The following is a 57,671-nucleotide window of genomic DNA, read 5'->3' on the forward strand; positions in this document are numbered from 1 at the left end:
GGTTTTCCCAGGGCACAGCTACCATGGGCAGGTATGCAGCTCATGCCAAAATCCCATTCCAAAAGATGATCATCTGGGCAGGAACCTTCCCTCCTGATACCAATCCTGATGACTGGAAATACCTGACAGGAAAAGAAGAAATCCACTACTACACCAGCAAAGAGGACATTTACTTCAAACAAGAAATGATCGAAAACCAGAATAAGGTGGCTAGAGAAGCACTAGGGAAAGAGCCCAGGCTTCATTGGTACGAAGGGGGGCATAGGGTTGTACCGGAGTTGTTGAATGAAATCTAGTCCATTCATCAACTATCGTTTTGAGCCAGTGGCCATCTTACCTAAATTGAAACCATGAAAAAATTAATCTCACTCCTTTTCCTCCTACCAATTCTAATTAGCGCACAACACGAAGAAACCATCAAAAAAATCTATGACGAATCACTGTCCAATGGGCATGTGTATGAAAACCTGAGATACCTCTGCAAGGAAATTGGTAATCGACTTTCCGGATCACCTGAAGCCGCTGCTGCAGTAGAATACACCAAACAGCTTATGGAATCCTACGGGTTTGATACGGTTTATCTGCAGCCGGTCATGGTGCCACATTGGGTCAGAGGTAAGAAGGAAGTGGTGCGAGCGATCAACTCCGACAAGCACGGAACTTTTGAAATGAATGCCTTGGCTCTCGGTAATTCGGTTGGGACAGGGCCTGAGGGAATTTTGGGAGATGTGATTGAGGTGAGTGGAATTGACGAAGTGAATGAACTTGGCAAAAAAGTGGAGGGTAAGATTGTCTTTTACAATGGTGAAATGGATCCTACCATCATCAACACGTTTGGTGCATATGGTGGGGCGGTAATCCAGCGATCTTCTGGTGCTTCGGAGGCTGCCAAATACGGAGCAAAAGCCATAATCATTCGTTCAGTTACTAACAGGCAAGATGATATCCCCCACACAGGCTCTTTGAGATATAAAGCCCTGATCAATCAAATTCCTGCAGTTGCCATTAGCACAAATGATGCTGATAAACTAAGCGCAATTTTGAAAGAACAGAAACTGAATGTTTACATTGAAACACATTGTCAGATACTACCGGATGTACTCTCGTATAATGTGATAGGTGAATTGAGAGGCTCTGAATTTGCGGATGAAATAATTGCAGTAGGTGGACATTTGGATTCCTGGGATGTGGGTGAAGGTGCCCACGATGATGGCAGTGGCTGCATGCAGGCTGTTGAAGCAGTGAGGCTATTCAAAACACTGGGAATAAAACCGAAACGCACCCTGAGAGCTGTAATGTGGATGAATGAAGAAAACGGATTGCGTGGCGGGCAGGAATATGCCAGGGTAGCGAAAGAAAAAGGCGAAAAACACATTGCTGCGCTGGAATCTGATTCTGGAGGTTTCCAGCCTTTGGGGTTCTCAATGTCCGGAAACGAAAATCAGAAAACCAAGGTAAGAGCATGGAAAGACTACTTTCTTCCTTATCGTGTCTGGGATTTTACCCAAAATGGTGGAGGTGCAGATATCGGACCCTTGAGCCAACAGGGTACTTTGCTTATCGGATTAAGACCGAGCACGCAGCGTTACTTCATATACCATCACACTCCTGCGGATGTTTTTGAGGCAGTAGATCGGCGAGAGCTCGAACTTGGAGCTGCAAGCATGGCCGCCATGATCTATTTGATTGATCGGGAGGGATTAAACTAATCAATTAATCCGCTGCTCTACCCAGAGGAAACCAAAGCTCAGAACAAACAACGCAAAGAAAATCCATCTGGAAATAGGCTGCTTTACTTTACGTGATGACTCGTCTGATTCCTTGATTGGCTTTGCAAAAGCTTCGGTGATTTTCATTTTAGCATACATCCTTTCTACTTCCCAGTCCCCTTCTTCAAACACAAAGAAGGGATGGTCTGAACCAGCAATTTTAAGGTAATTCCATCCTTTTTTCTTGGGCCATCCTGTAGCCGTAAATATTCCTGGCTGGTCCCACCTTTCCGCAATGGCCATACGTATTGAATCAAGTAAAACCTCACTCGATTGTTCAGCAGGAAAGGAGAAACCTAATGGTTCCCCTACGCGTGGAAAGGCATTTATAAAGACTCCAGATGAGCTTTTATCATACCCTGAAACGGTGTGAAGCAGTTCGTTCCACACTTCTGCATATACTTTTGAATGACCTTTCAGTTGAAGCTGGTAGGAAGCATTGAATGCCGGAACAACTACCCTGCCCAAGCCGTGTAATTTGATCTCCCCGATCACCTGACTTTGCAATACGATCTGATCTGAGGAAGCAATTAGTTCTTGTTTCCTGGCTATCTCCACTGATTCCGAACCATCCTTTAGCTGAAGTTCTGAATCGTTTGCTTCTCTGGTTTTCAGCCAATCATTGTTTGCAGCCCCCAGCCACAAAATACCAATCTCCCCTCGCTTCATTGAAGCATTGATCGCTCTTCGCTCAGATCCTGACAAGTCATCAAATGCAGTCTGATCCATAACCAGAATCTTAAAATCCTCAAGCAAGTTGGTCGTAATGGATCGAAGTGATCGATTCTCAAGATTGGTAAAAGATTCCCGATGTGTTTCTCTGGAAACCTGAAGTCGCTCCGCCACACCATATCCTTCACCAGCCAGGTGATTCTTTAAAAACCTGGTTTCAAAAGAAGGAGTCCCGGCCAGGATGAGCACATTAAATGCGTCATTTTCTTGAATGATTACCGGAACATTTTCCCGGAAAAGGGTATCAGAATTTCGAATCCCTAAAAGCTCATACGTGAGTTTTCCGGCTATTGCAGGAATGACCTCAAACTTAGTCTGATTCACCTCTGGAGTTACTACTTGCTCAACAAGGTCAATCCCTGTTCCCCTCAGGAAAATTGTGACAGAGTCTTTAACATAAAACCTGAATGAGATCGGTAAAACTGAATTCACTATTCCATCACCAACCTTCATTTCATAAGGGCCTTCCACTGAATCGACTTCAGGAAAGTACATGAAATTCTGTGATAGCTGTCTAATCTCCCACGCTTCCAATCCTTCCCCAACAATCACCGGTTCATCAATTCCTCTCTCCTTTTTGATTTTTATCAACTCATCAAAATCTGCAACGAGTTTAAATCCGGATGAAATCAAACTATCAGTTCGTTGGCTAGAAGTAGTGGAAAGAACCACCTTTCCTGCTTTGGACTCTCCTAAAAAGTAAGGCCTCACGTAAAGCCCGATCAATGCCAACACAGCCAGAATCATGGCCGCAATGCGTAAACCCCTAAGTGAGTGATTTCTTGATTTCACATCCCAATAAATCAGGATGACCAATACCACCACCGCTATGATCAAGATCCACCAGGAAGGTACTACCTCAAATCTCATGGATGCTTGTTAGTTAAAGATTCAATAAATGCCTCTGAATATTCATCCGATGAAATGGTTTTTGAAGCAGGTGTCGGAGCACTTTTAGGTATTGCCAATTCCATTTTCAAAGCAATAGCCCTGAGTAGTAGCTTATGCTCATCTCCCATTTCCTGCACTTCCAAAAGAGATTTAATCTGGTTGAGTACATCCAGGTATTGTCCTGGTTTTTCAATCGCTAAACCAGCCAGCTCATTTCCAGCCTCTCGCAAGATTCGCTTCCCGGTGGCATCCCATTTCCAATCATGCCTTTGCTCCTCAACCCATTGAATTGCGGTTCTCATTGCTGGATAGGTTACTTCTTTTTCAATGTCTTCCTCAAAAGAGTCTTCATTCAGATCCTCCATCTTTCCGGTTAGCCGATGCTCGGCCACATTCACCGGAGGTGGATCAAACCCGATTCGTTGGACATAGATTCTTGCATGGTTTCTTATTTCTTTTAATAGCTTCTGAGCTTCCAGCTGATAAGGGAGGGATTTTTCGGGCTGGAAAAGTCTCAGGTAAAGCTCCGCATCCCACATTTCATTTAATGCTGCTCGAAGCTTGGACTTCAAAGACTGAGTATAGAAAGTAGCCGTCTCCTCATCCTCGTGATTGTGGATAAACTGCTCCAGTGGGCTTTCTACTTCCTCGCCTTCATGCTCATGATCATCATGGCTCTCAGTACCACGATCCATCCACTGCCCCTCTTCATTTTCCGCATCGGTATCGTGACCAAATTCAGAAAGTACATCACCAGTAGGATCTGGCTCATCCGGTTCCTCCTGAATCTCCAGACCACTGTCCTCCTCTTCACCTATAAACTGGCCATACTTCAATCGAAGCTGCTTCTGATCATAACCCAACGCATTACTCTCAAAGTTGAAATCCTTTTTCGGAAGCTGTCCACGTTCCTCAATAAGCTTGCGCGTATCAATAATGATCTGCAATTGACTCCTGAAATAATCCGGCATCAAATCCACGCCGAGTGCTCCCTGAAGTGAGAACTCAATTTGTGCTGTGTCCTTCAGGATAACAAAATAGGTATCTGTTCGTGATTGCTGAGAACTTGGTTCACGATTGTCAAATGCGGTAGCGTAGAAATACAGCTCATTGCCCGGCTCCATATCCAATTCATCCAGATCAAACGAAACGGGCATAACCACTTTTTTGCCCCTCACTGCTCCAGGCAAAGCAATTTTCTGTTCCCTGAACTTTACCGATTCTCCCGAACCTTTGGTAATGGTTGCTACAATATATCCATCCACAAGCCCATAATCATCCGAAATGCTTAAATCCAAATCCATGGACAATCCCTTTTCATAATCAATGCGCTGAAACTGCGGCATACCTTTAATGACCAGCTCCGGAGGTTGATCGGCAATCACGTTGATCTCGTGGAAAGGCGTTGAGTACGTGTGACCTTTCTCGTCCATGTAATTAATGACGTAAAGTGTACTCTGCTTAGATTTTAGCTCGAATAAAAAGCCCGAACCTGATATCTTCGCCGCAAGGCTATCCCCACCATTTACACTCATCCAGATCGTTTTAGGTTCCTTATTGAATGAAATGTTCCAGGTTAAGGAAGATTGGTCCGGGATAGACAAATTGAGATCACTTGAGGTGCTTTTCTTGATTCGGGTGTAGGCAGGTGGAGATACCATCACCCTTGTTTCAGTGATATAAACAGAATCGTTGGTAACTGGTGAGGTTAGAGCATTCCCACTATCCATCTGAGTCGATTCAGAGATCGCTGTTGTTTGGTTCAGCATTGGAAAGAGTCTAGCAGCAAACCCAATGGAGATGAGAAGTACACTTACCAAAAGCAGGTCCTTCCAATACACCGGATATTTGAAAGCCGGAAGCTCCTGTCTCAATGCATCGTTAACTCTGGCTAACTGGATGGCTTCCAGTTGATTCCTTGGTTCCTCAAAGATGAGTTCAGTACTATACTGCACCAGGTCAAACTGACGATTGACCAGCTTTGCAACAGCTACTTGATCCGGGAGTTGTCTGTACTCTTTGAAAATGAATAAGGAAGCTACCAGACCAACTACAACCAGCCAGTACCACTCCAGCAGGTCATTCCAATTCATGAAAAGCATGAACACCAATGCAAGCACCCCCCATGCTGCAGCTTTAAGGAGAATTCTCATTCTCCACTTGGATTTGATATGACTTAATGCACTGCTCATGCCTTGTTTGATTTATAGCTCAACCATCTCTCTAATAGCAAGACAAGCATTAAAGCCAGCCACAAATAATGAGACATATCTGCATAGGCTGTCTCATCGATCTCTTCAGATATCTTGTAATCAAATGAAGCAAGATCGATCGTCCGAACATCCAATAATTGTTGGTCCAATAGATCCTGAGAGAATACATCCACCAATTTTCGTGGAAGCTCAATTTTAATAGCTTCTTCCTTCTTCAGGTTTGCGGAAACCGCAATCGATGATCCTGAGATTTGATTCCAAGCCACTATCGTGTTTCCATCCAGGTAGATCAGCTTTTTCCCAACAGGTCTGGGATCGTCTGATAACCAGATCACCCAATCGGCTTCTTCTTGAGAAGTTTCATCCAGCGTTAGGAAAGAAACCTTCTGTACTGCATCCAGCGCTGCAAGGAAGATCTCCCTCTGCTCCTGGTGTTTCTCATCTGATTTCAAAGAATAACTTACGGAAATGGGCTTGCCATTTCCACCTCTTTCAATCTCCATGGTTATAAACCACTCATCGTAAGATGCATGAATAATTTTTTTCTCTCCACCCTTTTCAAAAGAAATCAGCTCAGCCTCCACAGTCTCCAACGGCGGCTGAATCCACTGACATACTTCAGGAAAAGTTCGCCCTTCCCCTTGAAAATTTTTGACATAAAGTGGTGAAATCACCACCAGACAGTTTGCCCTAGAAGCTGGCAACTGACTCAGGAGTTGCCAGTAATCATTGGTACTGGAATCAGGCTTTTGATCAATCGCTGGAAATCCCTCAGCCAGCCATCGGATTTCCACCTCCTCACCAACCGAATCGATTAGGTTTGAGAGGAGCTCAGAGTCTTCATATATGCGATCAACAACGTACAACCGCTCGATTGGATTTTCCTTAGAAACCATTCGAAACTCCGCAAGAACGAAGACGAGAAGCGTCAATAACAACAACCTTGTGAGAAGTAACAACCATTGGCTCGGCATAACCGATCGCATGGTTTTGGTTTCGGTCTCTTTGATGAATCGCAGACTGCCAAACGAAACGGACTGCTTGGCATTCTTACTCCACAGATGGATGATGATCGGCACCAGTAAAGCACCTAACCCGATCAGGAAATATGGAGCTAAAAATGCCATCAGAGTAGCTGCTTTCTTCGGTTTAAAAATGAATTGACCAAATCAGAAACCGGAACGGTGAAGTCAATGGGGTGATAATCGATTCCTTTCGTCAAAAACTCCTGCTTCAGATCATCCTTCCAGGCTTTAACCTGAGACTGATAGCTACCCTGAATGATTTGCGGATTCAACTGCGTGCTAACACCAGTCTCCAGGTCCCTGAATCTCACTGCATTGCCGAAATCAAGACTCTCCTCCTTTTCACCCATCAGGTGAAATACAATCACCTCATTTCTGGATGACTTGAGCGAACCGACGAAGTTCATCATCTCTTCATCCTCATCATACAGATCAGAAATGAAGACAAAGAGCTCTTTGGATTTCCGTTGCTCAATGAATGGAACCTGAAACTTCTCCTGTATCTGCAGATTTTGAAGTCCACCCAAAAACCGAGTCCAGTGTTTTTTGTCGTTCCCGGATCGCATGTTGATACCATCTGCAAAGCTGATCCAATCACCATTTTGCAAAGCGATGTACGCAAGCACTCCACAGATCATCTTAGCAGCATCCAGTTTTGACCAGCCACCTTCTTCATAATTCATTGATCGAGAAGGATCAATGATGAATGTAACATCTACATTCGTCTCAACTTCCGATTGCTTGATGTAAAACTTATCCGTGCGGGCATACATCTTCCAGTCGAGCTGACGTAGATCGTCTCCCTGACTATATGGACGATACTGGCTAAACTCCATGCCTGTACCGAGCCGCCGACTTTGCTTGATGCCGTGGTATTCACCCATGGCCAGCGAGCGGATGGCCCAATCGAAATCATTGATGGAAGCCAGTACTTCCGGGTCGATTTGAAAGAGGCTGTTAGGCATCCTAAATGGATTTCATCAACTGGTGCACCAGGTCATCAGTCGTCTTATGCTCGGACTCTGCTTTGAAATTCAATAGTATCCTGTGCCTCAACGACGGCAAGAGAATCGTCTGGATGTCATCCGGAGTAACCGAAAATCTACCGTTCATCAGCGCATGGGCTTTGGCCGCCATGATCACTGCCTGCCCGGCCCTTGGCCCTGCTCCAAAATCTACATAGTCCTTCACAAACGCATCATTAGTGGATTCCGGTCGTGTGGATCGCACCAGCTGACTAATGGCTTTGATCAGGTCATCAGAGATAAACACTTCCCGTACCAACTCCTGCAATCGGATGATCTCTGGACCAGTCAATACAGGATTTATAGAGGCTGTTACTTTTCCGGTAGTCAGCTTCAGGATTTCCTCCTCCTCCATTTCGGTTGGGTAGCCTATTTTCACATAAAGCAGGAAACGGTCTATCTGCGCTTCCGGCAATGGAAAAGTGCCAGACTGCTCCAGGGGATTCTGAGTGGCCAGCATAAAGAATGGCTTATCCATCCGGTAGTCCTTTCCGGCGTAGGTCACCTTATATTCCTGCATCACTTCCAGCAATGCCGCCTGTGTTTTTGGAGGTGTCCGGTTGATTTCATCTGCCAGGAGAATATTGGTGAAGACGGGACCCTGAATGTATTTAAAGGTCTTCTGTCCCTTTGCATCCGATTCGATTACTTCCGTGCCCAGGATGTCCGTAGGCATCAGGTCCGGCGTAAACTGAATCCGGTTAAAATCTAAACTGAGTGCCTTGGCCAATGACTTGATCATCAACGTCTTGGCAAGCCCCGGTAGTCCTTCTATAAGCACGTGACCACTGGCCAACATACCAATGATCAACTGATCCATCACTTCTTCCTGACCTACTACAACCTTGTGAATTTCAGTCTTTAAGGATTGAAGCTTATTGACCAGATCGCTTACTTCCTTTTCAATTTTTTCTAAGTTTTTGTCCATTTTATTTTGTTAAAAACAAGCCTCAGCTTGTAAGTGCATACATGATGATATTCACACTGAAGCGCGTATTATCTATCCGATACCATCGTTTATTTCTAAAGTCATAGTCCCACTCGCAACCGTAATCCTTATTGCTATAAAGAACACCAATCTTACCATTGACCTCAACGGCCTTCAGGTAATCATGTACCAGATCATCTCCCCATCCATTCAACTCTTGAGAGGTAGCTGGCGGCCCTTCAAACTCAAAAAAGCTACGATACAGGATGTGATCGTTTGGTATCTTTTTTAGAGCGTCCGGGCCAAAAAGCTCACTCATCTGATTTTCAAATGACTTGGCAAATAGCCCTTCAATGTCATGGTTGCAGTCATCTACAAAGACGAAACCCCCATTCTCTACATAGGTTTTGAAATTGTCCCCTTCCTCCTTCGTAAACTGTACCAGCTTGTGGCCGGACAGATAGCAAAAAGGGGATTCGAATAAATCATCACTGCTAAGTGGCACTACCTTTTCTTTGGTATCAACGGGGATAGTGGTGTACTGAACAAGTGAATGCAAAATGTTTGAAGGCATGCGCTGATCCACATCCCAGTCGCCTGACTCGTATTGGAGCCGGGTAAAAAAGAATGGATTATCATCAGTGATCTTTCGCATATCTCACAAACATCAGAAACCAAATTAACGGTTTCGAAAACCAACTCCTCTGAGAAATTGATCAAAGGTCATATTGCAGGATTAAGGAGAGTTATCGCAGGTTTGCGATAAAAAAGCCTACCTCCAACCCCCGCCAGCGGGGGACAAAAAAAGGCTGCCTGCATGATGCAAACAGCCTTTAATCCTTTGGTTAGTTTTTCTTAAACCGCGTCAGACAAACTGGTGAACGTAAAGTCACGGACTTTCATGTAAGGAATCAGGTTGCCATTGACCCGCACTTGCTGTCCGAGAGTCTCCAGGTTGTTCAGCATGATGATCGGGCTTTCGTTGAAACGGAAGTTTTTGATCGGATGCTTGATCTTTCCATTCTCAATAAAGAACGTACCATCCCTGGTCAGCCCCGTGTAGAGCAATGTCTGAGGATCTACTGATCTGATGTACCACAGTCGGGTTACTAAAATACCCTTCTTGGTGTCTTTGATCATGTCCTCCAACGAAGCATCTCCACCCTCCATAATCCCATTTTGTGGGAACGGAACAGGCTCTACTCCTTTTTCCTTTGCCCAGTATCTGGAGTACGCCAGGTTTTTCACCACTCCGTCTTTCAGCCAATCCATTCGCTTCACAGCCTGACCTGCACCATTCCATACGGAAGCGGGAACAAGCGGATGATTTGGATCGGAGTAGATATTTACTCGTTCGTCTACAATCTTCTCTCCCAACTTGGTACCTCCACCTTCTTTAGACATGAAGCTTCTGCCTTCATCTGCCGTGCGGGCGTTGAATGAACCAAACATGTTTCCGAGCAGCTGCTCAGAGGCTGCCGGCTCCAGGATTACGGTGTACTTGCCTGGCTCAATGGCTTTTGCATTTCTGGATTGCAGTGCTTTGTCGATTGCGATCGCTGAAGCTTCCGCACCATTGAAAAGGTCTGCATCATTCACATCGCGTGTTACCCATCCGGATCCTGTGCCGTCGTTGGTACGCATAGTCACCGTAAAATCCAGTCGGGTAGACTGATTGTATGCAAACAGCCCGTTGCTGTTGGCCATTGCAGAAAAATTTGCCGAGTCATTCAGGAATCCGGCAGCAGTCACATCTTTGGCCCTTGCCGGCTCGATGCTCTTGGTAGCTACATCCGCACGGTAGTCAGGAGAGATTTTGGCGGTAGACTCGAAAAACTCTTTCGACTCGCCATATTCCTGTGGGCCCAGCGGCGGCATAAATTCAGGATTCTCAGGAGCAAGTTTTGCTAATTCCTCAGAGGTCTTTACCGCTCGGGCGATAGCCTCATCGGTAAATTCATCCAGGGTAGCCACCCCCACTCTGTTTCCAAAGCTGGACTGGATCACCATGTTTTGGTTGTTCTGATAGCCAGCCGTAGAAACTGTATTTCTAGCGTACCTGATGTTGCCACTGTTATTTCCGGTCAGGTTTACCTCACAGGTTTCAGCCTTGGAATAAGAGAGTGCCTTATCAAGCAGTTGCTTCGCTTCTTCTTTCGTATATATTGCCATTTTATTTAAGTCTTAATTAATCAAATATTTCTACCTGTGTTGATCACATTGATATCATTGAATCTGGTGGTGGACGATCCGTGCGATACCGCACTGATCTGGGACGGCTGTCCCTTCCCATCGAAAAATGACCCAAACAATCGGTAATCCGACTCATCACAGATAGCAGAACATGAGTTCCAGAATTCTTGTGTATTTGATTGATATGCCACATCATTTAGCATACCTGCAATTTCTCCGTTTTTGATCTCATAGAATACTGTACCTCCAAACTGGAAGTTGTATCGCTGCTGATCAATGGAGTATGATCCTCTTCCTGCTATGTAGATACCTTTCTCTACATCCTTGATCATGTCCATGGCAGAGAGCTTCTCTTTACCCGGTCTCAGGGAAACGTTTGGCATTCGCTGGAACTGTACATCATTCCAAGATTGCGAGTAGCAGCATCCGTGTGACTCTTTTTGGTCGATCATGTGAACCTGATCTCTGATCGCCTGGTAGTTTACCAGGATACCGTCTTTGACCAGATCCCACTCTTTGCACTCTACTCCTTCATCGTCATAGCCTACCGCTCCAAGTGATCCTTCCTGCTTCTTGTCCGCAACAAGGTTTACCAGCTTGCTTCCGTATTCAAAGTCTTTTGTTTTCCACTTATCCAGCGTAGCGAATGAGGTACCCGCATAGTTTGCTTCATATCCAAGCACCCTGTCCAGCTCCAGTGGGTGACCCACCGATTCATGGATGGTCAGACCCAGGTGATTTGGCTCCAGTACCAGATCATACTTACCTGGCTCTACCGACTTGGTAGTTTCAGAAAGCATTTCTTTGGCTTGCTTAGCCGCATCCGTAGCGTCAGCTACCAGATCATAGCGGTTTCTAAACATCTTGATTCCGCCCGGTCCTTCGATGGTCTCGTTTGGATCCGGCTCCATGTACTCATAGCCCATGCCCATCGGTGCGCTCAGTCCTTGACGTGACTTGAATTTTCCCTTATCTATGGCAGTCACCTGCATGAACGGCCAGATTCTATGTACATCCTGATCGATGTAAGAACCTTCAGTAGATGCAAAGTATTTCTGCTCATTCACCTGGAATAGTGCGGAGTTCACATAGTTTGCGCCGTTTTCCATGGCCGCCGCATTGGCAGCAAGCAGGAGATCTGCTTTTTCAGTAATCGGCACTTCAATGGCATTTCGCTTGATTGGCGTCTTCCATGATACTTCTCCATGTGACTGCACCGGAGCAAGTATTACCGGCTCCTTCTGAATCTTACTGTTTGCTTTGGCAATCTCCACAGCGATCTGTGCTGCCTTTTTAATGCCATCCGGAGTTACATCAATGGTAGATGAAAAGCCCCATGTCCCATTAGCGATTACCCGCACACCCACGCCAAAAGATTCTGTGTTTACCACATTCTGAACCTTATCTTCCCGGGTGAATACAAATTGATTTAGATAGCGGCCGATACGCACATCGGCATAACTGGCACCAGCTGATTTAGCGGCATTGAGTCCTACGTCCGCAAGAACTTTCTTTTGTTTGACATCAATACCATCAGCTAATAGTGCTTCTAACGGAACAGTATTGCCCATCATAGGAAATGGAAGCATCGCTGCTCCTGCCCCCAAACCGGCAATCTGAATAAAATCTCTTCTTTTCAAATCTTTGTGATTTTAGGTTAATAATACTTTTTAAATTGATTTTAATAGAAGAATCTATTTGACCCTTTGCATTCAAGGTAGAAACTTCTAATCAGGAATGGAATGGATTTTATGTGAGTGGTTGAATAAGGTCATCAAATGAGGGGGCATCTTTAGAGTTATAGGACACACACTGTCTACAGAAACATAGTTCAAAAGTATTTTCTCAAGACCTATTTTTGAAGATTTTGACCTCATCTCTTCACCGTTTGTAAGCGAGGACGCCTAAGTCCTCTTTGAGAGAAAGTAAAGATTTCTCACTTTGTTCGAAATGACAGGAGGGGCCGGGTCGGTGAGGTTCCATTCCCCCACCTTAACATCCTTTTCACACTACACCAATGTTCGGTTAACGCAGGATGCGTAGCTTTCCCCCATGAAAAGATTGCTCTTCCTCCTAATGCCTTTCGTGGCTTTGAGCCAGCAGGCAGACGTTACCCAAAGTAAAGACCTCACTCAAATCGCATTTGGCTCCTGCAGCCAGCAAAACCTGACTGGCAATCAGCTGTGGTCTGAAATAAACGCCACCCAGGCCGATCTGTGGATCTGGCTGGGAGATAATGTATACTCAGACGGAATAGATATGACCCGGCGGAGGAAGGATTATAATTTGCAAAAGTCGCATAAAGACTACCAGCAGTTGCTGAAGGAAACAGAGGTGATAGGCATCTGGGATGATCACGACTATGGCGTGAATGACGGGGGGAAGGAATACCCGAAGAAGGATGAAAGCAAGCAGGAGCTTTTCCGCTTTCTGGATGTAGCCCAAGACCATCCGGCCCGCAGCAGGCAGGGAGCTTACCAGTCTTACACCTATGCCGGGGAAAAAGGAACGGTCAAGATTATCCTTCCGGACGTACGATATTTCAGGGACTCTCTAAAGTGGAACAATCCCGGTACCTCCCAAAAGGAGGCTGTCATTAATCGCGATGGAGATATTTTGGGTGAAGTGCAGTGGCAGTGGCTGGAACAGCAGCTTAGTGAGGAAGGAGTCGATTTGTTTATCATTGGCTCGGGCATTCAGGTGATCCCATCTGAGCACCGCTGGGAAAAGTGGAGCAACTTTCCAGTAGCACGAAAAAGACTCATGAGTATGCTAAGTGGTGTGAATGCTCCGCTGATTCTCCTCTCTGGAGACCGCCACTTATCTGAAATCTCCAAAATGAATATTGAAGGTTATGCCTATCCTATTTGGGAGTTTACGTCCAGCAGCCTCAACAGTCCAAGCACACCCAGGGAGGAGCCCAATGCGTATCGGGTTGGCGATAAAATCCATGAGTCCAACTTTGCCAGTTTGAAAATCATCTGGGAGGCAAAGAAGCCGATATTGGAGCTTACCTATTATGGGAAGGACAATGCGGTTTTACTCACTCAGAAGGTGGATTATTGATCTAGAAGTCTGCTCCACCATCTCCATAATCTTCATCACGATCTCCACCTTTTTCTCCTCGTTGCTTCTTCTGGTTTAGCCGGTAGGTAAAGGAAAGTGTCGCGGTGGTGGTTCGCCACTGAAACTCACTGTATTGGAAGGAATTTTCATTGAATGTTTCACTTCTCCATTTTCTGCTATTGAATAGGTCGCTTATGTTAAAAGCCAATGTCCCTTTACCATTCAGGACATCCCTGGACATACCTACATCTACTGAGGTGATGGACAGGTTTTTACCCTGTACGGTATTTCTTGGTGCCCTGTAGTTTACGTTGATCTGCGCATCAAATACATTCTTAAACTTGAAGTTGTTGCTCACCCTGGTGGAAAGTGAAACCGCTTCCGCCTCGTCATAGCTCACCACTTCATCCCCAAAGGTGACCGAGCCACCTGGCACATAAGACCGGAAGAAATTGACATTTCCACTCACACGGTACCACTTTGCCACATCCTGCGAAATGTTCATCTCAACCCCGAAGGATCGTTCGATAGAAACATTGTATGGGCGGGTAAAAGTGATCCCCTCTACATCCGTGGTTCTCAATCGCTGCTCTACACCCTCGGTGTAGCGATAGTACACCCCACCGTAGAAGGTGGATTTTTCAAGATTTAGCAAGTAACCTAATTCATAGGAATCTGTAAACTCCGGCTGTAGATTGGGATTCCCCACATAATAGTTTCTATTATCAGAGATGGAACTGAAAGGATTTAGCCTACGCCCCCTTGGTCGGCTGATTCTTCGGCTGTAGCTTGCCTGAAAAGCCTGCGTCTCAGTGATTTGATAGGTGAGAAAGGCACTGGGAAACAGGTTTCCATAATCCTGACGGTTTCGGATGTCGTTTGTTTTCTGATAGGTGATCAGCTTGGTCAGCTCATACCTTAACCCCACCTGCCAGCTCAGCTTATTTAGCTTATTGCTAATGATCCCATAGACTGCCAGCACGTCCTCCTCGTATTCAAATTCATTGGTGAAATCTGTGTCCACTTCATACACTCCCGCTTCATTGCGCTCAGTCACCACATAATCATTGCCCACCAGCCGATCCGTGTATCTGGTTCCTAGCTCCAACTTTCCATCCTTTCCAAATGGATGCAGGTAATCTGCCTGGATCATGTATCGCTCCTCGATCTCGTCATTCACCGCCCTCTGAAATAGGAATGGAACCTGATTATTGAAGGTTGTCCCATTGCTCTGCACCAGGTCGTTTCGCTCCTGCTCATTGTTATTCTGATATTGGAAGTCGGCGGTAAGTTTCTGCCCTTCCCGATTAAAATTGCGTGTGTAGTTTAGTGCATATTCCAGATTTTCATCTCCTTCCCCTTCATCGTCCCTCCGTACCGAAAGTGAATCCGTTTCAGATGGTTGAAAAAAGTCATTGTAAATGATCTCAGTATCATTACTCTCGTCGGAATAGCGATAAAGGAAGGAAAGGGTCAGCGTATTGAAATCATTGAGGTAAATGTCTGAACCAAAGCGGGTAGAATAACTCAGCCCTCCCCGATCATGCGTCCGGTTCCGCTCCGTGAATGACGGAGAGGTGGGGCCAGCATTGAAAAAGGTCTGCTCAGAAAATCCATTGCCATTGTATCGCCGATAGTTGGCGCCCACATTCGTGAAGAAGTTGATCCAGTCTTTTCTAAAGTTCAGATTGACAGATCCCCCGTGATTGTGGGGAATGCCTGTATTTACCTGAAAGCTCCCATTCAGGCCACCCTTCTGGTCCTTTTTCAAAATTATGTTGATGATTCCGGCAAGGCCTTCTGCATCGTATCGTGCCGATGGGTTGGTGATCACCTCCACACTCTCTACAAGGTTGCTGTTAAGCTGACGAAGGGCATCATTGCTGCTTAGTCCCACCAATCCTGAAGGTTTTCCATCTATGAGTATTCGCACATTTTCACTTCCTCGCAGGCTCACATTCCCTTCCACATCCACCTGCACAGACGGCAGGTTGTCCAAGATATCTGTTGCGCTACCCCCCAGGTTACTCAGGTCCTTCCCAATGTTGAATACTTTTTTATCCAGGGTCAGCTCCATCTGTGTGCGCTCTCCTTGTACCACTACTTCTTCCAGCAGCGTCTCATTTTCCTCGAACCTGACACGCCCGGCATCATATACCGGATTAGATCTTGATATCTCAATACCTGAAATGATCACATCACGAAACCCCATGAACTGCACTCGCAGATAATATGATCCTGGGGATGTCGGAATATTGAATACCCCCTCTACATCCGTTAGCCCACCGGTAGCCAGGGATGAGTCTGCCGCATTGAAAACACTAACCGTAGCAAACTCAACGGGGGCGCTGGTACTGGAATTGATCAGTTTCCCTTTGATGGCATAATCCGGCGCACCGGCAATCTTGGGTGCCTGACCAAAGGAGATCAATAAGGTGAATATTAAAAGTATGGTTAGTTGTCCTCTTCGCTTCATCATCCTAATAACAAAGCAACTCAATATATGTTCATACAGATATTCGGATTATTTGATCGGTGAAATGGGGAGATCAGTGGGTTCTGAATGGAAATGGAGCAGTAGTAGTTTTCACACTAGTAAGGAATTGACTTGGTGGCCTTACTGCGCAAGAGGAAGTTATAATAACAAAAGTAAAGAGAAAAAAAGCACCTACATAAAATAGGTGCTTTGGTGTGCACTCGGAAGGATTCGAACCCTCAACCCCCAGAGCCGAAATCTGGTATTCTATCCAGTTGAACTACGAGTGCATTTTTAATCCAAAAAACTGTTATCCAACAATCAAACTCGCTTGCTGAAACAACCCTCAACCCCCAGAGCCGAAATCTGGTATTCTATCCAGTTGAACTACGAGTGCAGATTTTGGGATCGCAAATATAGAGGGAACGTATTTAAAACGAAATCTTATCGACTGAAGTAAGGTTCATAGATTCTGCCTTTCCATTTTGTCCTATTCCCTCCAGTCGGTTCAAATCCATTTCTACCTCCAGCTTACTGTTATCAGATTTTACAAGGATCACCATGTAGGTGGCTATTCCCTTTTTCCTCTTCACACTCTCCTTGAAACTTATTCGCTTGATCTGACTTATAGGAATTTTACCCTCCTGTCCCCGATAGGAATAAGCAAGCATGTTTACTGAAGCAATGTCATCGGTTTGGTAAAATCGAACTTCCGTGAGTACTACCTCATCACCATTATTTTTTACCACCGTTACCGGAGCTTGAATAAATGAAAGCACAAGGATGGTTAGGAGTATTTTCATGGATTAGTACAATTTTAAATGCCTAAGTTACAATAAATATTGACCAGTTAAGCAATATGCATGCTATATTTATGCCAAAAAAGGAATGGAAGAAAAAGAGGCAAAATTCACCGAATGGATTGATTCATTAACCCTTGCAGATGCGTCTAACGTTATTTTGATGATCTCTTTCACCCTTGTGATTCTTTGGCTGGTCGTCAGAACATTCCGAAACAAGCCCTCAGCCTAAAGCTTAGCAGAGCAATTTTTACAATAAATGGCATCATCATCGTGCCCCTTTACGCCACAAGCGATACATACCCTTCCATCTGACTCCTCCATTTTCTTGTTCTTTTCTGCCTGAGCTATTTCGGAAGTGACAATGCCGGTAGGAACTGCGATAATCGCATAGCCCATAAGCATCAACAGGGATGCCACGGTCTGCCCCAAAACGGTCTGCGGAGCGATATCCCCGTACCCAACCGTAGTAACTGTCACAATGGCCCAATAAATACTCCTTGGAATACTGGTAAATCCTCCCCCCTCTCCCTCGATGAGGTACATGAGCGTGCCCATAATCATGACCAGCGTGGTGACCGCTCCCATAAATATCAGGATTTTGTGCCGGCTGGATCTTAACGCATCCGTGAGAACAGAAGCCTCGCGCAGATACCTTCCCAGCTTAAGTATGCGGAATACCCGCAAAAGCCGAATGGATCGTATAACTACTAGATAGCTGCCCCCAGCCACAAACAAAGTCATATAGGTGGGTATAAATGCCAGAAAATCAATGACACCTAAAAAGCTAAAGGCGTAATCTTTGGGGCGACTCACGATCATTAGGCGAAGGATGTATTCCACTGTAAATAAAATGGTGAAAGACCACTCCATCAAAAAGAGCACTGAAGCATACTCTTCCTTTATTTCCCTCACGCTTTCCAGCATCACCGCAAGTACACTCAGTACGATGGCCCACAGGAGCACTATATCAAAAAGTTTACCCGCCCGTGTATCCGTGCCGAAAACAATGACGAACAATTGCTCTCGGAGTTTAGGAAAGTATTTGGATTTGGGCTTTGGCATGGCTAAAAATACAAATGAAATAAAAAACCCCGCCAAATGGCGGGGTTTGAAAAATCAAAAATTATTCATTCTAGAAAGGAGCATTGATTGGCTCAAACTCCAATGGATTAACCTCAGGAATTGTTGCATTATAGGTATCATTCAGCACCATGATTATTTCATTCACCAACAGTGCATTTCCCCTGGGGTTTGGATGAACCCCATCTACCGACCAAACACTGTTATACAATTCCTCTTGCGACAAACTGAGTGGCACCAGGTTTATTCCCCCTGACTCAACACCCATATCACCATCTGCTGCAGCCTGAGCAGCAGCACTAAGTTGAAGTCCGGCCGCCTGAGCGGATATAAGGCCAAACATATCGGCAAATAGCGGGCCTACATCCACCAGGGTTACATTGGACCTTGCATCTGCTTCCGCCGCAATGGCCATATTGAAGCCGGCATACGCAGCAATCACATTGGACTGCTCATCCATTGTTAAAGTATATTGGTCTGGAAGCGGTATTCCCACACCTAAAGTGGTGGCAGAATTACCTTCAATTCTTTCAACGCCAAGAGAATCCAAAGCGGTTAGAGGAAACAAATCAGATGCACCTGTGGTAGGATCAACCTGGGCCTGCCTGATGCTGGCCAAACCAAATCCACTTAAATCAGTCAATGACTCATCTGTAATAACAGGTGAATTTGCGACATCCGCAGAGAAGGTTATCTTTCTAAAATCCGCCTCTGCCTGGGTAAAACCTGGTGCCACACCAACCAAAGCATCAAGTCCTGCATTATATGCACCATACCCAGAAACACTGTTAAGAAATGCCGCAGTGGCTGCATCAATAGAACCAGCCGGCAAGACATTGATCCCGCCGCTTAGTTCTGTTACAATTTGAAAATAAGGAATGATGGTAACCGGTGGGATATTGAGAATGACACCCTCGGTATTGCCAAACGCATCAAGCACAGCATCCAATGAAGCGGCAAAAGTTCCCTGATCGGTAATTGTTGCCGGATTAAAGGGGTCAAAAGTTTCTCCAAACGCACCTCCTGAAGCTGCATACCCTAGCACATCATTTGAGCCGATCCATAGCGTGAAAAAAGAAGGGCTTGCACTTGCTGCGTCTGCGATAACGGATGTGGTGCCACTGGTCTGAAAAGCTCCGAAAAATGGGTTCAGAGTACCATAACCAGCCGTAACAATATCTACCACCCTTGCACCCGGCACGCCGAAGTTATTGAGGCCTGCCCCTGTTACAGATGAGGTTGTAATAGCACTGGGTGCAGTAGGCACGATGGCATTGCCAATGCTGGCATCAGGATCGCCTGCAAGGGCAGCCAGTGCCTCTTCCAAATCGATAAACAACCTGCCGCTGGCAGGGCTGCCTCCACTGTTTCCATTGCCCGACACGATATCAGGATTTACAAAAGAACCTCCGCCCGCTAATGCAAACTGGCCTGCAAGAATGTTTGGAAAAGAGTTTGCTTGGCCATCAGGAAAAAGGGCATTGTCCGCAAACCCGGCGGTCAATGAGTTGCCTACTGCCACATAGTTGGAAAGGTCCAGATCACCACTCACTGGTGCAATCACCTCCACCTCGTTTGCATCGATCCAATCCTCAGTAAGATCATCTTCACTACTACAAGCAACTATGAATGCAGTGAGGAAAATAATGGATAGTTTATAATATATATTTTTCATTGTCTTCATGTTTAGAAGTTGCTTAGAATATTATCAAGATTCAACTGCACATAGTATAATGCCCCCATGCTTGGGTTGCCATGGGAGGTAGTGTACCGCTCATTCAGAATGTTGGAACCTCCCACTTTGATTCGGCCATTTATACTCGGCAGTCTGTAAGTAACTTGTGCATCCAGGGTGGCAAAGTCAGGTATGATACTTGATCCAATGGCTGATTGCCACAAGAATGCATCCTGCCATCTATAGGTCAAACCAAAGCCTATTCTCTCCGTAATTTTTCTATTTCCGAATGTGATATTATATCTCCACTCAGGGGTATTGAATGCCACATTGTATGTTCTTGCTGTAAGGTCGTCCAGATCTTCAAGTTTGTTGAAAGATGTATTTCCTCCCAGGTTAAAGCCATTGAGGAAAGTGTATTCTGCACTGAAACCAAAACCGTACGAGTTTATGTCCTCATCAATGTTGGTATTATATCCATAGCGCTGTAGGCTTATGCCTGGTGCACCACCGTCCACAATGGTTTGAAGCTGAGGATCATCGTGCTTGCTACCTGCTGATGATCTTGTGAAACCATCAGGCACAGCCTGGATATCCCCGGTTACAACGGCCTGAGTCACGTCAATTTCTGCCAAGAAATCTTGATACGTGCTATTATAATAGAATGCATCGATCAATAACCTGCCATCCATTAGGAGTCCTTTGTAGCCTATCTCCCAAGTATTTACTTTCTCTGTTTCATACTTCTTGTAAGCATCCGTAGCTACAACCAAATCATCAATATTTCCACTCTCTTGTGCGGCCATCACACTTTGTGTTGTATATACGGTGTTCCTATTGATATTGTAGTTTTCGGTCAAAATTTCATTTCGTCCAATCAACCTTCTCGTTACTACATCCAAATCAATGTATTGGTCTTGAGTGGTTGGAATTCTAAAACCTCTCTGGAATGATGCCCTAAAGTTTTGATCCGCCAAAAACTCCCATACTCCAGATACTCTGGGAGAGAATTGCCCATCAAAGTTTTCATTCTTATCGAACCTGACCGAACCCTGAAGTTTCACATTATCTATAACATTTTTGGACACCTGCACATACCCGCCAAATTCATTGAATGATACCTCGTCTCCATTTTCATCCAGAGTAAATAATGTTCCTTCAGAATTAAGTGCATATGTTCTAAAGTTGGCACCAACAACCACGTCAGCAAAATCAATTTCATTCTTAAAATTATAACTTCCCTCATAGTGCCATAGTGCGGATTTATCCAGGAATTTAGCACCACCATCTGCTATAGAGAGGTTTCTGAAAGCGTTAAGATCAGTCTGAAATGTTTCGGAATTCACGCCCGGCTGAGCGGCATCTGCAACTGCTCTTGCCGCCGCATGGAGGGCGGTGTAATTGTTGGATGCGAACTGTGTACCGTCAGGATTGCCGCCAGTCGTGTTGCCTCCTGTCAGGTAATCCGCATATGCCCCGAAGTATGCTGGTAGGTAGTTTTTCTGATTGATTAGGGATGCCACCGTATTGGCAGCATACGAATCACCGGAATTTTGCTCGGTGGTGTATCCTCTGATGAAGAAGTTGTCGCCTCTAAGTTCCAATTTTCCTGTCCAGATGTAGAAGTTGTCCAGAATAAACCGGTCATTGGCAGTGTATACGGTGCTTCCATGTCCCCAATTTACCTGGGCCAAGGCTTCCATCTTATCATTCAACCGATAGTGCAATGCACCTCCAAGTTTTAAACTTTCCGTGGTATTATCCACAAAATCAGCCTCCCGATATCCGGTCGGCGAAAAAGCACCATTTGCACCATTAGGGATCAAACTTCGAATGGCAGCAACATCGGTATTTCCACCGGCGATCGCCAGGTCTGCAATCGTTCCCACATCAATAGTGAAGTCCCCATAGGTGTTGATTCCGTCATACGTTCGATTGTTTTGCCTATTGCTGCCAAGATTTCCTTCTACTGTTGCCCCGCTTTGGTCTCTTTGGTCTACGCCAATGAAATCCTGAGCTCTTAGCCAAGAAGCATTGATCTTGAACGCCCATTTGTTGTCGATTGCTTTTGCATATCGCAATCCGATATCAGTATAAGGCGACATTTCATGATCCTCTTCATCTACATGAGTTACACCCACCTTTGAATAGAAGTCAAGTCCCTGATAATCGAATGGGCTTTTGCTTTTCATAAGCAAAATTCCCTGTATCGCATTAGGACCGTACAGTGCAGAAGCAGCTCCTGGGATCAATTCCACGCTTTCCAAATCCAGCTCGCTGATACCTACCACATTACCCACCGGGAAGTTTAGTCCTGGAGCCTGATTATCAATTCCATCTATCAACTGGACAAATCTGGTGTTTCCATTGGCCCCAAACCCACGGGCATTGACTGATTTGAATGTCAAACTTTGGCTACTGAAATCAACCCCGTTCAAATTTCTAATACTTGAGTAAAAATCAGGTGAGGGTGAGTTTTGGATATCAAGGATGTCCATCCGCTCAATGCTCACCGGTGATTTAAGTGTACTCTCCTCAACCCGGGATGCAGATACCACTACCTCCTGACCCAAAAGCGTAGACTCGGAGAGCTTCACATCTATCTGGGTAGTACTAGTAGAGACTTCCATACGCTGGGTTTCATACCCAACATATGAAATAACAAGGTTGAATGGGGGCTGAGATTGTACGGTTAGTGAAAATTTTCCATTAATATCGGTAATTGTACCAAGCACTGTACCCTCTACAAGAACGTTTACCCCAATTAAGGGCTCTCCATCATCGTCCGTGATGGTGCCACCTACTGTGGTTTGGGCAAATGCCACAACTGAGAGCCCAGTTAATGCCAGCCCAAAAATCATCTTTGTCAAATTCCTGATCATAAGGTTGATGTTTTTGTGATTAAAAGTTTTAGATAATACATAACACTTAATGCCTTTAAAAATTAGCTAAAAAAATAACTAAATGATAAAGGGCTCCTGCAAATATTTCAATGAAGATATATTATGCATGCATAATATTAATGATTTTTGGCAAATAAACCTGCTAAATGGGTCAATTAGCCTTCATTTTTCGGATGATTGGTAAATCTGAAATGGAGAATGAAAAAACCTAATCTATCACCCCCTACCCCCCTAAGGGGGAATCGCTAATTAGCTTCCTTGCTATTCGACATGTTTCAAAGGGTATGTAGAAGTAATAAAGAAGATGGATTTAAAATCCATCACGCTGAGTCTGTACCTACAGATTCACCCCTTTGTCCTCCTCAAGGTGGAATCATTATTACCCTTCATTTTTCACATGCTCCACCAGTCTGTCGCAAAGGGCTGAAATCTCCTTGTTCATGTATTCATCTCCGGTGGCATTGAGTACGCTTTGCGCAAGGCCACCAAGGCAATCGATGTAGAAATGCTTCATCTCGTCCATGGGCATATCCTTAGACCAAAGGTCGATACGCATGGTGTTTTTGTTTTCATGATCCCAAAGTGAGAGGCTGATGGATTTGGTCTCCGAGAGGCCGGACTGTTCCTTTTCGTCGGCATCCCACATGATTTTCTCGGGGATATTTTCTTTGTCTAATTCTACTACGAATTTGATTTCTGATTTTCTCATTTGGTTAAATAGTATATGTGTATTCAATTTTTGAAGCTGAGTGATCCTACTGCTACCGCCGGATCGCTCCAAAGGGGGTAAACGTTTTCATCTTGGAAGTGAATTTCTAAATGTTCTGAAACGAAGTGCTGATTGAGAATCAACGTCTGTGCTACATCCCAGCGTTTCGGCGAGGGTGTTTATGACTTCTGCCCTTGTTGGTGATCCGCTATGCACAGACAAAAAGGCCTGCTGTCCTTCCGGCTGCACAGTAAGCATGCGGTTGATGAAAAGGCCTCCTCCGGCGCATGACTGACCAGACCCGGTAAGTAAGGTCACACTATGATTGTCTGCTTCTATTTCGTTTGCCCGGCTGAAGGTGATAGGCGAACCCTGCGGGTCTAACACAGAAAGAATACTTTGCAAGGCTTCCTGATCATTACCACTGGTGATGGATTTTAGGTTGTTGACCCCAAACTCAAAAAACAGGCGCTCCAGGACGTGTGAGCTATCTACATGGGCTACCATATGTGCAATTAGCCCTGAAAATTGGTCTTCATTCTCAAGGAAGAAAAGAAGTGCAGAATTGATGTAGATATAACCTCCTGGAGTGACGAACGCACTTCGTTCCTCGCTATCCAATAGTGTGATTGACCATTGAAAATCTTCTGATTTTCGAAGTGATGTGGATGATGTGATTTCATTGAGTCGTGAATTGACGTAATCGTAAGCCAATGAATTACCCTCCTGGGGAATGATCGAATAGTTTTCGCTTGTGGCGATGAGTTCGGCTAGTTTTTCGCCAAGAAGGAGTTCTTCATCTTGCGTGAAATCAACAAGATCTTCGGTACGCTTGCATGACGCCAATGCCAGGCATGATAAAAGTCCGATGAAGAAAATTGACTTTACTAGTGAATTCATGACAGTATCTTTAATGCCTCCTCCTTGTCTTTAACAAGCTGGCCGCTCAGCTCACTTACATTTGCAAATTTCATTTCTTTTCGAAGGGATCGCACAAACTCAACGATGATTTCCGCTCCATAAATATCCGAATCAAAATTAAACAAGTGTGCCTCAATGGTTCGTTTGGTTCCATCCACGGTGGGTTTAAAACCAATATTCAGCATCCCATTGTACCATTCATCCTTCACCCTGGCTTTCACCGCATACGCGCCATCCGCCGGGAGCAGTTTGTAGGATTCAGGTATCTCAATGTTTGCGGTGGGGAAGCCAATAGTCCGGCCCTTCTTGTTGCCGTCAATGACTTTTCCGGTGATGCAATAGTTTCTCCCCAAAAGGGAGTTGGCCAGATGGATTTCACCACTTTCCAGGGTGCTTCTGATCTTAGTGGAGCTGATACCGATGTGGTCGATCTCCTGACGGGAGATTTCATTTACCTCAAACCCATACGTTTCCGCATGCTCATTCAGAAAGTCGATATTTCCTTCACGATTATTTCCAAAATGGTGATCATATCCAATGAAGAGTTGCTTTGTGCCTACCTTTTCCACCAGTATTTGGTGCACAAACTGATCGGCACTAAGATTGGAAAACTCAGGAGTAAAAGGGATCTTCAGGATATAATCCACTCCCAAATGAGACACCAACTTTACCTTCTCATCGAAAGTGGTCAGCAGTTTTAACTTTTCTGCATCTTTATTCAAGATAAAGCGAGGATGCGGCCAGAAAGTGATCAGCACACTTTTACCATCGTGCTTTTTCGCCTCAGCCACCAGACGCTTCAAAATGGCCTGATGTCCCACATGCACCCCATCGAATGTGCCGATAGTAACCACAGAAAAGTCGGGCTTCTCAAATGAATCGATATGGTCAATTACCTTCATTGTGCTGTCGGATAAATTCATCCAAATCTACTGCATCTGACAACTGATATTCTCCCACACTGGTTCGAACCAATTTTTTTAGATACCCCCCCACACCCAGCTCCTGACCAAAATCATGAGCCAGGCTCCTGATGTAAGTTCCTTTGGAGCACGCTACCTTAAATTTCACTTCGGGCAATTCATCTGCCTCAACTTCAAATTGATAAATAGTAACTGATCTGGGTTCCAGCTTGACTTCTTTATTCTTGCGTGCTTTTTTGTATGCTCGCTCTCCGTCTACTTTTACCGCAGAGTGTGCGGGAGGAACCTGCTGTATGGGCCCGCTCAATAATTCTTTCGCCCTACTGATATCCTCGGGAGTAACATGAGACCAGTCCACTTCGGAATCAAATTCAGTCTCCAAATCATAAGACGGAGTGGTCTTCCCTATTTCAATGATTCCTTCGTATGTTTTATCGAGTCCCTGGAGTTCATTCAGCTTTTTAGTGAACTTCCCGGTACCGATAATGAGCAATCCGGTGGCTAACGGGTCTAGCGTGCCTGCATGGCCAATTTTTTTTACTTTGAGGGTGTACCTCAATTTTTTTACCACATCGAAAGAGGTCCAGTCAACTGGCTTATTGATTAGTAGCAATCTTCCCTCCTCGTAAGTATTTTGCATGCTACGCTGCTATTATGGCGATTATTCCAACAATGAAACAGTAAATGGCAAAGTAGGTAAGCTTACCTTTCTTTACGATCGCAAGCATCCATTTGCAGGCAATAAATCCGAAAATGAAAGCGGCAGTAAATCCGATAATCAGGCTCCCTGCATTGATGCTATGTATGGCAGGATTCTCTGCATAATCCAGCAACTCAAGCAGACTTGCTCCAAGAATAGGAATCAAAACCATTAGGAAGGAAAAACGTGCTGCTTTTGATCGCTCTACTCCCAAAATGAGCGCAGTTGCAATGGTAGATCCTGATCGGGAAATACCCGGAAGCACTGCAAAGGCCTGAGCCAGTCCGATTACTAATGCACTGATAAAACCAACAGACTTATTTCCATCATTTTTAAAATGTGCGAATAGCAATAATCCACCTGTAATTAAAAGCATGGAGCCAACAAGCATTAAATTCCCCACAAACAACGCCTCAATCTGATCCTTGAAAAGGATAGCAACAAAAAATACAGGGATCATGGATACAATGATCTTTGCTGCAAACTGGGTAGATTCATTCCACTGAAACTTCAGGATGTCCTTCAGAATAGTGAGGATATCGGCTTTGAAAACTAAAATTGTGGCCAGTGCAGTTGCAAAATGAACCGTTACAGCAAATAGCAGGTTGTCAGAGCTTTGAGCATTGAGCAGCACAGATCCGATCTCCAAATGGCCACTGCTACTAACGGGTAGAAATTCTGTGAGTCCCTGAATAAGCCCTAAGATGAGCGCCTCTATCCAGCTCATTCAGTATCTGATTTCGACTTTGGCTTGTAAAATATAGCCACAAACTGGATGATGAAACCAAGCATAACTACGATTGGCCCAAGAGTCAATCCCAGGAATCCAAATCCGTACGGCTCAGTATCCAGGGTCATAATGATGAAGCCGAGGGCTAGCACAATCACTCCAGTGATCATGATCATATAGTTAGCTTTTACGAAAGCGAGTTTTCTTTTTTCTGACATCTTATTAATAAAGTTCGTCCAATGACATTTTCAAATATTTTCTGATCGCCCGTAAGGAGCTAAAGTATCCTACGATGACTCCCATAACCAGGATCAGGCTGAATAACACCAGGAATCCATTGAAATCCTGAAGTTCCTCCAAGCCATCAATGATACTGTTCATATACGAAGTGAAACCATAAATGATCCCGCAGGCCAAAATCCCGGCGAAAAGCCCATACATCATCGATCGGTAGAGGAATGGACGCTGAATGAATGCGCTAGTGGCTCCTACCAATTGCATACTTCGGATTAGAAATCTCTGGGAAAACAGGGCCAATTTGATGGTATTATTGATCAGGATGATTACTACGATCAGCGCAAAAAGTGCGATTCCTAAAAGTATGAATCCAATCTTGGTAAGATTCTGATTGATGCTCTCAATCAGGCTTTCTTCATACTCCACTTCGAATACTCCTCGAATTCCTTCTATTTCTGCCTTTATCTTATTCAGGCTATCCAGCGACTGATAGCTGCCTTTTACCTTCATGGCAAACAAATCCCTGAGTGGATTATCCCCAAGAAAATCCTTAAAGTCTTCACCTGTTGCCTCCACAAACTGCTGAGCTGCCTCCTCTTTGGTGATCAATGTAACCTGTGGTTGATCCTTCACCAGCACATATGGTTTGGAAGCTATCGCCGTTCCGATTTTTGTAATATCGGATTGGGAAATGTTTTTGTTCAAATAGACCTGAACTTCGATATTTTCCTGAATACGGGTGCCCAGACGGGAAGAATGTAGCAAAATCCATCCAAAAAGCCCTAAAACCAACAATGCCACTGTGATACTGAATACCACACTGGCAAAGGGATAGCTTCCAAGCTTGCGCTTTTTTCTGGTTTTCTTTTCTTCCATTGAGCCACGAATTTAGGCAAAATGGATATGCTTTGGAATTGAAAGCCGACTACTTATTTTCCCGAAGCAGATTGAGCTCTTCCACTACTTTGGAATCCCGCACGATTGGCAATTCAGTCAATCGGTCGGTAACACCCACTTTGTAGTAGCTACCAAGGTAGAATACATAGATTCGCCTTCCTGCGGCACTATTGATTTCAAGAATCTCGTATGGTGCTTTGTCAAAGTCACCCTTCAGAAACAGCTTTCCATCATAATATTTGTATCTAATAGTACTACTATTGCTATTTTCATGCGTTACGTCAACCGGGTCTTCATTTGCAATGGTAGCATCATCAGGCAGCTCATCCAGATCTGATGCGGCGAATTGCTTTTCTTCATCCACATTTTCTATGGTTGGTGCTTCAAAGGATGGCTTGAATGTTTCGTTCGGTTTGCTTTCTTCTTCCTCAGTAGTAATACTTTCGCTTGGTTGATCCTCTTTCTGAGGAGTCTCTTTTACTGCTTCGTTTCTTGAAACATCGTTCAACTCTTCAGGTGTTTCAAGTTCATTGGACTTGATTTCCTCGTCGACCTTACCAAGATCGAGAACGTATTCAGTGGATTGTGCGATAGGAGCATCAACGGGAATGGCTGTTTGCTCCTCACTGTTTTCAGGTTTATCAGCCATGAAATAAATCCCCGTACCCACCAATGAAGCCACGATTACACCGCCAAGTGATTTCACAAGGGTAGATTGCTGGGCAAATTCCATCCAGGTAGGGCCAACGTTGATGGCATCCAAACGGGATTTCAATTCCAGCTTACGGTGCTCTTTCAGGCCACTTACAATATCAGACTGAAAATCGCTTTCAGCTTTGAGGGAAGGATCTGACTCTAATTGCCTCTCAAAATCAGCAATTTCCTGGTCACTCATTCGGCCTGAATGGTATTTGTCTATTAGCTCTTGTTGCAGGTTTGTCATGTCTAATCAAAAAAGTCTTCGGTGGTGTATTTGCTCTTTATTAAACTATCCAGCTTCTTTTTACACTTATATTTCTTCGTTTTTGCTGTATCCGTGTTGGCGAAATTCATCTTCTCTGCTATCTCCGGCATTCCCAAACCATCAAAATAATAGTAGGTCAGTACCTTTTTGCACACATCGCCCAACTGATCAATACAGTCTAACACAATTTTGAGACGCTCTTTCGCATCGTGTGATTGGTACTCCTCACCATCCACCTCCTCTGAGCTCAAACGACTCTTTCTGTCAAGTTCCTTACGCCATTGATTGAGACAGATGCTGTACAGGTAGGTGCTAATCTTGGATGTCAAAATCAGCTTTCCACTTGCGGCTTTCTGCCAAAAAGCGAGTAAGGCTTCCTGATATACGTCTTTCGCCTCGTCCTCCGTCCCGTTATTGGATAGTACGATCTTGGTCATCATTCTGTAATATTTCTTATACAGATGATCAAGCATTCGTTCATCTCCGCGACTAATTCGCTCAAGAATCTCACTATCCTTCATACACCAAGCTAGTTTTAATACGATCTACGTCCATTTAGTAACCCCCCTCTGGTGAGTGGGGAGATTACAAAGCAAAGGTCGTCAAATCTTACGTTAATTCAATTACGCCCTCACTTACCACTCCAAATACACGATCTTCCTTTTGGGGACGAATTTTCTTTATCCCTGTGAACTGACCAAAGGCAGGCAAAATCCCGTGATCATCCTTAAAAGTGAAGCATGGAATGGTCATGCTTTGTCTTCCCCGGCCTTTCATTTGCACCCCCGGATGAATATGACCTGACAGGTTATAGTATCCTGAGTCTTCTTTGATATGGGTAAATGAAAATGGTGGAATATTCAATTGGATAACTACTTTCAACTCCTTTGGGTATTCTGAAATGATATCGTGATTGCCCTCTACCAAAGTGAATTTCACAAAATCATAAACTTCCATAAATCGAAGAAAATCCTGCCACTCATTGTTTTCAAAACTGTGAAAAAGGTCTCCTAACAGTATCACTTTGTGAGGTTTAAATCGCTGGATGAGTGATTCCAAAATCTGCAGGTCGGTTAGGTGGATATTTCTGGAGATGGGAACCCCATGCTTCCTGAAATGACCCGCTTTGCCCAGATGCAGGTCTGAGAGAATGAGTAGGTTTTTATCACTCCAATAAACCGCGCGCTCTGGAAGTAAAGTCAGCCGCTCCCCTTTTATTTCGATTTCCTGACTATTCACCTGAATGTGGCAGCCAGGTCTGAGTTCGGTAAAAGAAAAGCAGGTAGCCTCTTACTTTGAGTTTTCCTTCCTCATCAATCCAAAGTTTACAATCATAGATATTGCCATTTTCAGGATCCAAAATTTCACCTTTGTGATATTCTTGATCATTTTTATTGTATTTCATCTTTGTGATGATTTCCATGCCAATGACCTTTTGACCTTTGCGGTGATCTTCGCATTCCTCACAAACAGGATCAGGATCTTCTTCCGGCTCTCGAAATAGCTTGGTGATCTTTCCGAAGTAATCTCCGTTTCGTTCGTATATCTCGACAATGGATCTGGGCCTTCCTGATTCATCGTCGATTGTTTTCCATGATCCCACAATTGATTGACCAAATGAAAGAAAAGAGGCAGTAAGGGCAATGGCGAAACAATGTATTCTCATATCTCAAATTTAATTGTCACTCACTGATCGTTCCAACTGCATCTGCATTTTTAAAATTCGATCTGTGACGTCTTCCGAGCTTAGACGCTCCCTTCGGATCATATCCACCAAAATCGGGAAGGCAAAGGGTGTTGGCTTCTCTGTTTCTTTGAGGATGATCTTCTGTTTATTGATTCTTCGGATGGCCTCCATAAACCTGGATTGATCCAGCTGCAAGGTCATCACTTCATCCATGGATTGCTTCAGAAGCAAATTTCCTTCATCATATTCCCTAAAGGCTTTGAATAAAATGCCGGATGAAGCCTGAAGGTGCCTTGCTTTGATATTCTTACCCGGATACCCCTGAAAAATCAGTCCCGCAATGGTGGCGACATCCCTGAACTTTCGCTGAGCCATTTCAGTCATATTGATTGATTCATGAATGTCTTCGTAGATGTTTTTCTCAGAGAAAAGATCGAGTTCCAATGCTTCTTCGATAGCTATTTCCTGATCTGAGAGCAATTCAAATCCGTAATCATTCATGGAGATGGAAAACGTGATTTTTTGAAGTTTACTCATTCGATAAGCAATAAGTCCTGCAAGTACCTCATGCACAAACATCCCTTCGAAAGTGAAGAAAAACAGGTGATGACCATGCTCTGTTTCTACTTTCTCAATAAGCAAAGAATCTTTATCAGGAATCATGGACATCCTAGCCTGAACATCTAAAATTGGTTTGATCTTTTGAAGCTCAGGGTCTTCATAATTCCCACTTATTGCTTGTTGGAGTTTGCTTCTGATTTGATCTGAAAGCAAAGATGAAAGAGGCAATCTTCCCCCACCCCAGGAAGGAGTCAGACCACTTTTTCGTTTGGATTTCTTTACCAATACCGTCAATTCCTTAATCCTGACAAACTCAAGATTCTGTCCTGCAAACCAAAACCGATCTCCCGGATTTAGCTTCGAGACAAAGCTTTCCTCCACTGTCCCCAGGTGTCCTCCGGAAAGGAATTTCACACTCATGGCCGGATCTCCCACAATGGTGCCGATCGATAATTTATGTCGATGAGCGGCCCGGTTGTTGATGATTTTGTAGACGCCATCATCGTTGTAAACCCTGGAAAACTCATCGTATTCCCCCAATGTACTGCCCCCAGTTGTGATAAATTCCAACACCCAATTCCACTCCGAAGAGGTGAGCAATCGATACGAATAGGTCTGCTTGATTTCCTCCAGAATCTCCAACGGCCGGAATCCACCACTTACTGACAGTGTAACTAGATACTGAATCAAAACATCCAGACACTTCTCGAGTGGCTTTCGCTGTTCAAATTTTCCATTGGAGATGGCTGTCCGCAGAGCCGCACCTTCTATGAGCTCCAAAGAATGTGTAGGCACAAAGTAAATCCGGCTTGTCTCCCCAGGTCCATGCCCACTCCTGCCTGCGCGTTGCTGAAAACGTGAAACCCCTTTTGGGCCGCCAATTTGAATCACTGTATCCACCGGGCGAAAATCAACCCCAAGATCGAGGCTGGAAGTACAAACCACGAGCTTGAGCTTTCCTTCATGTAAAGCATCCTCCACCCAATTTCGAATCGCCTGATCCATCGAGCCATGATGCATGGCCATGACACCTGCTAGATTCGGTGCTTCCTTAAGGATCGCCTGATACCAGAGTTCTGTTTGTGAGCGGGTGTTTGTAAATAGAAGCGTTGTATTACTCTTCTTGATGATGGGCAGCACCTTATCAATCAGCTTTACACCCAGATAGCCTGACCAGGGAAATTTCTCCACCTCATCCGGCATCACAGAAGTCACCTCGATTTTCTTTTCAATATCCGATCGGATGGATACTGCTTTTTTGTAAAAATCCTCTCCGAGAAGTACTCGCTTAGCTTGTGGTAGATTTCCGATAGTAGCTGATATCCCCCAGATTTTCAGTTTCCCTTCCGAAAGCTTTTTCAGTCGAGAGATGGCTAACTCTGTGGCTACTCCACGTTTGGTTCCAATCAGTTCATGCCATTCATCTACTATGATGCTTTTGACATTTTTCAGGTAATTGGGGTAATCGCTCTGGCTGAGCAATACATGCAAACTCTCAGGGGTGATGACCATGGCTTGCGGGGCATTCTTTTTTTGATTTTGTCGTTCGGTAGTGGTGGTATCTCCTGTCCTCAATCCTATTTTCCATCTGACATCAATGTCTTCACAAAAGGTCTGCATGGCATTTTGGATGTCTTTGGCCAATGCTCTCAACGGAGTGATCCAAATCACCTGAAGTTCAGGTTTTACATCATAAGGTTCATGATACTTGAGAAACTCCAACACACAAGGAATCCAAAGTGCATAGGTTTTTCCTGATCCTGTAGGAGCATTGAGCAATCCACTTTTTCCGGCTAAATAGGCTTCCCAGGTCTTTCGTTGAAATTCGAAAGACTTCCAACCTTTCGATTGAAACCAGTCTTCTGCAATTTTGAAAAGCTCACCGTCGCTAAGCCTTGACATGCGGAAAATCGTATTGCTGTATTTTTTTGTCAGAAGTGATCAAAGGAATGCTTTCAATAATGGATTGAGCCATGATTAAACGATCAAATGGATCTCTATGAATAAGTGGCAAATCATGTGTGTACATGATATGATCTTTTTTTAGATCCAGCCATTCAAAAAAATCAAACTCTTCGAGATTATATTCAAATTCTAGTTTTCCAATCTTTTTCTTATGGAGAATTTCAAAAATCGATAAAGTACTTACAAATAGACTCTCAGCATTATCTATCAGATATCTATTTTTTGTTGAAATTTTGGATGGGCTGTAGAGAATCCAAATTAAAATTTGGGTATCAAGCAAGTATTTCATGATTCTAAATTTTTCTCTTCCCACTCCTTCCATATTCCCTTGTTTGTTTCTTCACTATCCCAATCATCTGCAACCTTCATTTTATCTTTAAGTAAACCCCAAGGAATTTTTTTCTTCTTTTTTTCATCAACTGGTTTAAGCTCCACTAATTTCTTACCGGCTTTCGCGATATATACCACCTCCCCCTCTTTCACTTCATTCAAGATCTTTGATAAGTTCGTTTTTGCCTCATGGATATTATATGTCTTCATTACGAAATCGTTTTTCAAATTAAAACGAAAAGATCACTGTTAAGTTAGCTAACTTAGTCCACTTCGTCAAACACACAAAAAAACCCTGACTTAGTCAAGCCAGGGTTTTGATATTTTGTTCGATGGGCTTATTTCTTCAACTCTTCGATCATCAGTTTTACATCGGTTTTAGAACCTGAAAGCGTATCAACAGTTGTCACCACTTCACCATTGATCGATTCAGTAACGGTTACAATTGCCTGAGTTTGTCCATCCTCCATGTCTTGCATGATCACCTGAAATTCACTAACAATCTTATCAACTGGCTCAATTTCTTCCACTACAATCACAGCAGCTTCCTCAGAAGTTCCGTGCCCACCCGTTCCATAAACCTCACCCAAAATCGGAGCAATTACCAACCCTACCAGGCAAGTCAATTTGATCAAGATATTCATTGAAGGGCCGGAAGTATCCTTGAATGGATCACCAACAGTATCTCCGGTTACTGCTGCTTTATGTGCCTCAGAACCTTTGTAAGTCATCTCACCATCAATCATCACCCCTGCTTCAAACGATTTTTTCGCGTTATCCCATGCACCACCAGCGTTGTTCTGGAAGATTGCCCAAAGCACTCCAGACACTGCCACACCAGCCATATAGCTACCTAGTGCCTCAGGGCCCATCAAGAATCCAATAAGGATTGGAGCAATGATGGTTATTGCGCCCGGAAGCATCATTTCTTTCAATGCTGCTTTTGTAGAAATATCCACACATTTACCGTATTCCGGCTTGCCAGTTCCTTCCATGATACCTGGAATTTCTTTGAACTGTCTTCTTACTTCTTTCACCATTTCCATGGCTGCTTTACCCACTGATCGCATCGCAAGTGCAGAGAATACCACAGGCACCATACCTCCTATGAACAGCGCAGCAAGTACGTCTGCTTTGAAGATGTTGATTCCGTCAATTCCTGTGAAGGTCACATACGCTGCGAAAAGTGCAAGTGCCGTTAATGCTGCAGAAGCAATCGCAAATCCTTTTCCGATCGCAGCAGTGGTATTTCCTACTGAATCAAGGATATCTGTTTTTTCTCGTACATCATCAGGTAGCTCACTCATCTCAGCAATACCACCCGCATTATCAGCGATTGGGCCAAATGCATCAATTGCCAACTGCATGGCTGTAGTTGCCATCATGGCAGATGCAGCGATACCTACACCGTAGAATCCAGCCAGCTCATATGCTCCCCAAATTGCACCAGCAAAAAGAAGGATTGGAGCGAATGTCGAGATCATTCCGGTAGATAAACCAGCGATGATGTTGGTTGCAGCTCCGGTTGCTGAGTTTTGAACAATATCTAAAACTGGCTTTTTGCCAAGACCTGTGTAGTACTCAGTGAAGTAAGAGATCAAACCTCCTACAGCAAGTCCAACCAAAACAGCGTAGAATACGCTCATGGAAGTAACCGTCAGGTTTCCTTCTCCAAAGAAGGCCATGGTCATTTCAGCAGGTAATAAAAGATCAATTACGAAGTAACATGCAATAGCAGTAAGGAAGATAGATCCCCAGTTTCCTTTATTCAAAGCTGCCTGAACTTGTGCCTCTTTTGCATCATTTCCTGATACTTTAATTAGCATGGTTCCAAGAATAGAGAAGACGATCCCCAGACCTGCGATCACCAAAGGGAGAAGGATCGGTCCGATACCATTGAAGGCATCATCAATAGAACCTCCCATATCACGGATTACATAATTTCCTAATACCATGGAGGCCAAAACTGTAGCTACATATGAGCCGAACAAATCCGCTCCCATACCTGCTACATCTCCAACGTTATCACCTACATTATCAGCAATAGTTGCCGGGTTTCTTGGATCGTCTTCAGGAATTCCTGCTTCCACTTTTCCAACCAAGTCAGCTCCTACGTCAGCAGCTTTGGTGTAAATACCACCCCCTACTCTTGCGAAAAGGGCGATAGATTCTGCACCCAGAGAAAAACCAGCAAGTGCCTCCAGCACTATAGTCATGTCATTATTATTGGTCCATGTACCTCCCATGAAGTATTGAAACAAAAAGATGAATACCATGCTCAATCCGAACACTGCCAATCCGGCAACACCTAGGCCCATTACTGTACCACCAGCAAAGGAAACTTTCAACGCCTGAGGAAGACTTGTTCTGGCTGCCTGGGTAGTTCTTACGTTTGCAGCAGTCGCTATTCTCATTCCTATATTTCCAGCCAATGCAGAGAAAAATGCACCTATAACAAATGCTATGATGATGAACCAGTGAGTTGTTTCAACGAGCGAGGAAATAACTCCTAGAAGAACACCTGCCAAAACAACGAAAATGGCCAGAATTCTATATTCGGCACTAAGAAATGCCAATGCCCCCTCACGTATGTGATTAGCCAAATCCTGCATCTTGGCATCCCCAGCATCTTGCTTGTTTACCCAGCGGGATTTAATAATCATCACTAAAAGCCCCAAAAGACCCAGGGCAGGCACTAAATAGATTAATTTATCCATGATTTTTTAAATGGTTTTCAAAAACAGTCGGCAAAGATAGGTTATCAGGCTTTTATAGAAAACCCTATCAAATTGAAAGAATCGAAGAATTTCTGGACTACTCTTTGGTTTCGGTATTGATGTAGTTGAGGAATTCATTTTTAACCTCCTGGTTTCTGAATTTTCCATCAAAAAAAGCCGTGCCTGTTCTACTGTTGGTATCGTTCACTCCCCTGGACGAGACACACATGTGTGAGGCATCCATCACCACCGCTACATCATCGGTCTGAAGTATGGATTTAAGTTCGTTTCCTATCTGTACCGTCAGCCGCTCCTGCACTTGCGGACGTTTTGCGAAATACTGAACGATACGATTGATCTTCGAAAGTCCGATCACCTTTCCACTGGAAAAATAGGCCACATGTGCCTTGCCATAGATCGGCACAAAGTGATGCTCACAGTGAGAATAAAACGTGATGTCCTTCTCCACCAGCATCTGATCATAATTATACTTATTATCAAAAAGGCGAATCTTTGGTTTGTTGGCCGGGTTCAGTCCAGAGAATACTTCCTGTACATACATTTTAGCCACACGTTTTGGTGTACCTGCCAGGCTATCATCCTCAAGATCCAGTCCTAATATCTGCATGATTTCCCTAAAATGCTTAGAGATCAATTCGATCTTTAGCTCATCATCCTGCTCGAAAGCATCCGGACGCAAAGGGGTCTCGTAGGAAGTACCTACATGATCATCTCCAAACTCATCCAACTCAGGCTGGGTATTCAACGAAGTTTCTTTCTGTTTCATAAAGTGTAATTTTCATCTCGTACTTCTCATCGATTTTATCCCTCAAGAGATCATAGATCACTTTCACAATATTCTCAGCCGTTGGATTGAGATGTTTGAATTCTTCCGTATCTAAATTTAAATTTTTGTGATCAAACCGCTCCACCACTTGCCCCTGGATCAGATCACTCAGTTTTTTCATGTCATACACATACCCGGTTTCAGGGTCTACCTCTCCGGTCAGTTTTACAATGACTTCATAATTGTGCCCATGCCCATTTGGATTATTGCATTTTCCAAATACCGCATCATTCTTCTCATCACTCCACTCCGGATTGTAAAGTCTGTGTGCTGCATTGAAATGCTCTTTTCTATAAACTGAAACCTTGGACATATCGCAAAATTACGAGAACTGATAACAACACCTTTTGTAAAGATGTTTCGAAAGACTATGAATTTATTTTTGTCTGGGTTTGTTTTGCCTCCATCATCGACTGAAAAAATCAGTCAGCATGATCAATCACACCTATGGAGATTCACGAAATCAGCAAGAAAATAGCGGAATACAAAGCAGAGGGAAAGAAGTTGTTTACGACCTCTTCTTTTCAGACACACAGCATTCCTATCCTTCATATCCTGAGTGAAATAGATCATTCCATTCCTGTTTATTTCATCAACACCGGATATCTATTCCCCGAAACTGTTTCCTTTCGCGACGAAGTGGCTGCCAAACTTGGCCTCACCATTGTTGACCTAAAGCCCAATACCCCCAAATATTTGCAGCGCGAGCCCAACGGTAAATTGATGTTTACCACCGATCCGGATCACTGCTGCTATATCAACAAAACCCAGCCGATGGAATCCGTACTTGCCAGTTACGATGTTTGGATCAATGGCGTGAGAGGAGATCAAAGTGCGGTGAGAAAAGCGATGAAAGTAGAACAGCCTGCCCCTTTTGACAGTATCCGTTTTCATCCAATGCTTGACTGGGACAATCGAAAAATCTTCGCCTACATCAAAGAGCATAACTTACCCAGACATCCTTTGGACGCTAAAGGATATATCAGCATTGGCTGTGAGCCATGCACCCGAAAAATGGACCCGGATATGCAGGAGCGAGAGGCCAGATGGTTTGGTTTGAATAAAGTAGAGTGCGGCTTGCACACGGATTTAGTTAAGTAATCACAAAATGAAAGTACTCATCACCGGTGGAACCGGATACGTTGGCACGAAGCTGGTAAAACATTTGGTTAGCCATCCTGAAGTCGAGAAGATCATCGTGTATGATAATCTGAGCAAGTCACACTATAATTTCTTCCTTGGGCGGGAATATGATCACAAAGAAAAAATCCAGTCAGTTCGGGGAGATATTCTGGACACCCGTCAGCTCAAAAAGCTCATGAAGGATTGTGATGTGGTGGTGCACCTGGCTGCCATTGTAACCACACCTTTTGCCAACACAGATCCGCACTTCTACGAGCAGGTCAATCACTGGGGAACCGCCGAGGTAGTTTATAGTGCTGAAGAATCTGATATCTCCAAGTTTGTTTACCTGAGCAGTACATCGGTCTATGGTGCCAGTGACCAGACTGCCAATGAAAATACCACGCCTGCGCCATCCACCTTTTATGGGATATCGAAACTTCGGGGAGAAGAGCATGTCAACCGATTGGCAGAAAAGATCAATGCCATTGTGGTGCGGGGTGGAAACGTGTATGGCTACAGTAAATCCATGCGCTTTGATGCAGTGATCAATCGCTTCATGTTTGATGCCAACTTTTCAAATCGCATCCAGATCAATGGAAACGGTAAGCAGTCTCGTGCATTTATCCATGTGGATTACTTATGCAATTCCCTGGCTCAAATTATTACCAAAGAGGTAAGTAGCGGCACCTACAACCTGGTGGACAAAAATCTTCAGATTCTGGATATTGTGGATGTGCTAAAGGAAATCTATCCTACTCTCGAATTCCTATTTACCAATCAGCACATGAACCTCAGAGAGCTTAAGATAAGCCCGGAAAGCAAACTGTTTGATCAGATTGACCGCTTTGAATCCAAGGACTTGAAAGAAGAGCTGGAAGAGTTTAAAAGCCGGTTTGCATTTTAAAACTAAAATGGTAAATTTACGTATATTTAGGTGTAAATTTACCTGATGCCAGAGCCATATAAAATCGAATCCACCAGCCCTGAAACTGTAAATGAAGCAGCAATAGCTTACGGGATGACCAAAGACGATATGGCTGGAATAATGGGTGTATCGGAGAAAACATACTACAACATGATGCAAAAACCTACATTGGACAGGGAGCGCTCAGATCGGTTTCAATTTATCCGGCAGATCCTCGAATCAGGTGAAGAGGCATTGGGTTCTAAGAGCAATTTTTCTGCCTGGCTCAAAACCCCACAGCCCATGCTTGATGGGTACATCCCTTTGGATATGATGTCTACCATCACTGGTGCCAATCGTGTACTCCAAATTCTAGGCAGAATCAAACATGGAATCACCGCTTGATCGTTTATCGACTCACACTTGCCAAATACGCAAATGACCTGAGCGGCATGGGAGCTGCCATGTATGGTGGCAGATGGAATTCGATCGGGAATTTCATGCTTTACACCGCTCAAACAAGCTCACTGAGCATTCTTGAACATCTGGTACATATTATGGGAGCAACCACATCTGATTATATTCTTTCTCAAATCGAGCTAAAAGACAATTTGATTGAAGAGCTGAACGCTCCGCTACCGAACAACTGGAAGCAGGAAAAAATCACAAGTGAAATCGGGGATCAATGGATAAAAAGTAAAACCTCCCCTATACTCAAAGTACAGTCTGTTATCAATCCGCTAGAAAGTAATTTTCTAATCAATCCCAACCACCCGAACCTGAACATCGAAATTGTAAATCAGGATTGGTACGTATATGATCATCGGTTGGTACGATCGGGATCCTAATCAGGCAGGCATCCTCCCTATCTTTGTGAAAATCGGGAATACAACCTCAAGCATGCCGCTATGCCAAACTTTCGATAGATCCTCATTGAGCTTTTCGATCGGTGAGTGTCCGTTTTTCCTGATGTAATGCTGCACAGCAGACCAGGTGCTGATGTATCCGGTGAGTTGATCCAGCGTCATTTGATTGCGGATGGCAAACGATGGCACGTTCTTCACCTGCTCAAATGGAAATGGAATGGTGCGATATTCTTCCTCGATGTGATCCCGTTCTGGGTCCCAGTAGGGATTGGTCACTTCCCAGTAAAACCGGGTGATGATCTCCCCTACCTCCCCTTCGATCTTCACCAGCCCGTATCCAAACAAGGCAATCACGCCATCTGGTTTGAGTGTTCGCTTCACTTCCCGGTTGAACCGGGAATGATCAAACCAGTGAGCCGCCTGCGCCACCGTGATCAGGTCGAAATGCTGATCTGGAAAATTTGTTTCCTCAGCTGGTTGAAGAGAGTATGCAATATTGCCTCGCTGAGTAGCATTGCTTAGCTGCTTCTCACTTATATCCGTAGCATAAACCTGCTGAAAGGTCTCCGCCAGCTGCACCGCCAGCTGGCCATTGCCCGTACCACAATCCCAGCAGATTTCATGTGCTTCGGTTAAAGAAAGCAGGTAATCAATCAACTCTTGTGGATAGACCGGGCGGAATTTCGCATAGTCGGCAGATTGGGTAGAGAAATTATCTTTCATATAAGCTGCAAGTTCCTAGTTACAAGCCATGAGTTACTTACTACTTACAGCTTGAAACTTGCTACTAGGTTAGCCCATCATTAGCACTTTCCAGGCCGTATCCACCTCACCCTCATTCAGGAGGTCAGCCGCTAGCTTGTGAAGCTCTAGCTGGATGTTTTCATCATCATCGAAGGAATCCAGAATCGCGCGAACTTCAGGTTCAGAGGAAAAATCTTTGACTTCTTTTTTATCAGGAAGCGCTTCCACATTGCCGAGCATCCCCAGATGGTTGCCAGTCAGGACAGTGCTTGTTCGAATATGATCCGGTATTTGGTCTAAGCCTATTCCCATGGTAGTCAGAGGTTTGGTTACTTCAAATATAGCATCTCCGCTCGCTCTGGCGTACCAATTGCCCCCCATTCTTGAAACCAAATCTATTTTATTGGGGTCAATCTTCCCATCAGCTCCCAACACACGATCTGCAATGTGCATCAGCACCACCTCACAAATCACCAGCTGACCGGCTCCTCCCTGGTCGCCCAGCGACTTCACCTCGATCACCTTGCACTCAAAAGAAACGGGTGCCTCCTTCACCCGCGGCGGCTTCACCCGCTCTGATTTCTCTTCCGTAAATCCAGCCTTCACAAACTCATTTACCCCCTTTGCATACTCCGTGCTACTTAGTGACATCTGATGCACCATGTCGTACGACACGATGTTGATCGTGCACTCTGGGAATTCGAGCACGTTTTCCAACGTGTGCTTAGTGGTGTTGTCTCTCCCTCTCCGTGCCGGAGAAAAGATCATGATCGGAGGGTTGGCGCTGAAGACATTGAAGAAGCTGAATGGGCTCAGGTTTACATTCCCTTCCTTATCCATGGTGCTGGCAAAGGCGATGGGCCGTGGCGCCACCGCGCTGAGTAAGTGTCCGTGTAGTTCGGGTACAGGTATTTTTTTTGGGTCGATTGTCATGTTAAATATTAATCTTAGAAAGTCACCCTGAACTTGTTTCAGGGTCTATACAAAACTAGATGCTGAAACAAGTTCAGCATGACTAATTAAAAAAAATCTGTACTACTTCGCCGACAACACCTTCGTACTCACCTCACCAAAACCCACACGTACGCCATCTCGTTCTGCATGGCCTCTTATGATCACTGTATCTCCATCCTGAATAAACTTGCGTTCGCTTCCATCAGGCATTTTCACCGGTTTGGTTCCCTTCCAGGAGATTTCCAGCATTGAGCCAAACTGACTTGGTTCAGGTCCTGAGATGGTTCCACTACCGTACATATCTCCGGTTTTAATGTTACATCCATTCACTGTCTGGTGTGCTAGCTGCTGCGCCATGTTCCAGTACATGTATTTGAAGTTGGACCGGCCCACCACTTTCTCCTCACTCCCCTCAGGCTCAATCGCTACCTCAAGGGAAATATCAAAGTGCTTGTTTCCTTCATACTCCAGATACTGTAATACTTTCGGTTCCTGTTTTGGTCCGGGAATTCGGAAAGGCTCCAACGCATCCAATGTTACAATCCATGGAGAGATGGATGAGGCAAAGTTCTTTGCCAGGAATGGACCTAGCGGCACATATTCCCACTTCTGGATATCTCTTGCTGACCAGTCGTTGAACAGCACCATTCCAAAAATGTGATCTTCTGCTTCTGCTGTGCTGATTGAATCTCCCAACTGGTTTTCGCCACAGGTGATAAATGCCATCTCCAGCTCAAAGTCGAGCAGCTTACACGGACCAAACACCGGCGGCTCATCGTCATTCGGTCGCTGCTGCCCTTTAGGTCTATGGATCGGAACACCTGACTCAATGATGGATGAAGCCCGACCGTGATAACCAACCGGGATGTATTTCCAATTTGGCATTAATGCATTGTCCGGATCGCGAAACATGCACCCCACATTGTAAGCATGCTGCTCACTGGAGTAGAAATCGGTATAGTCACCAATCTGTACCGGCATACACATCTTTACCTTATCCTGATCCAGCAGCAAAGATCCCAGCTCATAATGACTCATTAATTCCTCATTTCCTTCTTGCAGCAATTCCGAAATTCGATTCCGTACAATCCGGCCTGTGGCTTTGCCCAGCATCAGAAAGTCATTCAACACCTCCTTTTCGAAAATGCCTTGAGACAGGCTAAGTCCATCAAATAATCCATGCCGCTGTAACCCGGCCAGGTCCAGCACCTTGTCACCAATCGCTACGCCGGCACGTTTGAATCCGTCTTTCTTGAAGATGCCAAACGGCAGGTTTTGAATGGGGAAGTCAGAATTGGCGGGTACGTCGACCCATGATTTTAGTTTGGGATTATTTGCAGCTATTTCCATTTTTCAGATTTTGATTCATTTCTACAAATATGCATGGCATAATTCCCCTGACAAAGGGAAAAGAAGCTTCATAGCTACTAACTTTGCGGCTTCAAAAAATTTAACGACACTGTAAAGCGCCCATGAGCATTTCTGCACAATATGACCCTACGCAGGTAGAAGACAAATGGTACCAATATTGGTTGGATCGAAATTTCTTCCATGCCGCGCCTAAAACCGGCAAGGAAGCTTACACGCTCGTGATCCCTCCACCCAACGTCACAGGGGTCCTGCATATGGGTCACATGCTCAACAACACGATCCAGGATGTTTTGATTCGGAAAGCACGTATGGAAGGCAAGGAAGCCTGCTGGGTACCAGGGACAGACCATGCTTCCATCGCTACAGAAGCGAAGGTGGTGAAAATGCTACGCGAAAAAGGTATAAAGAAGTCCGATCTGTCACGTGAAGATTTCCTCAAACACGCCTACGAGTGGAAAGATAAATATGGCGGTATCATCCTTGAGCAGTTGAAAAAACTGGGGGCCTCATGTGATTGGGAACGCACGGCCTTTACTATGGATAAAGGCTACCACGATGCGGTGATCAGGCAGTTTGTAGACCTGTTTAACAAAGGCTACATCTACCGCGGCTTGCGTATGGTCAACTGGGACTGTGAGGCCATGACGACCATCTCAAACGAAGAGGTGATTTACAATGAAGATGGGGAAAAGGCGATACTATATCATGTAAAATATCAAATCAAAGACTCCAACGAGTTTGTGACAATTGCCACGCAGCGACCGGAGACCATCATGGGTGACACAGGTGTTGCGGTGAATCCAAACGATGATCGATTCAAGCACCTGATCGGCAAAAAGGCATTGGTTCCGTTCATCAACCGGGAGATCCCGATCATCGGGGACGATTACGTAGAGTTGGATTTTGGTACGGGATGCCTGAAGGTGACGCCTGCACACGATCCCAATGACTATGAGATTGGCCAACGCCATAACTTGGAGACAATTGACACCATCAACCTGGATGGTACGCTGAATGAGAAATGTGAGATTGACAAATATGTAGGTCAGGATCGCTTTAAGGTGAGAAAAATGATCGTGAAAGACCTGCAGGAAGCAGGCATCCTGGTAAAGGAGGAAGAATTTATTACGAAGATCGGTCGGTCTGAACGGACCAACTCTGTAGTGGAGCCTAAGCTTTCCCTGCAGTGGTTTATCAAGATGAAGGAAATCTCCAGACGTGCTCACAAGGTGGTGATGGATGACGAAATCCAATTGTTTCCCCCGAAGTTTAAGAACACCTATAACCACTGGATGGAGAATGTACGCGACTGGTGCATCTCCCGTCAGCTGTGGTGGGGTCAGCGTATCCCGGCATATTACTATGGTGAAGGTGAGAATGACTTTGTAGTAGCAGAAACCATCGATCAGGCGGTAGGGGAAGCACGAAAGACGACCGGAAACAATAGCCTGTCTGCTAATGACCTGAGACAGGACGAAGATGTACTGGATACCTGGGCATCATCCAACCTGTGGCCAATTGCAGTATTTGATGGCTTCAATGAAAATTGCTTTGACAAGGCGACCGGAAAGATCGATAAGAGCAAGAACGAAGAGCTGAACTTCTTCTACCCCACTAACACTCTGGTGACGGCTCCAGAGATTCTATTCTTCTGGGTGGCACGTATGGTGATTGCCGGGTACGAATACCTGGATGAGAAGCCGTTTGAAAATGTGTACCTGACCGGGATCGTTCGGGACAAGCAGCGAAGAAAAATGTCCAAGTCGCTGGGCAATTCGCCGGACCCGCTTGATCTGATCAAACAATACGGTGCAGACGGTGTGCGAACAGGGATGCTCTTCAGCTCCCCTGCAGGAAATGACTTGCTGTTTGATGAAAAACTAGTAGAGCAGGGACGAAACTTCTCCAACAAAATATGGAATGCTTTCCGACTGGTGAAAGGCTGGAAAACCACCGATATCGCACAGCCGGAGGTAAATGTACAGGCCATCGCTTGGTTTGAAAGCAAGCTCAATAAAGCCCTGACCGACCTGGAAGATCACTTCTCGAAGTTCCGAATGTCGGATGCACTGATGACTGCATACAAACTGGTGTGGAATGACTTCTGCAGCTGGTACCTGGAGTGGATCAAGCCGGAATATGGCCAGCCAATCGATGCGGCGACACAGGCAAAAACCATCGAGCTGTTTGAGAAAGTATTGAAGCTGTTGCATCCGTTCATGCCGTTTATCACTGAAGAGCTGTGGCACGAACTGAAAGACCGAAAGGATGGCGAGGCGATCATTGTGGCTGAGTGGCCAAAGGCAGCAAGCTACGATGATAAAATCCTGAAAGAAGCTGATCTGCTGTTTGAAATTACTTCCGGTATTCGAAACATCCGAAGCTCCAAGGGCATCTCTCCAAAGGAGGCCTTTGAGCTGACAACCAATGCGAAATCGGTTGGAGGCATTGCTGAATCACTCAAAAAACTGGCGAACCTATCTGAAATCCAGTCAGGAGACAAGCCTGCCAATGCGTTCAGCTTTGTGGTGGGATCGGATGAGTACTTTATCCCTGCTTCCGATAATGTGGACATGGAAGCAGAGAGACAGAAGATCGAGGAAGAGCTCAACTACACTCGTGGCTTCCTGAAGTCTGTGGAGAAAAAACTATCCAACGAGAAGTTCGTCAAAGGTGCACCTGCACAGGTGGTAGAGATGGAGCGCAAGAAGATGGCGGATGCTGAGGCGAAGATCAAGACGTTGGAGGAGAGTTTGGCTAGTTTATAATATGTCATCCTCGGCCTGCCTGCGGTAAGTAGGCCTGTAGAAGGATAGACATCCCCCTCCTCCCCGCAATTACCATCACACCCCTCTTCAAAGGGGGAATATCACTTGAACATTGTTTTTAGTGTCATTCCGAGGAACGAGGAATCTATCCTGTAGTCAAGTAGAGATTTCTCCAATCGTCGAAATGACAAAAGCAGCTAACATTATAACTCGCAAAGATTCTGTCAAAGACCACTGGTTTCTTGTCAAGAACCACTCAATGTATGACAATGCCTGCTGACTGTCTGTCAAAAAGCTCTGACTATCTGACAATTCTGGCTGATTGGTTGTCAAAGCATGCTATGTGTATGGCAAAGGTCTCTAACTGTCTGTCAAAGTCCCCTAGCTGTATGGCAAAAGGCATTGACTCATTGTCAAAGGATGTTGATTCAATGACAAAAGCGAGTCGGATACTAAATCCTAGCCGCCATAAACAAACTAATGTCCTTGAACGCCATGTTGAAACGCTTGGCGAGGTTAAGGTTGGTGAGTGTGCCTTTGTAGGAATAGACGCCTTTTTGCAGCCACTGATGAGTGTAGATCATCTCATCAAATCCACCACAGTCCCCGGCTTCCAGCAGTATCGGGGTGAAGATGTTGGAGATCGCTAATGAGGCAGTTCGTGCTACACGGGAGGCAATGTTTGGCACCCCGTAGTGGATCACATCGTGCTTCACAAACGTGGGTTTGTTGTGGTTAGTTAGTTCGGAAGTTTCGATGCATCCCCCTTGATCGATGGTCACATCAATGATCACTGAGCCAGGCTTCATGCTCATCACCATGTCTTCCGTCACTAATATCTTATGTTGTCCTTTTTCAAATCTCACCGCCCCGATCAGCACGTCTGCCTCCTGCACTTCCTTTGCCAGCAGTGCTTCATCGTAGGTAGAGGTGTAGATTTCCTGACCCAACACGTGCTTGAGTCGCCTCATTTTGTAAATCTGATTATCAAAGACCCTCACCTCCGAGCCATGACCCAGTGCTGCTCTGGCTGCAAATTCGGCTACAGTCCCTGCCCCAATGATCACCACGCGCGTCGGTGGCACGCCCGTGATTCCCCCTAGCGTAACGCCCTTTCCCCCATTTGTGCTGCTAAGGCACTCCGCCGCAATCACCATTACCGTGCTGCCGGCAATCTCACTCATGGCCCGTACCAGAGGAAGCCCTCCTACCTTGTCCTGGATGAATTCATAACCGATCGCAATGAGTTTTTTCTTATTGATGGCCTCCAGGTATTTCACATTTTGCTTGCCTGCCTGAAACGCCGAGATCAATGTGCTGCCCGGCTTCATCAGGTCGATCTCTTTGAGGGTAGGTGGCTCCACCTTCAGGATGGTGTTGCATTCAAACACTTCCTTGGCACTGTAGGCAATTTTAGCGCCCGCCTCACTATACTCCTGATCAGAAAAGTTGGCTGAAGTCCCCGCACCAGACTGGATCACCACCTCATGCCCATTGGCTACCAGCACGCCCACAGAAGAAGGTTTGATCGGCATCCGCTTTTCCTGATCGGCAATTTCCTGCGGCACCCCCACCTGGATTGACCGATGTTTTTTGGAAATCTTGGCAGGTGCTTCCTGTGGATATAAAGTCTGCTCTTTGGCCAGTGCAGCGAATCCGGATTTAGACGTTTCGTTCATTAGGTTGTGCCGTTAGTGATCGGGTGTTATCACCTACTAATTTAATGCTTATTTGCAGGTATTCATCAGGTAAAAGTGGCGCAATGATCTCCGGCCATTCCAGCAGGCACAGATTGCCAGAATACAGGTAATCTTCCACGCCGATATCCATCGCCTCCCCGATATCTTTCAACCGATAAAAATCAAAATGATAGATCTCCGCTCCCCTTCCAGACTCGTATTCATTCACAATGGAAAATGTAGGTGAGCCCATTTCATCTTCTACTCCAAGCTCTTTGCATATCTGCTTGATCAGTGTGGTTTTTCCAGCACCCATCTCCGCATCAAAGCACCACACCTTGATCTGACCAAAGTTGCTCAGGAGCTTTCTGGCCACTTCATGTAGCTCGTCTTCATTGTAGTTCGGTATGGTCATTTATTGGAGAGGGTGACAAACGGGATGATGATTTCTTCCATGGAGATGCCGCCATGCTGGAAGGTGTCCTTGTAGTGGCGAACGTAATGGTTGAAGTTGTTTGGGTAGGCGAAGAAATGATCGTCCATGGCAAAAACATACGTGGAGCTTACATGCGGTTTGGGCAAGCCAAAGTTCTCCGGCTCACGTGTGAAAAAAACTGACTTCTCATCAAAGGCGAGGTTGCGACCCACTTTGTACCGCAGGTTGGCATTGGTCTTTCGGTCCCCCACAATTTTCTGCGCTTTGTTTACCCGGATCGTGCCATGATCCGTAGTGATCATCACCTTCACCTTTTGATTCGCCAGTGCCTTCAGGGTATCATAGAGTGAGGAGTGTGTAAACCAGGATTTGGTCAATGACCGATAAGCCGATTCATCAGGTGCCAGTTCCCGGATCATCTGCATGTCTGTGCGTGCATGGGAGAGCATATCCACAAAGTTGAAAACGATGGCATTGAGTGCATTGCTCATCAGGTTGGAGATGCTTTCGCTCACGTGCTTGCCTTCCTCCGCCCGTAGTATTTTGTGGTAGCTGAAGCGCTCCTTCACCTGGTTGCGGGCCATGTTGGCTTCAAGCAGGTCTGATTCCATCAGGTTTTTTCCCTCATCATCTTCCTCATCCACCCACAGATCCGGATAGCGTTTTGAAATCTCTAGGGGCGTGAGTCCGGCGAAGAGTGCATTCCGGGCATAAGAAGTAGTTGTCGGGAGGATGGAAAAGTACAGTTCCTCCGAATCCACATTGAATAACTCTGCCACCTCCGGCTCAATAATCTTCCATTGATCGTATCGGAGGTTGTCAATAATTATCAGGAAGACGGGCTCTTCTCCCACCTCAGGAAAAACTTTGTGTTTTAGTAAATTATGAGAAAGCAAAGGACGGTCTATGTCTGGATCCGTGATCCAGTCCTGGTAGTTGGAAGTGACGAACGAAGAAAAATTTCCATCTGCCTCTACCTTTTGTGCATTGAGCACCTCCACCATGCTTCGGTCCTGGGTTTCGTCCAGCTCCAGCTCCCAGTACACCAATTTCTTATAGATGTCCATCCAGTCGTGATGATCCTGTGCATCCATCACATTCATGGCCAGCTGCTGAAATTCCTTTTGGTACCCCTGGTTGGTTTTTTCAGAGATAATCCGTTTGTTGTCCAATATCTTCTTGACAGACAGCAAAATCTGATTCGGATTTAGCGGCTTGATCAGGTAATCTGCAATCTTGGCGCCTATCGCCTCCTCCATGATCTCCTCTGCTTCGTTTTTGGTGATCATCACCACCGGCAGGTTAGGGTGAGTGGACTTGATGTAGTTGAGGGTTTCCAATCCACTCATTCCCGGCATATTTTCATCCAGAAACACAATATCAAAATAGTTATGGTCGATTTCCTCCAGCGCATCGGCCCCACTGTTTACAGGAGTAAGCTTATAGCCTTTTTGCTCCAGGAATAATATATGAGGCTTGAGTAACTCAATTTCATCGTCCGCCCATAAGATTTTAAATTGCTGCATTAATTCAGTTTTGGCATTCTTTTGCTAAGTAACCTGAGTTTGATGTAAGAATAAAAAGAAAACACCTTAATTCCCCTCCACGGAGGGGTGCGGGGTGGGTTTATTAAAAATGTTTTCTTTTATCAAATTTTATTCAAAAATGACGGATTTGAACTAACCCACCTCATCCTCCTCCCGAGAGGAGATAAATACGTGTCATTTTTGAACGAAATTTGGGGTTCTTTGTCAATTTTAAGTAAATCACAAACGCTGTTGAACAAAAAGAAAATTCTAAATGATCCGGTTTACGGATTCATCAATATACCGAACGATCTCATCTTCGACATCATTGAGCATCGTTATTTTCAGCGGCTGAGAAGAATAAAGCAACTCGGACTCACTGACCTGGTGTATCCGGGAGCCTTACATACGCGATTTCATCATGCCCTTGGTGCCATGGATCTAATGCGCAGGGCAATCAATGCGCTGCAGGATAAGGGCGTGGAGATTTCCGATAAGGAAAGACAAGCAAGCATGCTGGCGATTTTACTGCATGATGTCGGCCATGGCCCCTTTTCCCACACCCTGGAATTTTCCCTGTTTCAGGGCGTGCATCACGAGCAGGTAGGGCTATGGATGATGGACAGGCTCAATCAGGAATTTGATGGTGCGCTGGATCTGACCATTCAGATCTTTAAGGATAAGTACCACCGTCCCTTCTTTCATCAGCTGGTCTCCAGCCAGCTGGATATTGATCGGCTGGATTATCTCAAGCGGGATTCCTTTTTCACGGGCGTGTATGAGGGGGCGATCGGTTCGGAGCGAATTATCAAAATGCTGAATGTGGCCAGTGAGCATTTAGTGGTGGAAGAAAAGGGTATTTATAGCATTGAAAACTTCCTGAGTGCCCGACGACTCATGTACTGGCAGGTGTACCTTCATAAAACTGCCGTGAGTGCAGAGGTGATGCTCATTGAACTCATCAAACGGGCCAAGTCTTTGACCCAGGCAGGTGAAAAACTGATGGCTACTCCGGCCCTAAAAATATTTCTGGAACGAGATATTACTGACCAGGATTTTGAAGAGGATCCGGACATCCTGGAGATCTATGCCCTGCTGGACGATGCGGATATCTGGGGATCGATTAAGTTTTGGCAGGATCATGAGGATGTAGTGTTGCGAAAGCTGAGTAAGATGCTGCTGGAACGAAAACTCCTTGGAATTTCCTTTTCCAATGAGCCTACCGGGAGGATCGTGACGGATGATCTCGTTCACAAAGTGATGAAGCTGTATCAAATCGATGAGGAAGAGGCTGGATACTTCATCAAAACCGGATCGGTGAGCAACTCAGCTTACATTGCCTCTGGACAATCCATCAAAATTTTGCGCAAGCATGGAAATGTGGTAGATGTGGCAGATGCTTCTGACCTACCCAATATCAAGGCGATGAGTAAGATTGTAACCAAGCATTATCTGTGTGCTCCAAAAGAATTACTTACAAACTGAGATGAAGATTACGGGAAAGCATATAGGTAAGAAGTTTAGGAAAAATTGGATTTTCAGGGATCTGAATTTTGAATTCAGCTCAGGTGAAACAGTGGCTATTACCGGTAAGAATGGCGCAGGAAAATCAACGTTAATTCAGATCATTGCCGGATACCTCACTCCAAGTGAGGGGGAGATTTTGATAGATGGTAAACCGATTGATGATCCCAGCCCGCAGACTACATTCGTGGGGCCATATACGGAGATTATTGAGGAATTTACCTTGGGTGAGTTTTTGAAATTCCATAGCAAATTCAAAACTCCAGCATGCACCATTGAGGAAATGGCCCAATCTGCATCGCTCCCTTTGAATAAGGTCATTGGTGAGTTTTCCACAGGTATGAAACAGCGCGCAAGGCTGATCACCGCTTTCTTCTTTGAAAATGACCTGATCTTCCTGGACGAGCCTACCTCCAACCTGGATGCTGAAGGTTTTGACTGGTGGAAAAGTCAACTAGAGAGGTTTGATAAACGGCTTGTTTTCATCGCTTCCAATGATCCAGGTGAGATCAACGTCTGCTCAAAGCAGCTTAGTCTCTAAAAAAATAAGGGCCGGCGAATAATTTCATTCACTTTTTCCAGTTTTGTAGGTATAAATAATAAAAAGTTCTACTTTTGATAGAACCTTATATCTAATCAGACAATTATAGATTCGAATTATGAAAAGATTATCAAACTTACTTGCTGCCTTAGTTTTTGCTTCCTTAGTTATTTTTATGTCATGCGGTGGCAGTGGTGGTAGTGATGGGCCATCTGATCTGGAGATTGCTGTAGAGAACCTTACAGTATCCGGTGGGTTTTCCGGTCCTACATCTGTACAAACTGATAATGGTGATGCAGATGGTGAGTGGCAGGATTTTGGAATTACTTTTAAAGGCACTGTGGAAGGTGGCAACTACACTGTTAGTAATGTACCTGATGGATTTAGCGATGTTTGGGCCAATGGTACCTGGACAATCAATGATGCGGGTACAGTAATTACAAAAACACAAGGTGGAGTTGATACTGATATAGTTGCTACTATTGGAGAAGGGTCACTTACCTTGGAGTTTGATGTGGATGATCCAAGCGCACGTACCAGCGGTATTGCCGGTACATGGACATTCGTTTTCAACTAATCTTTAAAGATTTTAAAAATGAAAGGGTAACATGAAAGTGTTACCCTTTTTTTATGCCTGTGCTCTTCCATATTTGCAATCTGGAAGTCTTTGTTTAGCTGCTTATTACAGTTCCAAAGAATACTTTTCATTTATATGAAATTAGATTGATTTAGAACTAGCTTGGAAAGGGAAATGATAATAATGATCGAGTTACAAACTCTTTACCCATGACTTTCGGATTGCAAATCCGAAAGAGCGGAGAAAATATGATCTCTATCATCTGGATGTATCTGAGAATGATGTGAAGTAGCCGAAAGAAAAATCTAAATATCTTTGCGTGTGCTCATCGAAGAAAAATACTTCCCTCAGGACAAAAATTATCTGCTAAAGTCCGTGCAGGCGTTCTCTAAAGAAAGCCTCCTGAATGAGTGGCTCAAAGCAATACTCCGCGCATACAACCTTCAGCACAATCCCATGGGACTGGAAGATGATTTTATGATTGAGCTGAAGCAAAAGATAACTGCCGGTAAGGTGCTGCTTGAAGATAACTATGATATCCTGGCAGCTATCTACCGACACGATCATGCCGATAACCAGCTGGAGATCATGTGGGATGGCCGCACACACATGGAGGCCTATGATGCTGACTGGAAAGAAATGTACGCGAAGTGGACATTACAGCTTTCACTGAATAAGGATTTGCAGCGTCCAATCCTCAAATTTGTTGTTTCACCAGATGGAGTGAACCATACCTTCCTGAAGCAATCGATACGGAGGTCCATTCTTTCTCATTTTAATCTTCGAATGAGGTCTCAGACCCTTTATCGCGTCAGTGCTTGATTTTACAAATCTTACAGAACTTCTGTTTGCCTGCCGGGCGCTTTTTGGGAGGGCGCTTATGACCGTGAAACTTCTCCCCCTTCTTGGCTTCCTTCTTCTTTACCTTACGGGCTTTGTACTCTACCTTGGCATTTTCCCGGTAGGCTTCATTCACCCGTTTTCGGAAGGCAAATTTTTCCTCCTCAGCGGTCTTTAGCTCTGCTTTTTTCTCTTTCTTCAAAAAGCTAAAAAGGGATTTCTTTTCCTTCTTTGCTGCCTGATATTGCGGTTGTCGCGGCTTGGGAGTTTCTGCATTCCTGGTGTTCTGCGCAAGACCTGCACCTGAGACAAAAACCAATACTACCCACAAAAAAACTTTACTCATATCCTGTTTCTGCTTATACCTCCCAACGATAGCTCTTCAAATTATTGCCAAAACTGAGAAAAGATTCCATACAAACATAAAATTGGTTAATCTTTTGCTTTGGCTGACTGTCAGCAACTGAAACCATTATAATTTTCCGTTTGAAATGAAGGTGATGAAGAAACTGCTTTTTTCCCTACTATTCCTGTCTGTACTTTTCACAAACGCTCAAATTGTGCGTGAGTCGGTGCTGATCGGGAAAATGGAAAAGGGTGCCGAGCTGATGGCATTGGGTAAATACGACAGTGCGGAGGTACTCTTCCAGTTTGTGCTGCAAAACATGGAGAAGCTCCCTTCTGACATGGCCTATTTCTTTGGGCGAAATAGTTTCCACCTTGGTAAATACAAACAAAGCATCAACTGGCTAAACAAGTACATCCAACTGAAGGGAACAAAGGGGCTTTACTATGAACCAGCCATTCAGTACCTGCAATATGCGGAAGATGAATACCTAAGAATCCAACGCTCGCAATCGGAGCAATTTGCGAAGGATCTGCAAGCCGCTGAGTATGATTGTGGCGGCCTGGAAAAAATGCTTTGCCCGGTTTGTCATGGATCAGGCGTGGTAGTGCAGACGGGCCTATTTGATGAGGTTTATAAAACGTGCCCCTACTCGCTCGGCGAAGGATACTTATCTTGTGAAGAATACAATCTCTTTATGCGAGGGGATTTGGATCCGAAACTAAAGGATTAGCTTCACCAAGCCGATTGTGAAACCAACCTGTGCTATAAAGAAGAACAGCAACCTCCAGGTCAATGCTGAAATAACCTTTGATTCAATTCTTTCGGCTAAATCATCTTGTGTCATTGACTTAATTTCCTTCACCAATTCCTGAGAATCAGATTCATTGAACTTTGTTTTCAAAAGCTCATAAATTCTAATTTCTGTTGTTGTATTCATAAAATTTGAAATTACAAATTATACGAAAATAATTGAATTAAGATAACCTTTCCTTAAAATCCCTATACCCAAATTCCCTTATCAATTCGAACTGTCCACTCTCCCTCAGTATCCCGATTGATGGATGCTTCACCCCATTAAAGGTGCTAGTCTTCACCATGGTGTAATGGATCATGTCTTTGAAGATGATTGGATCGCCTATTTTCAACTCATGCTCAAACCAGTACTCGTCCAGAAAGTCCCCTGCAAGGCAGCTCACTCCACCCAGACGATAAGCATACCAGCCATCTATCTTACTCTCTGAGCCGGACTCCAGCTTCGGCCGATAAGGCATCTCCAGGCAGTCAGGCATGTGGCAGGTGAATGATCCATCAAAAATGGCTGTCCTTTTTCCTCCATTTTCAACTATATCTAAAACAGAGGTGTGTAAATCCCCGGTTTGCCAGGCAAAAGCACTTCCCGGCTCCAGGATCACATTTACATCGTGTTTTTTACGGAAATCAGAAAGCAATTTGATAAGATGATCGGTATCATATCCTTCCCTGGTCATCAAATGCCCACCCCCCATATTCACCCATTTGATCTGTGGTAAAAAGTGCCCGAATTTATCTTCAAAAGCAGTCAATACACTTTCCAGCGCATAAGAATTTGACTCGCACAATACGTGAAAGTGGAGTCCTTCTACTTGATCAGGTAGCTTTTCAAGATGCTCTGAAGTGACGCCCAGCCTGGAAACCGGACTGGAAGGATTATAGAGATCGGTCTCTACATCCGATTTTTCGGGGTTTACCCGCAAGCCAACACTCACTTCTTTCGGAACCTGATCAATAAAGCGATGGAGCTGTGAAAGTGAATTGAAGGTAATGTGTGAGGATTTGGATGCAATCTCATCGAACTCATCCGGTGCATAGGCGACACAATAGGTGTGCGACTTTACCCCCATTTCCTCATTGCAAAGCTTCACCTCATTGAGTGAGCTTGCCGTGGCACCACCGACAAACCTTTTTACCTGAGGGAATGCGCTCCACATAGAAAAGCCCTTAAAGGCAAGGATGATTTCTACACCCGCACTTTTCTGCACATGATCGACAAGTTTCAGGTTTCGGATGAGCTTCTTCTCATCCAGTACATAGCAAGGTGATGGAATTTTCACTTGGTGTATCGTTCATGTATAATGTTGAGGTGGTGCATCAAATGACCCGAAATGATGTATCCGAGTGTTTCCACACTCATCTCCACACCATTTGACACCCCCGTTCTTTTCCTTACTTTCTCACTGAATGAGGAAAACATATCGAGCGTAGCAGCTCTTACATTGGTAAACTCGGAGAGCAGGTTATGGATCGTCCTACTGTCAGCGTTTGCTTCCAACACATAATCGTTTTGTTCAAATCCCGAAATTTCCGTTTTATCGTTTCTGGCAAATCTCAGTGCACGATATGCGAATATTCGCTCTGCATCTGTGACATGCAGGATGATATCCTTGATGCTCCACTTGTCCTCTGCATACTTGTAATGTCCCTGCGGCTCAGTTAGTCTGCGACAAAAGGTGATAAATTCATCGCCCGTCTTTAGCAGAAGGGGCACCAATTCACCTTCTCCCAGAGCCCTTATGTAGCCTTGATAAAACTCCGGAACTTCCTTGATATCAACCATATCAATCCATCCCCAGGTCAATGCCATGCTTCTCGTGCCACGGCAATCCCGAATTTCCAAGTTTCTCTAAGAATGGATCAGAGTCAAACTCCTCTACATTGAATACTCCTGCCCCTGCCCATTTCCCGGTCAGGAACATGGCCGCTCCTACCATAGCAGGGACGCCTGTGGTGTAGGATACACCCTGAGCACCGGTTTCATCATATGCCGCCTTGTGGCTGCAATTGTTCCAGATATAGTAGGTAGTTTCCTTCCCATCCTTCAGCCCTTTGATCCGGCAGCCAATCGAGGTTTCCCCTTCGTAATTCTCTCCCAAATCCCCCGGATTAGGTAGTACAGCTTTCAAAAACTGAAGCGGCACAATTTGCTTTCCTTCATAATTGACCGGCTGGATGGATGCCATTCCAATGTTCTGAATTACCCGCAGGTGCGTTAGATACTCATCACCAAAAGTCATCCAAAAGCGGGCTCTTTTAATGGTGGGATAATTCTTTACCAATGATTCCAACTCCTCGTGATAAAGTAGGTAGGATGGTCGCTTACCAATATTTGGATAGTCTAAATCTTTTCTGAACTCGAAGGGGTTGGTTTCCACCCATTTGCCATTTTCCCAGTACTTTCCTTTTTGGGTGATCTCCCTGATGTTGATCTCCGGGTTGAAGTTGGTGGCAAAGGCTTTTCCGTGATCACCGGCATTGCAATCCACGATATCGAGGTAGTGAATCTCATCAAAAAAGTGTTTGGCTGCTCTGGACGTAAATACGCCAGTAACGCCCGGATCAAATCCACAGCCCAGGATTGCGGTTAGTCCGGCATTTTTGAACTTATCCTGATAGGCCCACTGCCATTTGTACTCAAATTTAGCCTCCTCCGGTGGTTCGTAGTTTGCGGTATCCAGGTAGTTGACACCAGCTTCCAGGCAGGCATCCATGATGGTAAGATCCTGGTAGGGCAAAGCCACATTGATGACCATTTTGGGATTATGTCGCTTGAACAGTGCCACCACCTGATCTACATGATCTGCATCCACCTGATCGGTTTTTACTTCAACTCCAAGCTGCTTTTTGATATCAGCGGCAATGTCATCGCATTTTGATTTGGTGCGTGAAGCCAAAACGATTTCTGAAAAAATATCCGGATTTTGGGCGCATTTGAAGGCTGTGACGCGACCGACTCCACCTGCACCTATGATTACAACTTTAGACATATTCAAAATTTGATTTTGCCCAAAGTTAGCAGGAAGATCGCTTATAAAATAAAGCGATAGGTGTATTTAATCAGAAAGGTATTGGTGCTTGAGAGATCGTTGAGTTCGTTTGACAAACTACGAAAGCTGCCTTCATTTTGATTGTTGTTATAAAAGCCATTATTGGCCCAAACCACAAACAATGTTGACCCGGGAATGTACTCCCACCTAAGTACCAGGTTAGATTTGTACTCTACGACATTGCTGTTTGGGTTTCCCAAAATGTACGGCTCATCTGAATTAAATCCTTCCAATGAATATTCATTTGAAGAATTATTGTAGGAGTACTCCAGGCTGGCAAAACGATTATTGAAGTTCTCAGAATTAGGCTGGACGGTTTTTTTGAAGTCATCATATTTGGCTGTAGCTACAAAGGGTTGACCCCAATATTCCAGCGTCAGGTTGGGAGTGATGTTGTAATTAGCCCGTATGGTAAGGCGGTAAATTTTCTGCTGAACCCGGCCCAGGAGATATTCATTGGATCCATCAAACTCCTCGCTCGTCACATACTGAAGATCATTTCTCCTCCATTGGATACTGGGAGAAAGGGAAATATTCAGTGCGTCGATCGGTCGGACTATCAGCCCCATGCTCACACCCGAACTTCGAGCATAGTCATTGTTCCCCCTAAAGAGCCACTGATTGAAGGAGACTCTTACTT

The 57,671-nt window shown here is 44.8% G+C and carries 55 protein-coding genes and 1 tRNA gene (1 of these 56 running past the window's edge); 13 read left to right on the forward strand and 43 right to left on the reverse strand.

What is annotated here, in order from left to right; genetic code table 11:
- The coding region (locus tag RLN88_RS02815; protein WP_350219856.1) for an alpha/beta hydrolase at nucleotides 1–296 on the forward strand (296 nt) is incomplete at its 5' end.
- A gap of 54 nt (nucleotides 297–350) precedes the next feature.
- Complete coding sequence (locus RLN88_RS02820; RefSeq protein WP_350219857.1) at nucleotides 351–1,709, forward strand: M20/M25/M40 family metallo-hydrolase; 1,359 nt, start codon at nucleotides 351–353, stop codon at nucleotides 1,707–1,709.
- Here RLN88_RS02820 and RLN88_RS02825 read toward each other — a convergent pair whose 3' ends face one another.
- The 8 genes from RLN88_RS02825 to RLN88_RS02860 form a co-directional block, all read right to left on the reverse strand.
- Complete coding sequence (locus RLN88_RS02825) at nucleotides 1,710–3,371, reverse strand: hypothetical protein (protein WP_350219858.1); 1,662 nt, start codon at nucleotides 3,369–3,371, stop codon at nucleotides 1,710–1,712.
- Nucleotides 3,368–5,545 (reverse strand): hypothetical protein, encoded by a 2,178-nt coding sequence (locus RLN88_RS02830; protein ID WP_350219859.1) that lies wholly within the window; start codon nucleotides 5,543–5,545, stop codon nucleotides 3,368–3,370. Before RLN88_RS02830 ends, RLN88_RS02825 begins: the two co-directional genes overlap by 4 nt.
- Nucleotides 5,546–5,580: 35 nt before the next feature.
- Nucleotides 5,581–6,732 (reverse strand): BatA domain-containing protein, encoded by a 1,152-nt coding sequence (locus RLN88_RS02835; protein WP_350219860.1) that lies wholly within the window; start codon nucleotides 6,730–6,732, stop codon nucleotides 5,581–5,583.
- A complete protein-coding gene (locus RLN88_RS02840) occupies nucleotides 6,732–7,595 on the reverse strand; it encodes a DUF58 domain-containing protein (RefSeq protein WP_350219861.1) in 864 nt (287 codons plus the stop codon). Before RLN88_RS02840 ends, RLN88_RS02835 begins: the two co-directional genes overlap by 1 nt.
- A gap of 1 nt (nucleotide 7,596) precedes the next feature.
- Nucleotides 7,597–8,583: an AAA family ATPase gene (locus tag RLN88_RS02845; RefSeq protein ID WP_350219862.1), complete on the reverse strand. Its 987-nt coding sequence runs from the start codon at nucleotides 8,581–8,583 to the stop codon at nucleotides 7,597–7,599.
- Between the two features lie 22 nt (nucleotides 8,584–8,605).
- Nucleotides 8,606–9,238, reverse strand: a complete 633-nt coding sequence (locus RLN88_RS02850; RefSeq protein WP_350219863.1) for a DUF4159 domain-containing protein — start codon at nucleotides 9,236–9,238, stop codon at nucleotides 8,606–8,608.
- Between the two features lie 200 nt (nucleotides 9,239–9,438).
- The gene (locus RLN88_RS02855; RefSeq protein ID WP_350219864.1) at nucleotides 9,439–10,755 is read right to left on the reverse strand and encodes a TldD/PmbA family protein; all 1,317 of its coding nucleotides are present in this window, start codon (nucleotides 10,753–10,755) and stop codon (nucleotides 9,439–9,441) included.
- Nucleotides 10,756–10,775: 20 nt separating this feature from the next.
- A complete protein-coding gene (locus tag RLN88_RS02860; protein WP_350219865.1) occupies nucleotides 10,776–12,416 on the reverse strand; it encodes a TldD/PmbA family protein in 1,641 nt (546 codons plus the stop codon).
- Between the two features lie 412 nt (nucleotides 12,417–12,828).
- Between RLN88_RS02860 and RLN88_RS02865 the strand changes: the two genes are divergently transcribed.
- Nucleotides 12,829–13,842 carry an alkaline phosphatase D family protein gene (locus RLN88_RS02865; protein WP_350219866.1) on the forward strand — a complete coding sequence of 338 codons (1,014 nt, stop codon included), beginning with the start codon at nucleotides 12,829–12,831 and terminating at the stop codon, nucleotides 13,840–13,842.
- Nucleotide 13,843: 1 nt separating this feature from the next.
- Here RLN88_RS02865 and RLN88_RS02870 read toward each other — a convergent pair whose 3' ends face one another.
- The 23 genes from RLN88_RS02870 to RLN88_RS02980 all read right to left on the reverse strand — a co-directional run bounded on the left by RLN88_RS02870 (nucleotide 13,844) and on the right by RLN88_RS02980 (nucleotide 37,280).
- Entirely contained in the window at nucleotides 13,844–16,321 is a 2,478-nt protein-coding gene (locus tag RLN88_RS02870) for a TonB-dependent receptor (RefSeq protein WP_350219867.1), read from the reverse strand.
- A 213-nt stretch (nucleotides 16,322–16,534) separates the two neighbouring features.
- Nucleotides 16,535–16,608 (reverse strand) — tRNA-Arg (locus tag RLN88_RS02875).
- Nucleotides 16,609–16,749: 141 nt separating this feature from the next.
- Nucleotides 16,750–17,121 carry a hypothetical protein gene (locus RLN88_RS02880; RefSeq protein WP_350219868.1) on the reverse strand — a complete coding sequence of 124 codons (372 nt, stop codon included), beginning with the start codon at nucleotides 17,119–17,121 and terminating at the stop codon, nucleotides 16,750–16,752.
- Between the two features lie 225 nt (nucleotides 17,122–17,346).
- Entirely contained in the window at nucleotides 17,347–18,183 is an 837-nt protein-coding gene (locus tag RLN88_RS02885; RefSeq protein WP_350219869.1) for an ion transporter, read from the reverse strand.
- Between the two features lie 70 nt (nucleotides 18,184–18,253).
- Nucleotides 18,254–19,876 carry a hypothetical protein gene (locus tag RLN88_RS02890; RefSeq protein WP_350219870.1) on the reverse strand — a complete coding sequence of 541 codons (1,623 nt, stop codon included), beginning with the start codon at nucleotides 19,874–19,876 and terminating at the stop codon, nucleotides 18,254–18,256.
- A gap of 11 nt (nucleotides 19,877–19,887) precedes the next feature.
- The gene (locus RLN88_RS02895) at nucleotides 19,888–22,758 is read right to left on the reverse strand and encodes a TonB-dependent receptor (protein WP_350219871.1); all 2,871 of its coding nucleotides are present in this window, start codon (nucleotides 22,756–22,758) and stop codon (nucleotides 19,888–19,890) included.
- A gap of 400 nt (nucleotides 22,759–23,158) precedes the next feature.
- Nucleotides 23,159–23,488, reverse strand: coding sequence for a gliding motility protein GldC (gene gldC, locus RLN88_RS02900; protein WP_350219872.1), 330 nt, complete (start codon nucleotides 23,486–23,488; stop codon nucleotides 23,159–23,161).
- Nucleotides 23,489–23,575: 87 nt separating this feature from the next.
- On the reverse strand, nucleotides 23,576–24,388 hold the full coding sequence (locus tag RLN88_RS02905; protein ID WP_350219873.1) for a M48 family metallopeptidase: 813 nt from the start codon (nucleotides 24,386–24,388) through the stop codon (nucleotides 23,576–23,578).
- Nucleotides 24,385–25,311, reverse strand: a complete 927-nt coding sequence (locus RLN88_RS02910) for a bifunctional riboflavin kinase/FAD synthetase (RefSeq protein ID WP_350219874.1) — start codon at nucleotides 25,309–25,311, stop codon at nucleotides 24,385–24,387. Before RLN88_RS02910 ends, RLN88_RS02905 begins: the two co-directional genes overlap by 4 nt.
- On the reverse strand, nucleotides 25,298–25,972 hold the full coding sequence (gene truB / locus RLN88_RS02915) for a tRNA pseudouridine(55) synthase TruB (protein ID WP_350219875.1): 675 nt from the start codon (nucleotides 25,970–25,972) through the stop codon (nucleotides 25,298–25,300). Before truB ends, RLN88_RS02910 begins: the two co-directional genes overlap by 14 nt.
- 1 nt (nucleotide 25,973) lies before the next feature.
- On the reverse strand, nucleotides 25,974–26,759 hold the full coding sequence (locus RLN88_RS02920; RefSeq protein WP_350219876.1) for an undecaprenyl-diphosphate phosphatase: 786 nt from the start codon (nucleotides 26,757–26,759) through the stop codon (nucleotides 25,974–25,976).
- Complete coding sequence (locus RLN88_RS02925) at nucleotides 26,756–26,980, reverse strand: DUF3098 domain-containing protein (RefSeq protein WP_350219877.1); 225 nt, start codon at nucleotides 26,978–26,980, stop codon at nucleotides 26,756–26,758. Before RLN88_RS02925 ends, RLN88_RS02920 begins: the two co-directional genes overlap by 4 nt.
- 4 nt (nucleotides 26,981–26,984) lie before the next feature.
- Complete coding sequence (locus RLN88_RS02930; protein WP_350219878.1) at nucleotides 26,985–27,875, reverse strand: cell division protein FtsX; 891 nt, start codon at nucleotides 27,873–27,875, stop codon at nucleotides 26,985–26,987.
- 49 nt (nucleotides 27,876–27,924) lie between these two features.
- On the reverse strand, nucleotides 27,925–28,839 hold the full coding sequence (locus RLN88_RS02935) for a hypothetical protein (protein ID WP_350219879.1): 915 nt from the start codon (nucleotides 28,837–28,839) through the stop codon (nucleotides 27,925–27,927).
- A 2-nt stretch (nucleotides 28,840–28,841) separates the two neighbouring features.
- Nucleotides 28,842–29,381, reverse strand: a complete 540-nt coding sequence (locus RLN88_RS02940) for an RNA polymerase sigma factor (RefSeq protein WP_350219880.1) — start codon at nucleotides 29,379–29,381, stop codon at nucleotides 28,842–28,844.
- A gap of 88 nt (nucleotides 29,382–29,469) precedes the next feature.
- Nucleotides 29,470–30,099, reverse strand: coding sequence for a ligase-associated DNA damage response endonuclease PdeM (gene pdeM / locus RLN88_RS02945; protein WP_350219881.1), 630 nt, complete (start codon nucleotides 30,097–30,099; stop codon nucleotides 29,470–29,472).
- Nucleotides 30,092–30,526, reverse strand: coding sequence for a DUF2147 domain-containing protein (locus tag RLN88_RS02950; protein WP_350219882.1), 435 nt, complete (start codon nucleotides 30,524–30,526; stop codon nucleotides 30,092–30,094). The genes pdeM and RLN88_RS02950 overlap by 8 nt, the downstream gene beginning before the upstream one ends.
- 9 nt (nucleotides 30,527–30,535) lie before the next feature.
- Nucleotides 30,536–33,010 carry a ligase-associated DNA damage response DEXH box helicase gene (locus tag RLN88_RS02955; protein ID WP_350219883.1) on the reverse strand — a complete coding sequence of 825 codons (2,475 nt, stop codon included), beginning with the start codon at nucleotides 33,008–33,010 and terminating at the stop codon, nucleotides 30,536–30,538.
- Nucleotides 32,997–33,362 carry a type II toxin-antitoxin system VapC family toxin gene (locus tag RLN88_RS02960; RefSeq protein WP_350219884.1) on the reverse strand — a complete coding sequence of 122 codons (366 nt, stop codon included), beginning with the start codon at nucleotides 33,360–33,362 and terminating at the stop codon, nucleotides 32,997–32,999. The genes RLN88_RS02955 and RLN88_RS02960 overlap by 14 nt, the downstream gene beginning before the upstream one ends.
- On the reverse strand, nucleotides 33,359–33,613 hold the full coding sequence (locus RLN88_RS02965) for a type II toxin-antitoxin system Phd/YefM family antitoxin (protein ID WP_350219885.1): 255 nt from the start codon (nucleotides 33,611–33,613) through the stop codon (nucleotides 33,359–33,361). The genes RLN88_RS02960 and RLN88_RS02965 overlap by 4 nt, the downstream gene beginning before the upstream one ends.
- A 128-nt stretch (nucleotides 33,614–33,741) precedes the next feature.
- Nucleotides 33,742–36,120, reverse strand: coding sequence for a sodium-translocating pyrophosphatase (locus RLN88_RS02970; RefSeq protein ID WP_350219886.1), 2,379 nt, complete (start codon nucleotides 36,118–36,120; stop codon nucleotides 33,742–33,744).
- 97 nt (nucleotides 36,121–36,217) lie between these two features.
- Nucleotides 36,218–36,907, reverse strand: a complete 690-nt coding sequence (folE, locus tag RLN88_RS02975; protein ID WP_350219887.1) for a GTP cyclohydrolase I FolE — start codon at nucleotides 36,905–36,907, stop codon at nucleotides 36,218–36,220.
- On the reverse strand, nucleotides 36,870–37,280 hold the full coding sequence (locus RLN88_RS02980) for a 6-pyruvoyl trahydropterin synthase family protein (RefSeq protein WP_350219888.1): 411 nt from the start codon (nucleotides 37,278–37,280) through the stop codon (nucleotides 36,870–36,872). Before RLN88_RS02980 ends, folE begins: the two co-directional genes overlap by 38 nt.
- 134 nt (nucleotides 37,281–37,414) lie before the next feature.
- On the opposite strand from RLN88_RS02980, the gene RLN88_RS02985 reads away from it, so the two are divergent.
- From RLN88_RS02985 to RLN88_RS03000, 4 genes are read left to right on the forward strand one after another with little or no spacing between them, the layout of a single operon-like run.
- The gene (locus tag RLN88_RS02985; protein ID WP_350219889.1) at nucleotides 37,415–38,068 is read left to right on the forward strand and encodes a phosphoadenylyl-sulfate reductase; all 654 of its coding nucleotides are present in this window, start codon (nucleotides 37,415–37,417) and stop codon (nucleotides 38,066–38,068) included.
- 7 nt (nucleotides 38,069–38,075) lie between these two features.
- Complete coding sequence (locus RLN88_RS02990) at nucleotides 38,076–38,996, forward strand: NAD-dependent epimerase/dehydratase family protein (protein WP_350219890.1); 921 nt, start codon at nucleotides 38,076–38,078, stop codon at nucleotides 38,994–38,996.
- Between the two features lie 45 nt (nucleotides 38,997–39,041).
- A complete protein-coding gene (locus tag RLN88_RS02995; RefSeq protein WP_350219891.1) occupies nucleotides 39,042–39,401 on the forward strand; it encodes an Xre family toxin-antitoxin system antitoxin in 360 nt (119 codons plus the stop codon).
- Entirely contained in the window at nucleotides 39,398–39,844 is a 447-nt protein-coding gene (locus tag RLN88_RS03000) for an RES family NAD+ phosphorylase (RefSeq protein WP_350219892.1), read from the forward strand. The genes RLN88_RS02995 and RLN88_RS03000 overlap by 4 nt, the downstream gene beginning before the upstream one ends.
- On the opposite strand, the gene RLN88_RS03005 is transcribed toward RLN88_RS03000, so the two are convergent.
- From RLN88_RS03005 to fahA, 3 genes are all read right to left on the reverse strand, one after another.
- Nucleotides 39,845–40,585: a class I SAM-dependent methyltransferase gene (locus tag RLN88_RS03005; protein WP_350219893.1), complete on the reverse strand. Its 741-nt coding sequence runs from the start codon at nucleotides 40,583–40,585 to the stop codon at nucleotides 39,845–39,847.
- 69 nt (nucleotides 40,586–40,654) lie between these two features.
- Complete coding sequence (locus tag RLN88_RS03010) at nucleotides 40,655–41,539, reverse strand: flavin reductase family protein (RefSeq protein ID WP_350219894.1); 885 nt, start codon at nucleotides 41,537–41,539, stop codon at nucleotides 40,655–40,657.
- 102 nt (nucleotides 41,540–41,641) lie between these two features.
- Nucleotides 41,642–42,910: a fumarylacetoacetase gene (gene fahA / locus RLN88_RS03015; RefSeq protein ID WP_350219895.1), complete on the reverse strand. Its 1,269-nt coding sequence runs from the start codon at nucleotides 42,908–42,910 to the stop codon at nucleotides 41,642–41,644.
- Nucleotides 42,911–43,032: 122 nt separating this feature from the next.
- Between fahA and RLN88_RS03020 the strand changes: the two genes are divergently transcribed.
- Nucleotides 43,033–45,699 (forward strand): valine--tRNA ligase, encoded by a 2,667-nt coding sequence (locus tag RLN88_RS03020; protein WP_350219896.1) that lies wholly within the window; start codon nucleotides 43,033–43,035, stop codon nucleotides 45,697–45,699.
- Between the two features lie 452 nt (nucleotides 45,700–46,151).
- Here the strand turns inward: RLN88_RS03020 and RLN88_RS03025 are convergent, their stop codons facing one another.
- From RLN88_RS03025 to porX, 3 genes are read right to left on the reverse strand one after another with little or no spacing between them, the layout of a single operon-like run.
- Nucleotides 46,152–47,378 (reverse strand): alanine dehydrogenase, encoded by a 1,227-nt coding sequence (locus RLN88_RS03025; RefSeq protein WP_350219897.1) that lies wholly within the window; start codon nucleotides 47,376–47,378, stop codon nucleotides 46,152–46,154.
- Nucleotides 47,362–47,793 (reverse strand): tRNA (adenosine(37)-N6)-threonylcarbamoyltransferase complex ATPase subunit type 1 TsaE, encoded by a 432-nt coding sequence (gene tsaE / locus RLN88_RS03030; RefSeq protein WP_350219898.1) that lies wholly within the window; start codon nucleotides 47,791–47,793, stop codon nucleotides 47,362–47,364. The genes RLN88_RS03025 and tsaE overlap by 17 nt, the downstream gene beginning before the upstream one ends.
- Nucleotides 47,790–49,340: a T9SS response regulator signal transducer PorX gene (gene porX, locus RLN88_RS03035; RefSeq protein ID WP_350219899.1), complete on the reverse strand. Its 1,551-nt coding sequence runs from the start codon at nucleotides 49,338–49,340 to the stop codon at nucleotides 47,790–47,792. The genes tsaE and porX overlap by 4 nt, the downstream gene beginning before the upstream one ends.
- Nucleotides 49,341–49,592: 252 nt before the next feature.
- On the opposite strand from porX, the gene RLN88_RS03040 reads away from it, so the two are divergent.
- The 4 genes from RLN88_RS03040 to RLN88_RS03055 all read left to right on the forward strand — a co-directional run bounded on the left by RLN88_RS03040 (nucleotide 49,593) and on the right by RLN88_RS03055 (nucleotide 52,804).
- Entirely contained in the window at nucleotides 49,593–50,825 is a 1,233-nt protein-coding gene (locus RLN88_RS03040) for an HD domain-containing protein (protein ID WP_350219900.1), read from the forward strand.
- Between the two features lies 1 nt (nucleotide 50,826).
- The gene (locus tag RLN88_RS03045; protein ID WP_350219901.1) at nucleotides 50,827–51,405 is read left to right on the forward strand and encodes an ABC transporter ATP-binding protein; all 579 of its coding nucleotides are present in this window, start codon (nucleotides 50,827–50,829) and stop codon (nucleotides 51,403–51,405) included.
- A 118-nt stretch (nucleotides 51,406–51,523) separates the two neighbouring features.
- Nucleotides 51,524–51,982: a hypothetical protein gene (locus RLN88_RS03050; RefSeq protein ID WP_350219902.1), complete on the forward strand. Its 459-nt coding sequence runs from the start codon at nucleotides 51,524–51,526 to the stop codon at nucleotides 51,980–51,982.
- Between the two features lie 321 nt (nucleotides 51,983–52,303).
- Nucleotides 52,304–52,804 carry a hypothetical protein gene (locus RLN88_RS03055; RefSeq protein WP_350219903.1) on the forward strand — a complete coding sequence of 167 codons (501 nt, stop codon included), beginning with the start codon at nucleotides 52,304–52,306 and terminating at the stop codon, nucleotides 52,802–52,804.
- Here the strand turns inward: RLN88_RS03055 and RLN88_RS03060 are convergent.
- Entirely contained in the window at nucleotides 52,794–53,168 is a 375-nt protein-coding gene (locus RLN88_RS03060) for a hypothetical protein (RefSeq protein WP_350219904.1), read from the reverse strand. The two genes, RLN88_RS03055 and RLN88_RS03060, sit on opposite strands and share 11 nt — an antisense overlap.
- Nucleotides 53,169–53,322: 154 nt before the next feature.
- Between RLN88_RS03060 and RLN88_RS03065 the strand changes: the two genes are divergently transcribed.
- Nucleotides 53,323–53,901, forward strand: a complete 579-nt coding sequence (locus RLN88_RS03065) for a hypothetical protein (RefSeq protein WP_350219905.1) — start codon at nucleotides 53,323–53,325, stop codon at nucleotides 53,899–53,901.
- Here the strand turns inward: RLN88_RS03065 and RLN88_RS03070 are convergent.
- The 5 genes in view from RLN88_RS03070 to RLN88_RS03090 are tightly spaced (at most 41 nt apart) and all read right to left on the reverse strand, a layout consistent with a single transcriptional unit that may run on beyond the window.
- Entirely contained in the window at nucleotides 53,890–54,108 is a 219-nt protein-coding gene (locus tag RLN88_RS03070; protein ID WP_350219906.1) for a hypothetical protein, read from the reverse strand. The two genes, RLN88_RS03065 and RLN88_RS03070, sit on opposite strands and share 12 nt — an antisense overlap.
- A 37-nt stretch (nucleotides 54,109–54,145) precedes the next feature.
- Complete coding sequence (gene nspC, locus RLN88_RS03075; protein WP_350219907.1) at nucleotides 54,146–55,261, reverse strand: carboxynorspermidine decarboxylase; 1,116 nt, start codon at nucleotides 55,259–55,261, stop codon at nucleotides 54,146–54,148.
- Nucleotides 55,258–55,791 (reverse strand): DinB family protein, encoded by a 534-nt coding sequence (locus RLN88_RS03080; RefSeq protein ID WP_350219908.1) that lies wholly within the window; start codon nucleotides 55,789–55,791, stop codon nucleotides 55,258–55,260. Before RLN88_RS03080 ends, nspC begins: the two co-directional genes overlap by 4 nt.
- The gene (locus RLN88_RS03085) at nucleotides 55,766–56,971 is read right to left on the reverse strand and encodes a saccharopine dehydrogenase family protein (RefSeq protein WP_350219909.1); all 1,206 of its coding nucleotides are present in this window, start codon (nucleotides 56,969–56,971) and stop codon (nucleotides 55,766–55,768) included. Before RLN88_RS03085 ends, RLN88_RS03080 begins: the two co-directional genes overlap by 26 nt.
- Nucleotides 56,972–57,012: 41 nt before the next feature.
- On the reverse strand, nucleotides 57,013–57,671 hold the 3' end of the coding sequence (locus RLN88_RS03090; protein ID WP_350219910.1) for a DUF5916 domain-containing protein. It continues 1,957 nt past the right edge of the window; 659 of the gene's 2,616 nt are visible here — the last part of the coding sequence; its start codon lies beyond the right edge, outside the window; it ends in the stop codon at nucleotides 57,013–57,015.

The sequence above is a fragment of the Ekhidna sp. genome, assembly GCF_040223195.1.
GTDB lineage: Bacteria > Bacteroidota > Bacteroidia > Cytophagales > Cyclobacteriaceae > Ekhidna.

What these genes read in the sequence shown, in the direction of transcription:
- RLN88_RS02940 (WP_350219880.1), bottom strand. Translation starts at nt 29,381, where the DNA reads ATGAAGGATAGTGAGATTCTTGAGCGAATTAGTCGCGGAGATGAACGA.
- RLN88_RS03005 (WP_350219893.1), bottom strand. Translation starts at nt 40,585, where the DNA reads ATGAAAGATAATTTCTCTACCCAATCTGCCGACTATGCGAAATTCCGC.
- RLN88_RS02955 (WP_350219883.1), bottom strand. Translation starts at nt 33,010, where the DNA reads ATGTCAAGGCTTAGCGACGGTGAGCTTTTCAAAATTGCAGAAGACTGG.
- RLN88_RS03020 (WP_350219896.1), top strand. Translation starts at nt 43,033, where the DNA reads ATGAGCATTTCTGCACAATATGACCCTACGCAGGTAGAAGACAAATGG.
- RLN88_RS03045 (WP_350219901.1), top strand. Translation starts at nt 50,827, where the DNA reads ATGAAGATTACGGGAAAGCATATAGGTAAGAAGTTTAGGAAAAATTGG.
- RLN88_RS02885 (WP_350219869.1), bottom strand. Translation starts at nt 18,183, where the DNA reads ATGCCAAAGCCCAAATCCAAATACTTTCCTAAACTCCGAGAGCAATTG.
- RLN88_RS03060 (WP_350219904.1), bottom strand. Translation starts at nt 53,168, where the DNA reads ATGAGTAAAGTTTTTTTGTGGGTAGTATTGGTTTTTGTCTCAGGTGCA.
- RLN88_RS02845 (WP_350219862.1), bottom strand. Translation starts at nt 8,583, where the DNA reads ATGGACAAAAACTTAGAAAAAATTGAAAAGGAAGTAAGCGATCTGGTC.
- RLN88_RS02980 (WP_350219888.1), bottom strand. Translation starts at nt 37,280, where the DNA reads ATGTCCAAGGTTTCAGTTTATAGAAAAGAGCATTTCAATGCAGCACAC.
- fahA (WP_350219895.1), bottom strand. Translation starts at nt 42,910, where the DNA reads ATGGAAATAGCTGCAAATAATCCCAAACTAAAATCATGGGTCGACGTA.
- gldC (WP_350219872.1), bottom strand. Translation starts at nt 23,488, where the DNA reads ATGAGAAAATCAGAAATCAAATTCGTAGTAGAATTAGACAAAGAAAAT.
- RLN88_RS02865 (WP_350219866.1), top strand. Translation starts at nt 12,829, where the DNA reads ATGAAAAGATTGCTCTTCCTCCTAATGCCTTTCGTGGCTTTGAGCCAG.
- RLN88_RS02930 (WP_350219878.1), bottom strand. Translation starts at nt 27,875, where the DNA reads ATGGAAGAAAAGAAAACCAGAAAAAAGCGCAAGCTTGGAAGCTATCCC.
- RLN88_RS02890 (WP_350219870.1), bottom strand. Translation starts at nt 19,876, where the DNA reads ATGAAAAATATATATTATAAACTATCCATTATTTTCCTCACTGCATTC.
- RLN88_RS02820 (WP_350219857.1), top strand. Translation starts at nt 351, where the DNA reads ATGAAAAAATTAATCTCACTCCTTTTCCTCCTACCAATTCTAATTAGC.
- RLN88_RS02850 (WP_350219863.1), bottom strand. Translation starts at nt 9,238, where the DNA reads ATGCGAAAGATCACTGATGATAATCCATTCTTTTTTACCCGGCTCCAA.
- RLN88_RS03085 (WP_350219909.1), bottom strand. Translation starts at nt 56,971, where the DNA reads ATGTCTAAAGTTGTAATCATAGGTGCAGGTGGAGTCGGTCGCGTCACA.
- RLN88_RS03065 (WP_350219905.1), top strand. Translation starts at nt 53,323, where the DNA reads ATGAAGAAACTGCTTTTTTCCCTACTATTCCTGTCTGTACTTTTCACA.
- RLN88_RS02825 (WP_350219858.1), bottom strand. Translation starts at nt 3,371, where the DNA reads ATGAGATTTGAGGTAGTACCTTCCTGGTGGATCTTGATCATAGCGGTG.
- RLN88_RS02905 (WP_350219873.1), bottom strand. Translation starts at nt 24,388, where the DNA reads ATGAATTCACTAGTAAAGTCAATTTTCTTCATCGGACTTTTATCATGC.
- RLN88_RS02965 (WP_350219885.1), bottom strand. Translation starts at nt 33,613, where the DNA reads ATGAAGACATATAATATCCATGAGGCAAAAACGAACTTATCAAAGATC.
- tsaE (WP_350219898.1), bottom strand. Translation starts at nt 47,793, where the DNA reads ATGACCATACCGAACTACAATGAAGACGAGCTACATGAAGTGGCCAGA.
- RLN88_RS02990 (WP_350219890.1), top strand. Translation starts at nt 38,076, where the DNA reads ATGAAAGTACTCATCACCGGTGGAACCGGATACGTTGGCACGAAGCTG.
- truB (WP_350219875.1), bottom strand. Translation starts at nt 25,972, where the DNA reads ATGCAAAATACTTACGAGGAGGGAAGATTGCTACTAATCAATAAGCCA.
- RLN88_RS02910 (WP_350219874.1), bottom strand. Translation starts at nt 25,311, where the DNA reads ATGAAGGTAATTGACCATATCGATTCATTTGAGAAGCCCGACTTTTCT.
- RLN88_RS02870 (WP_350219867.1), bottom strand. Translation starts at nt 16,321, where the DNA reads ATGATGAAGCGAAGAGGACAACTAACCATACTTTTAATATTCACCTTA.
- RLN88_RS02960 (WP_350219884.1), bottom strand. Translation starts at nt 33,362, where the DNA reads ATGAAATACTTGCTTGATACCCAAATTTTAATTTGGATTCTCTACAGC.
- RLN88_RS03050 (WP_350219902.1), top strand. Translation starts at nt 51,524, where the DNA reads ATGAAAAGATTATCAAACTTACTTGCTGCCTTAGTTTTTGCTTCCTTA.
- RLN88_RS02855 (WP_350219864.1), bottom strand. Translation starts at nt 10,755, where the DNA reads ATGGCAATATATACGAAAGAAGAAGCGAAGCAACTGCTTGATAAGGCA.
- RLN88_RS02995 (WP_350219891.1), top strand. Translation starts at nt 39,042, where the DNA reads ATGCCAGAGCCATATAAAATCGAATCCACCAGCCCTGAAACTGTAAAT.
- RLN88_RS03025 (WP_350219897.1), bottom strand. Translation starts at nt 47,378, where the DNA reads ATGAACGAAACGTCTAAATCCGGATTCGCTGCACTGGCCAAAGAGCAG.
- RLN88_RS02935 (WP_350219879.1), bottom strand. Translation starts at nt 28,839, where the DNA reads ATGACAAACCTGCAACAAGAGCTAATAGACAAATACCATTCAGGCCGA.
- RLN88_RS03080 (WP_350219908.1), bottom strand. Translation starts at nt 55,791, where the DNA reads ATGGCATTGACCTGGGGATGGATTGATATGGTTGATATCAAGGAAGTT.
- porX (WP_350219899.1), bottom strand. Translation starts at nt 49,340, where the DNA reads ATGCAGCAATTTAAAATCTTATGGGCGGACGATGAAATTGAGTTACTC.
- RLN88_RS03010 (WP_350219894.1), bottom strand. Translation starts at nt 41,539, where the DNA reads ATGACAATCGACCCAAAAAAAATACCTGTACCCGAACTACACGGACAC.
- RLN88_RS02985 (WP_350219889.1), top strand. Translation starts at nt 37,415, where the DNA reads ATGGAGATTCACGAAATCAGCAAGAAAATAGCGGAATACAAAGCAGAG.
- RLN88_RS03070 (WP_350219906.1), bottom strand. Translation starts at nt 54,108, where the DNA reads ATGAATACAACAACAGAAATTAGAATTTATGAGCTTTTGAAAACAAAG.
- RLN88_RS02925 (WP_350219877.1), bottom strand. Translation starts at nt 26,980, where the DNA reads ATGTCAGAAAAAAGAAAACTCGCTTTCGTAAAAGCTAACTATATGATC.
- RLN88_RS02920 (WP_350219876.1), bottom strand. Translation starts at nt 26,759, where the DNA reads ATGAGCTGGATAGAGGCGCTCATCTTAGGGCTTATTCAGGGACTCACA.
- RLN88_RS02835 (WP_350219860.1), bottom strand. Translation starts at nt 6,732, where the DNA reads ATGGCATTTTTAGCTCCATATTTCCTGATCGGGTTAGGTGCTTTACTG.
- RLN88_RS02840 (WP_350219861.1), bottom strand. Translation starts at nt 7,595, where the DNA reads ATGCCTAACAGCCTCTTTCAAATCGACCCGGAAGTACTGGCTTCCATC.
- RLN88_RS02970 (WP_350219886.1), bottom strand. Translation starts at nt 36,120, where the DNA reads ATGGATAAATTAATCTATTTAGTGCCTGCCCTGGGTCTTTTGGGGCTT.
- RLN88_RS02895 (WP_350219871.1), bottom strand. Translation starts at nt 22,758, where the DNA reads ATGATCAGGAATTTGACAAAGATGATTTTTGGGCTGGCATTAACTGGG.
- RLN88_RS02950 (WP_350219882.1), bottom strand. Translation starts at nt 30,526, where the DNA reads ATGAGAATACATTGTTTCGCCATTGCCCTTACTGCCTCTTTTCTTTCA.
- RLN88_RS02880 (WP_350219868.1), bottom strand. Translation starts at nt 17,121, where the DNA reads ATGAAAATACTCCTAACCATCCTTGTGCTTTCATTTATTCAAGCTCCG.
- RLN88_RS02830 (WP_350219859.1), bottom strand. Translation starts at nt 5,545, where the DNA reads ATGAGAATTCTCCTTAAAGCTGCAGCATGGGGGGTGCTTGCATTGGTG.
- folE (WP_350219887.1), bottom strand. Translation starts at nt 36,907, where the DNA reads ATGAAACAGAAAGAAACTTCGTTGAATACCCAGCCTGAGTTGGATGAG.